We start from the raw sequence: 57,671 nt of genomic DNA, 5'->3' as shown, positions 1-57,671 counted from the left end.
GGTCCGCTCGCCTGCGCATCCAGCGAACCAGCCGACACCGCTCCCGCATTCACCGACGCAGCGGACTCGCTCACATTCGGTGCGCCTCCTGCACCAAGGGCCTGCGGTGCATCGAGTGAATCAGCAACCACCGCTGCAGCATCTACTCTCACAACTTCGGCAGCCCCGAGTGTCGGCGCATCCGGCGAATCAGCCAGCGCTGCTGCCGCATTCGCCTGCGTGACGGGCTCGCTCACATCCGCCGACGCGCCCACTGCGTCACCCGCTGGCCGCGCTTCGAATGAATCAGCGACCGCCTCTGCGGCCTCCCCCCTCATGCAGGATTCGGTCCCTGACACCCCCGGTGCTGAGCCGCTCGCTGGTGTATCCGGCGAATCAGTCAGCGCCGCTACCGCATTCACCGCCGTAGCGGATTCGATCGCATCCGCTGATGCACCTCCGCCGTCGGCCGCCAGCGTCGTATCGAGTGAATCAGTGTCCGCGGCTGGCGCGTCTATTCCAGCAGCGGAGTGGGCCCCTGCCGCCTGTGGTGATCCTGAACTGGCGGGCGCCCGTTGTGGGGCGCCATCCAACGAAGCGTCGCGTCGGGCAGCGGCGGATGACGCATCGGGGATGGACGCCGTCGGTTCCGCTGCGGGCTCGCCGGCGAGTTCGCTGTCGAACGGCGCGCGCAAGGTGGCGGATTTGGGGGCTCGGCGCGGAGGCTTGGTCGAATCCTGCTGCGGCTCTTTGGATTCGGCTGACTTCTTCGGGGCACCGGTCTCGGTGCGCGCATGGCGGGGTGGGATGGCGAGGCGCAGGACGTCCGCGCGGGTGCCCGCGTAACGGGCGGCCACGGAGGTAGCCAGCCGAAGGATTTCCGGGGTCAGGACGCGTTCGGCGGAGACCACGCGTTCGAGTTTGACCATTTTCCCGGTGTGGTCGCTGTGCGACAGACGGGCCAGGATGTAGCCGTCGACGAGGCGGCCGGCGAAGCGGACGCGGACTCGAACGCCGGGTTGGGCGAGTTTGTCCAGCTCGGGGGGCACCAGGTAGTCGAAGTCGCGGTCCAGGTGCGCAGGCGACAACAGCGGGAGCACCCGTGCGATCGGATGTCCCGCTGCTGTCGAATCGTGCGTCGCCATGACTGCGGCACCGGCGTCGGCGGAAGCCATGGCGGAGGGGTCCGCTGTGGGTTCGCGCACGCGGACCCCGATGTGCCTACCGGCCCACGGCCGCGCGCAGTCCGCCCACGCGCATCAGGCGGAGCCCCCCAGGGCAGGTCGGCGTATCCATGTCGGCCACTCCTACAGTCCTACAGCCGCGCGCAGCTTGTCCGCGCGGTCGGTGTGCTCCCAGGGCAGGTCGATGTCGGTGCGGCCGAAGTGGCCGTACGCGGCAGTCGGCGCATAGATCGGCCGCAGCAGGTCCAGATCGCGGATGATCGCACCGGGCCGCAGGTCGAAGACCTCGGTGATGGCCGTGGCAATGCGCGCCGGGTCGATCTTCTCGGTGCCGAAGGTCTCGACGAACAGACCGACCGGTGCGGCTTTACCGATGGCGTAGGCGACCTGCACCTCGACCCGGTCGGAGAGTCCGGCCGCGACGACATTCTTGGCGACCCAGCGCATGGCGTAGGCGGCCGAGCGGTCCACCTTCGACGGATCCTTACCGGAGAACGCACCGCCACCGTGGCGGGCCATGCCGCCGTAGGTGTCGACGATGATCTTGCGGCCGGTCAGACCCGCATCACCCATCGGGCCACCGAGTACGAACTTGCCAGTGGGGTTCACCAGCAGGCGAATATTGGAGACATCCAACGGCGCGGGCAGGTCGAGATCGGCGAGCACCGCGTCGACGACCTTCTCGCGGATATCGGGTGCCAGCAGGTTGTCCAGGTCGATATCGGCGGCGTGCTGAGTGGAGATCACGACCGTATCCAGGCGGACCGGGCGGTCGCCGTCGTATTCGATGGTGACCTGGGTCTTGCCGTCGGGACGCAGGTACGGCAGCACACCGGACTTGCGAACCTCGGTCAGCCGACGCGAGAGCCGGTGCGCGAGCGCGATCGGCAGCGGCATCAGCTCGGGGGTGTCGGTGTTGGCGTAGCCGAACATCAGGCCCTGGTCACCAGCGCCCTGCCGCTCGATCTCGTCATGGGTTCCTGCGGTACGCGCCTCGTGCGAGGTGTCGACGCCCTGCGCGATATCCGGCGACTGCGCGCCGATCGCGATATTCACACCGCAGGAATTACCGTCGAAGCCTTTTGCGGATGAGTCATATCCGATTTCCAGGACCTTTTCGCGGACAATTTTGGGAATATCCGCATAGGCCGAAGTGGTGACCTCACCCGCGACATGAACCTGACCGGTGGTGACGAGTGTTTCCACCGCGACCCGGCTTCGCGGGTCTGCCGCGAGCAGTGCGTCGAGGATGGAATCGCTGATGGCGTCACAGATCTTGTCCGGATGACCTTCGGTCACGGACTCACTGGTGAAAAGGCGGCTGCCAGACGTGGGCACAGTTCTTCCCTCTCCCTCAACGGGTTACTCGTATCGAATTGCGACGGTAACGCGATGCGCACACCGCACAACTCTTCATCTCAGACTATTCCAAACCACCGACGCGATGGAGCAGACGACAGGCAACTGTCTCAGACTATTGATTCCGTCAACGTGTCGGGCCGGGGCTCCAGCCTCCAACACATCGACCAGTCCGGGTTGCGGTCGACCACCAGCCTAGCCATGCATCGGCGGCGCTTCCACCGAAGGTACTCCGTCCGCGTCGCCGCAAGCGCCGCAATGGATCTCAGCGCAGCAGCGGATTGAGCGCGTCCAGCACCCGACTGGCGAGCAAGGCCTTCGACCCGTGATCGAGCGCCTGTTCGGTGCCGTCGGCACCGAGTAGCCAGCCGTCGTTGGTATCGACCTCGAACGCCTTGCCCTCGCCGACCGCGTTGACGACCAGCAGGTCACAGCCCTTGCGCGCTAGTTTGGCGCGCGCGTGCGTGAGCACATCGCCGTGCTCGTCACCGGTCTCGGCGGCGAAGCCGACGATCGCGGTGCCGGGCAGTTGACCGTCGCGTCGGGACTGGACCAGCCCGGCGAGAATATCGTCGGTCTTGGTCAGCGGGATCACGTCGGGCTCGTGTGCGCCCTTTTTGATCTTGGCCGCGGCCACCGTGGTCGGCCGGAAGTCGGCGACGGCAGCCGCCATGATCACCGCGTCCGCACCGAGCGCATGCTTCTCGACGGCGGTTTTGAGCTGTTCGGCGGTGGTGATGTGCACCAGGTCGACGGCGGCGGGTGCGGCCATCTCGATCGTATTGCCCGCGATCAACGTCACGTGGGCACCGCGCTGCGCAGCGACCCGCGCCAACGCGTAGCCCTGCTTGCCGGAACTGCGATTGCCCAGGAAACGCACCGGATCCAGCGGTTCTCTGGTTCCGCCCGCGGTGATGACCACGCGGCGGCCCACCAGATCACGCGGGATGGCGTCGGCCCGTTCCAGCAGCAGCGTCGCCAGCCCGAAGATCTCCTCGGGCTCGGGCAACCGGCCGGGACCCGTATCGGTACCGGTCAACCGGCCCGACGCGGGTTCCATGACGATCGCACCGTGCGAGCGCAGCGCCGCGACATTGGCGACGGTGGCCGGATGCTCCCACATCTCGGTATGCATCGCGGGCGCGAACAACACCGGACATCGGGCCGTCAAAAGCGTGGCGGTGAGTAGATCGTCGGCGCGGCCGTGTGCGGCGCGCGCCATCAGATCGGCGGTCGCCGGGGCGATGACCACCAGGTCCGCCTCCTGGCCCAACCGCACATGCGGCACCTCGGGTACATCGGTGAAGACATCGGTGTGCACCGGGTTCCCGGACAGTGCCTCGAAAGTTGCCTTGCCGACGAACTGCAGCGCCGACTCGGTGGGGATCACCCGCACCTGGTGCCCGGTTTCGGTGAACCGGCGCACGATCGAGCAAGCCTTATAAGCGGCGATTCCGCCGCCGACGCCGACGACGATCCGTGTGGTCACTACCCCTCCGGTGGGCTGATCCCCGCCGGAGCGGGGAGTTCGACGAGCCTGCTATTCGCCTTCGGAGTGCTCGAGCAGGTCGGAGTGGATTTCCCGCATCGCGACCGAGAGCGGCTTTTCCTGCAGACCCGGCTCGACCAGCGGACCGACGTATTCGAGAATGCCGTCGCCGAGCTGGTTGTAGTAGTCATTGATCTGGCGGGCCCGCTTGGCCGCGTAGATCACCAGCGCGTACTTGGACGAGGTACGCTCCAGCAACTCGTCGATCGGCGGGTTGGTGAGGCCGACCGGAGTGTCGTATGCGGGCGCGGGCTTGATGTCCGTACTGCTCACTTGTGTGGGCTCCTGCGGGGATCGGTTCTTCGGGCTGGGTTATTTCGAGCGTGTGCCTGTCACGAACTCGAATTTGTGCTAACGAACAACGATACCAACTGCTCACAGGCGCTGGTCACCTCGTCGTTCACTATGACGATGTCGAACTCGTCACAGGCCGCCAATTCGGTCCTGGCGGTTTCCAACCTGCGTGCGATCACCTCGGGCGATTCGGTACCGCGCGAGGTCAGCCGGGATACCAATTCGTCCCAACTGGGCGGGGCGAGGAAGACCAGCAGCGCCTCCGGGATGGCCGTGCGCACCGATCGCGCGCCCTCGAGGTCCACCTCGACGAGCACCGGCAGACCGGCGGCCATTGCGGTACGCACCGGTTCGGCCGGAGTGCCGGAGCGCTGCAGTCCCCCATGAATTTCGGCCCACTCGAGAAGTTCACCCGCCGCGATCATGGCGTCGAACTCCTGCCGGGACACGAACCGGTAGTCGCGGCCGTCGACCTCCCCGGGCCGGGGGGCCCGGGTTGTCGCCGACACGCTGAAGACCAGTTGGGGAAGTCGCTCGCGGACGCAACGGACCACGGTCGACTTACCCACGGCCGAGGGGCCGACCAGTACAACCAGTCGACCCTTCCGCGTGTTTTCGACCACCTTGGTGGTCAGGCGAAGTCGAATCGGGCGAGCAGCGCCTTGCGCTGCCGATCACCCAGTCCGCGCAGCCGCCGGGTGGGGGCGATCTCCAGCTCGCTCATGATCTCCGCCGCCTTGACCTTGCCCACCTTGGGCAGGGCCTCCAGCAGAGCCGACACCTTCATCTTGCCGAGGATCTCGTCGGTTTCGGCGTCGGTGAGGACCTGCTTCAGGTCGGTGCCGCCACGCTTCAGGCGCTCCTTGAGCTCCGCCCGAGCACGGCGAGCGGCAGCCGCCTTCTCCAAAGCAGCGGCGCGCTGCTCGTCAGTCAGCTGGGGAAGGGCCACGGTTCCTCCGTCTCATCGTTCATTGCATCAACTCCTGCCGGTAACCCAGCAGTCCCAGCGACCGTACCCACGACGTTCCCCGATTGCGAACCCACCCCCCAGGTCAGCGCATGATTCGCCGATATCGTAGGGGTGGGCCCGGCGGGATGCGCGCTGCGCGTCGATCGCTGCGGTGATCCTACCGCCGAAAGCTCGAAATACCCCTCGAGCAGGGGTTTTTCATACTTTCAGCGGGTTAGCGGAGCGGTTGCGCCGACAACGCGCACCACGCCAGCAACCGGTCGCTCGTCCGACCTGGAAGTTTCTCGGATTTTTCCGCGTGTCGCGTTGTTCTTGCGCGTGTCGGACGCGTGAATCGATCGATTTCGAGTCTTCCGGCCCTACCGGCGATCGCCCGAAGAGTGGCAGGGCGAGCGTGAGCGGCACTCTGTGCCGTGCCAGCGTGGCCCGTGATCGATCAGGACGCCGGATCGGCCATCGGTGTGCCGGATGGCGGGAAAAATAGCGCAGCGGGGCGCACAGCTGTTCGATATGACACGTCATCCCCGCTCAACCGACCCTCCCACCCCGGAAACGCAGAATGGACCGACGCCGAAGCGCCGGTCCACCGTGATCATCGCCGCGTTATCGCCGCAGGAAGGCGAACTCCTCCTGCAATGCGCTCACCTTGGCACGCAGTGCCGATACGGACGGGCCGTGGCGCAGCACCTCGCGCGAGACATTCGGCACAACCGCGTGCAACTGCTGATCCGAGACCAGCTCACGCACGGTTTCCGGGCCGCCGCCCTGCGCGCCGATGCCCGGCATCAGGATCGGACCGTTGAGCGCCGCGAGATCCGGCCCCTCGGTGAGTGTGGCCCCGAGCACAATGCCGACCGAACCGAACTCCTGACCAGCATTGCACTGCGCCGCCGCGTCGACCATCGTCTGCGCCACTGTGCGACCGTCAGCCGCCAGCGCCCGTTGCACCTGCGCGCCCTCGGGGTTCGAGGTGGCGGCGAGTACGAAGACACCGCGGCCGTTCGCCTGCGCCTGCGTCAAAGCCGGCGCGAGGGAACCGAATCCGAGATATGGCGAGACCGTCACCGCATCCGATCCGAGCGGGCCGTCGGCGAGCCAGGTGCGCGCGTAGGCCGCCATGGTGGAGCCGATATCGCCGCGTTTGGCATCAGCCAGCACCAGGGTGCCCGAGGCGCGCAGCACCTCGATGGTGCGCTCCAGCACCGCGATGCCACCGGAACCGTAGACCTCGAAAAAGGCGACCTGCGGTTTGATCAGCGCGACCTCACCGTCGAAGGCCTCGACGCAGATCTCGGCGAATTTCTCGACACCGTCGACATCGTCGGTGAGGCCCCAGGATTCGAGCAGGCCGGGATGCGGGTCGATGCCGACACACAGTGGCCCGAAATGCCGCATGGCGTGCTGCAATCGGGCACCGAATGTCTTCATCGCCGCACCTCCCTCGTCCGTCGCCGCCTCAGCCACGCAGCACCGAATGCAGTTCCTGCAGCGAACGCACCCCGATGCCGCCGTTGATGCTCGCCTCGATGCCCTGCACCGCGGCCGCCGCACCCTGCACCGTGGTGATGCACGGAATGTTCACGCCCACCGCCGCGGTGCGGATCTCGTAGCCGTCCACACGCGGCCCGGAGTTGCCGTAGGGGGTGTTGAACACCATGTCGACCTCACCGTCGCGGATCTGCTCGACGATGGTCGGCTGGTCGGCCGGACCGTGCTCGGAGTGCTTGCGCACCTGCTCGCAGGGAATTCCGTTGCGGCGCAGCATTTCCGCGGTGCCCTCGGTGGCCAGGATCCGGAAGCCGAGGTCGTTGAGGCGCTTGACCGGGAACACCATCGCACGCTTGTCCCGGTTGGCGATCGAGACGAAGACGGTGCCCTCGGTCGGCAGCGAACCGTAGGCCGCGGCCTGGCTCTTGGCGAAGGCGGTGCCGAAATCGGCGTCGATGCCCATGACCTCACCGGTGGACTTCATTTCGGGCGAGAGCAGCGAATCCACGCCGCTGCCGTCGGCCTTACGGAACCGGTGGAACGGCAGGACCGCTTCCTTCACCGCGACCGGAGCGTCGAGCGGCACGTGGCCGCCGTCGCCCTCGGCGGGCAGCATGCCCTCCTTGCGGAGTTCGGCGATGGTGGCGCCCATGGTGATCCGCGCGGCCGCCTTGGCCAGCGGCACCGCCGTGGCCTTGGATACGAACGGGACCGTCCGGCTCGCCCGCGGATTCGCCTCGAGCACGTAGAGCACGTCGTCCTTGAGCGCGTACTGCACATTGAGCAGGCCCTTGACCCCGATGCCCTTGGCGAGTGCGATGGTGGAGCGGCGCACCGCCTCGATATCGCTGCGGCCCAGGGTGATCGGCGGCAGCGCGCAGGCGGAGTCGCCGGAGTGGATGCCCGCCTCTTCGATGTGCTCCATCACACCGCCGAGGTAGACCTCGTCACCGTCGCAGAGCGCGTCGACATCGATCTCGATGGCATCTTCGAGGAAGCGGTCGACCAGCACCGGATGTTCCGGGCTGAGTTCGGTGGCCCTGGAGATGTAGCCCTCCAGCGAGGCCTCGTCGTAGACGATCTCCATGCCACGCCCGCCGAGCACGTAGGACGGGCGCACCAGCACCGGGTAGCCGATGCCCGCGGCGATCTTCTTGGCCTGCGCGAAGGTGGTCGCGGTGCCGTATTTCGGCGCGGGCAGACCCGCGGCGACCAGCACATCACCGAATTCGCCTCGGTCCTCGGCCAGATCGATGGCGGCGGCACTGGTGCCGACCACCGGTACACCGGCGTCGGTGAGGCGCTGCGCCAGCCCGAGCGGGGTCTGCCCGCCGAGCTGCACGATCACGCCGGCGACGGTGCCCGACTCGGTTTCGGCGTGGTAGACCTCGAGCACATCCTCGAAGGTCAGCGGCTCGAAGTAGAGCCGGTCCGCGGTGTCGTAGTCGGTGGAGACGGTCTCCGGATTGCAGTTGACCATCACCGTCTCGTACCCGGCCTGCGACAGCGTCTGCGCCGCGTGGACACAGGAGTAGTCGAACTCGATGCCCTGACCGATCCGGTTCGGGCCCGAACCGAGGATGATCACCTTCTCGCGCTCGCGCTGCGGCGCGACCTCGGACTCGGCGGCGGGGTCGAGTTCGTAGGTCGAGTAGTGGTAGGGCGTCTTGGCCTCGAATTCGGCGGCGCAGGTGTCGACGGTCTTGAAGACCGGACGGATATCGAGCCGGTGCCGTAGTGCGCGCACTCCGGTCTCGCCCGCCAATTCCGGTCGCAGCGCGGCGATCTGGCGATCGGAGAGGCCGTAGTGCTTGGCGCGGCGCAGCAGCGCTTCGTCCAGCACGGGTGCGTCGATGACCTCCCGGCGCAGTTCGACGAGCCCGGCCACTTCGGCGACGAACCAGGGGTCGATGCCGGAGGCCTTGGCGACGTCCTCGATGCCGGCACCCAGCCGCAGCGCCCGCTCGACCTGGTAGATGCGGCCCTCGGTCGGGGTGCGCAGATCTTCCAGGACGGCCTCGGTATCGGTCCACTTGCCGTCGTCCTGGGTCCAGAAGCCCGCGGCCTTGGTCTCCAGCGAGCGCAGCACCTTACCGAGCGCCTCGGCGAAGTTGCGGCCCAGCGACATGGCCTCGCCGACCGACTTCATGGTGGTGGTCAGCGTGGCGTCGGCACCCGGAAACTTCTCGAACGCGAACCGCGGCGCCTTGACGACCACATAGTCCAGGGTCGGCTCGAAACAGGCCGGGGTTTCCTTGGTGATGTCGTTGACGATCTCGTCCAGGGTGTAGCCGATGGCCAGCTTGGCCGCGATCTTGGCGATCGGGAAACCCGTTGCCTTGGAAGCCAATGCGGACGAGCGCGAGACGCGCGGGTTCATCTCGATGACGATCAGGCGCCCGTCGGCCGGGTTCACCGCGAACTGGATATTGCAGCCGCCGGTGTCGACGCCGACCTCGCGCAGAATGTCGATACCGAGGTCGCGCAGCCGCTGGTATTCGCGGTCGGTGAGGGTCATGGCCGGGGCGACGGTGACCGAGTCACCGGTGTGCACGCCCATCGGGTCCACATTCTCGATCGAGCAGACCACCACGACATTGTCGCGGCCGTCGCGCATCAGCTCGAGTTCGTATTCCTTCCAGCCCAGGATGGATTCCTCGATGAGCACATTCGCGGTGGGCGAGGCGGCCAGACCGCCGCCCGCGATGCGATCGAGGTCCTCATGGTTGTAGGCCATGCCCGAGCCGAGGCCGCCCATCGTGAACGACGGCCGCACGACCACCGGAAAGCCCAGTTCCGCAACGGTGTCGCGGACCTCTTCCATGGTGTGGCAGACCCGGGAGCGCGCGCTCTCGCCGCCGACCTTGGCGACGATGTCCTTGAACTTCTGCCGGTCCTCACCGCGCTGGATGGCCTCGAAGTCGGCGCCGATCAGCTCGACGTTGTACTTCTGCAGCACACCGCGTTCGTGCAGGGCGACGGCCGTGTTCAGCGCCGTCTGCCCGCCCAGGGTGGCGAGAATGGCGTCGGGGCGCTCCTTTTCGATGACCTTCTCGACGAACTCCGGGGTAATCGGCTCCACATAGGTGGAATCGGCGAATTCCGGGTCGGTCATGATGGTCGCCGGGTTCGAGTTCACCAGCGATACCCGCAGGCCCTCGGCACGCAGCACCCGGCACGCCTGGGTGCCGGAGTAGTCGAATTCGCAGGCCTGGCCGATGACGATCGGGCCAGAGCCGATCACCAGGATGTGCTTCAGATCCTCGCGGCGAGGCATCAGGCTCCTTCCATGAGACCGGCGAAACGGTCGAAGAGATAGGCGGCGTCATGGGGTCCGGCGGCGGCCTCCGGGTGGTACTGCACCGAGAACGCGCGGCCGTTCACCAGGCGGACGCCCTCGACAGTGCCGTCATTGGCGCAGATGTGGCTGACCTCGGCCTTGCCGAACGGGGTGTCGAACTGCTCGCCCTGCTCACCTTCCAGCGCGAAGCCGTGGTTCTGCGCGGTGATCGAGATCCGCCCGGTCTCGTGCTCGACGACCGGGATATTGATGCCGCGGTGACCGAACTTCATCTTGTAGGTCTTGCGGCCGAGGGCGCGGCCGAGGATCTGGTTGCCGAAGCAGATGCCGAACAGCGGTAGGCCCTGCTCCAGCACCCCCTGGGTAATCGCGACCGCACCATCCTGGGTGGCCGGGTCGCCGGGACCGTTGGACAGGAAGACACCGTCCGGCTTCAGTTCCCGGATCTGATCCAGGGTGACGGTCGAGGGCACCACGTGCACCCGCATACCGCGCTGGGCGAACATGCGCGGTGTGTTTGTCTTGATGCCGAGATCGACCGCGACCACGGTGAAGCGCCGGTCGCCGGTCGGTTCGATCGTGTACAGGGCGTCGGTACTGACCTCTTCGGCCAGGTCGGCGCCGAGCATCGAGGGCTGGCCATTGACGCGGGCCAGCAATTCATCGGCGTCGGCCAGCGCCGCGCCGGAGAAGATGCCCGCCTTCATCGAACCGCGGGTGCGCAGGTGGCGCACGATCGCGCGGGTGTCGATGCCCGCGATGCCGACGACGTGCTGGCGGTCCAGCTGGTCCTGCAGGGTGCCGGTGGAGCGCCAGTTCGACGCGACCCGCGAGGCGTCGCGGACCGCGTATCCGGCGACCCAGATCTTGCCGGATTCGTCGTCCTCGTCGTTCCAGCCGGTATTGCCGATCTGCGGGGCCGCGGCCACCACGATCTGGCGGTGGTAGCTGGGGTCGGTGAGGGTCTCCTGGTACCCGGTCATCGCGGTGCAGAACACCGCCTCACCGAGTGTTTCGCCAACCGCGCCGAAGGCCGTGCCGCGGAAAACCCGGCCGTCCTCGAGCACCAAAGCTGCGTCTTGCGGCCCGCCCGCCGCCCGGCCACCGCCCCCCATCGAATCGCTCCGCGATCCTGCATTCATTCGTCGTCTCCCGTCATCGCCCTGGCCCACGCCGGGTACACCGTCTTGTCGTCACCTCGGAAACCGGTATCTATCTCGGTTCCGGTCGGCAGCTTCCAGCGAATTACCAGCACTCCATCTTCCGTCATCACTTTGCCCGCATGTCCGCGTTCGGTCCGCACGGCCGTAATGGATTCCTGCGGAATCCAGAGCACCGTGGCACCGTCGCGCTCGAGCAGAATCCCCCGTTCGAACCGCGTGAGTTCCGCCGTGGCCCGGAAACCCAAGTCGCCCACCGTGATCCGGTCCTGCCAGCTGGGCGCGATGGTGCTGCCGAGATACAGCCCGGTGGTCGGCTCCAGCACCTGGGCGCCGAGATCACCAGGCACATGCGGCAGTTCGCCGATGCGTGCCGCCTGGCGCGCGGCGCGGTTCTGCCAGCCGCGATACATCAGCCAGATGCACAGGGCGAACAGTACGAGCAGCCCGACCACCCACAGCGTTCTTTCCACTACGGACCTCCCACCGCCTTGCCCTCACGGGCGGTTACCCGGCCTCGCAGCAACGTCGTTGTCACCCGAGCCGGGAACGTCATATCTTCGAACGGCGTGTTGTTCGAAATGCTGGCGAGTTCGGCGGCCCGCACGGTCCAGGTCGCATCCGGATCGACCAGCGTGAGGTTGGCCGGTTCACCGACCTCGATCGGACGGCCGTGTTCGTCGAGTCCGACGATCTCGGCCGGACGCTCGCTCATCACCCGGGCGACGCCGCGCCAGTCGAGCAGCCCGGGTTCGACCATGGTCTGCACGATGATCGACAGCGCGGTCTCCAGGCCGAGCATGCCGGGGCGGGCGACGGCGAATTCGCAGCACTTGTCCTGTTCGGCATGCGGGGCGTGGTCGGTGGCGACGCAGTCGACGATGCCCTCGGCCAGTGCCTGCCGTAGCGCGACGGTATCGGAGACCTCGCGCAGCGGCGGGTTCACCTTATTGACCGCGTCGTAGGTCTCCAGGCGCGAATCGTCGAGCAGCAGATGGTGCGGGGTGACCTCGGCGGTAATCGAAATACCCTGCGCCTTGGCCCATTTCACCAGTTCGACGGTGCCGGCGGTGGAGGCGTGACAGATGTGCACGCGGGCACCGGCATCGCGGGCCAGCAAGGCGTCGCGCGCGACGATCGACTCCTCCGCGGCGCGCGGCCAACCGGCCAGGCCGAGGCGGGCCGCGGTCGGACCCTCGTGTGCGACAGCGCCCTTGGTCAGGCGTGGCTCCTCGGCATGCTGGGCGATCAATACGCCGAGGGAGTTCGAGTACTCCAGGGCGCGGCGCATGATGAGCGGGTCATAGACGCAGTGGCCGTCATCGGAGAACATGCGCACCGCGCCGACTCCGGCGGCCATGGTGCCCATTTCGGCGAGTTGCTTACCCTCGAGGCCGACGGTGACCGCACCCACCGGATACACATCGACCAAGCCGATCTCTTGGCCGCGCCGCCACACGTGATCGGTGACGACCACCGAATCGGCGACCGGATTGGTATTGGCCATGGCGAAGACCGCGGTGTACCCGCCGAGTGCCGCTGCGGCGGAACCGGTTTCGATGGTCTCGGTGTCCTCGCGGCCCGGCTCGCGCAAATGGGTGTGCAGATCGACGAACCCGGGCAGCAGGATCTGGCCCCGCGCGTCGATGACCTCGGTGTCCTCGCTGGTGTCGAGATCGGCGCCGATGGCGGCGATCACGCCGTCGCGCACGAGTACGTCGACCGGCTCGCCCTCACCATAGGGCCGAACACCCTCGAGCAGCAGACTCATGCGGCAGCCTCCTGGGTACCGACCAGCAGCCGGAACAGTACGGCCATCCGCATATGCACTCCGTTCGTCACCTGTTGCAGGATCGCCGCCTGCGATGAATCCGCCACGGGCGAGGCGATTTCCATACCGCGCAGCATCGGGCCGGGATGCAGCACCACCGCGCCCGCGTCCAGCATCGCGAGCCTGCGCTCGGACAGCCCGTAGTTGACCGAGTATTCGCGGGTCGACGGGAAGAATCCGCCGTTCATCCGCTCCTGCTGCACCCGCAGCATGAGCACCGCGTCCGCACCGGGCAATTCGGCGTCCAGGCTGTGTGATATCCGCGCCGGCCACGTTTCCGCGCCGACCGGCAGCAGCGTGCGCGGCGCGACCAGTACCACCTCGGCGCCGAGGGTGTTGAGCAGGAAGACATTCGAGCGCGCGACCCGGCTGTGCAGAATATCGCCGACGATGACGACGCGCTTGCCCTCGATATCGCCGAGACGCTGCCGCAGGGTCAGCGCGTCGAGCAATGCCTGGGTCGGGTGCTGATGGGTGCCGTCACCCGCGTTGATGATCGCCGGACCGGAGCGGCCCTCGGCCGACGCCCAGGCATCCATCCACCGCGCGATCTGGTGTGCGGCACCGGATGCCGGATGCCGAACGATCAGCGCATCGGCACCGGCGGCGTGCAGGGTGAGCGCGGTGTCGCGCAGCGATTCGCCCTTGGACACCGATGAGCTGCTGGCGCTGACATTGATTACGTCGGCGCTCATCCACTTGCCCGCGACCTCGAAGGACACCCGGGTGCGCGTCGAGTTCTCATAGAAGACCGTCATCACCGTGCGCCCGCGCAGGGTCGGCAGCTTCTTCACCTCGCGACCGAGCAGCGCCTGCTCGAAGCGTTCGGCCTCGTCGAGCAGTTCCGTGGCGGTGGCGCGGCTCAGGTCGGTCACCGTCAGCAGATGCTTCACGCCGCCACCTCCCGTACCACGCGACCACCGCGAATGCGCTGGTCGAGGCCGGGGTCGGATCCGGCGAGCCGGTTCACTGCGCTTCCTCCTGATGCAAGTAGACGCCGTCGCGGCCGTCGTGTTCGGTGAGCAGTACAGAGATGTCCTCGCTGCGGGAGGTCGGCACGTTCTTGCCGACGAAATCCGCGCGGATGGGGAGTTCGCGATGGCCGCGGTCGATGAGCACCGCGAGTTGGACGGCGCGGGGGCGGCCGAGATCGCGCAGGCCGTCGAGGGCGGAGCGGACGGTGCGGCCGGAGAAAAGCACGTCATCGACCAGCACGACCAGTGCGTCTTCGATACCGCCATCGGGCACCGAGGTCCGCTCCAGCGGGCGGTGCGGGCGGCTGCGCAGATCATCGCGATACAGAGTGATGTCGAGCGAGCCGAGTGCCGGGCGCACACCGGAGAATTCCTCGATCTTGTCGGTGAGCCGCGCGGCGAGCGTGGTGCCGCGGGTGGGAATGCCGATCAGCACCACGCGCGGTGCCTCCGGCTCGCCCGAATCCAGGGCGGTCTTCTCGATGATCTGATGCGCGATGCGCGCGATGGTCCGGCCGACGTCGGAGGGAGACAACAGCTCACGTCCCGCGCTCACCCACTCCAGGGTGTGTCGCTGCGACGTTTCGGCAGCGCCGGACTTGGCGGCCCGTTCCTCGGGCACGGCCATGCCGACCTCCTTCCCCGCCTCACCGGACGGTCCGTTAAAGGATGTCTTACGGCAAGCAGCCTAGCAGCGCCGATTGCACTGCTTTAACCAGGCATATCCCGCTGTGAGCGGGGCCACCCGAGCCCAGTGCGCCGGGTCGCCCGCACGTTTCGGATGCTCAGGGCTTTCGGGGCAGCGCGGCGCAATCGACGCCCTTAAGGCTCACGTACCGCGACAACGACTCCGATCTCCGGATCGTGCAACGCCACGGGCCGGTCGAAGGCTGCGACCATATCGTCCCAGCTGTGGAATTCGGTGCGCCAGCCGTGTTCATCCAGCCAGGTTCTGGCATCGGCCCCGAGGCCGGTGCGCGACCGGCCCGCCCCCTCATCGCCACGGACCAGCCGTTTGAGTTCGGCATAGGGTCGGGCATTTTCGTCGACGGCGAAGCGGCTGACGCCGAAACGGCTTCCCGGAGCGGATAATTCCGTCAGTGTGGTGACCACATGCAGCGCGTATTCGTGGGTCAGATAGCCGAGGACGCCCTCATCCACCCAGTGCGTCGGCAGCTCCGGCCGAAACCCGTACTCGCCGAGCAACTTTGCCCAGTCCTCGCGCAAATCGGTAGCCAGCACGACGCGTTCGCAGCGCGGTACCGCCTGCGCCGCAGCGAGGACCGGCTCCTTGAATGCGAAAAGCTCTGGCAGATCGATCTCGAACACTCGCACGTCGGCGGGCAGCGGCATCCGAAATGCTCTGGTGTCCAGACCCGCGCCGATCAGCACGATTTGGCGTATCCCCTGTTCGATCGCCTCGGCGACCCGGTCATCGACGAGCCGGACACCGACCGTGCGGCCCTCGAAGAACATCTCCGCGACCTCTTCGAGCCGCGCCCAGCGCTCAGGGCCCCCGTCGACGTCGTCGTAGGCGCGGCGCGCGGCATCCACGAACAGCCGCGCGAACGGATCGTCGTACAGCCGGTCCGGCCGCGCGGATTCCTCGGCTCGGATCACCGCGACTCCGATCGCGGTCAACGCCACACCCGCCATCGGTACCGTCGGATGCGTTTCGGTCATTGCTGCCTCCACATTAGTTAACTTGCCGCCCGGCTAGTAATCCGGGTACAGCGAGGACGCTAGGCTTCTACTAGCCGGTCGTCAAGCAAAAACAGGAAGGACGTCATGGACGGACGTCGCAGCGATACGCGTGAGCGAATTCGTTCGGTCGCAATGGAGTTGTTCTCCGAGCGCGGCTACGACAAGACCTCCCTGCGCGAGATCGCCGACCGCCTCGGCCTCACCAAGGCCGCGCTCTACTACCACTTCCGCACCAAGGAGGACATCGTCGTCAGCCTCTCCGACGACCTGCGCCGGGGCATCGATGACATCGTGACCTGGGCCGAGAGCACACCATCCGGCCCGGATCGAGCCGGCGAAATCCTCACCCGCTACGGCGCCCTACTCCATGGCATCGGTCGCCCGATGGTGCGCTTCTGGCACGAAAACCAGCCCGCCTTCCGCCAGCTCGATTTCGGTTCCAGCATGCGCTACCAATTCCGCGTCCTCGCCGACCTCATGGCCGGTCCCGACCATCCGCCCCTCGCCGTCTTCCGGGCCCGCGAAGCCCTCCTCGCCATCAGCTGGAGCACCGCCATGATGGGCGATCTCCCGCTCACCGATGACGAGTGCTACGCCGCCGCCATCGATATCGCCAAGGACATCCTCACCAAGAACTGAATCGATGACCGTTTTCGCTAGCACATATGTTCGAGCTGGCGTAGATTCGGCGGCATGTCGACACCGCTGCAAGGATCGCTGCTCGACGGATTCGGTGAGATCGAGGTCGGAGGCCTGACGGGTATTCGACGGACGGCATTGAGCCATGGGGCATGGGTCGATGTGCTGCCCGGGTGGTTGTCGGGGGCGGATGTGCTGTTCGAGCGGCTGGTAGTCGGGGTGCCATGGCAGGCGGAGCGGCGGCCGATGTACGACCGGGTAGTGGATGTGCCGCGGCTGCTCCACTTCTACGAGGAGGATGCGACGCTGCCGGACCCGTCGCTGGACGAGGCGCGGGCGGCATTGAGTGCGCACTACCGCGACGAACTCGGCGAGCCGTTCCGCACCGCCGGGCTGTGCTATTACCGCGACGGGCGCGACAGCGTGGCTTGGCATGGCGATACCTTCGGACGCGGGGCGTCCGACGACACCATGGTGGCGATCGTTTCGATCGGTGCGCCGCGAGCGCTGCTGCTGCGACCGCGCGGGGGCGGCGCGAGCATTCGATACCAGGTCGGCCACGGCGATCTGCTGGTGATGGGCGGCTCGTGCCAGCGCACCTGGGAGCATGCGGTCCCGAAGACGCGCAAGCCGACCGGCCCTCGGATCAGTATTCAATTCCGGCCGCGCGGCGTCCGCTGAGTGACGCCGCAAACGATCTATTGACCTCAACCATAGTTGAGATCAGAAGCTGATCTGCATGAGTGCGAAGACAATTCAGCCGGTGGTCGAGGACTCCACGGTCGACCACGCCGACGATATCGCCGCGATCGAGCGGATCATCGCCAATGTCCAGACCGCGTACAACACCAATGACGCCGAATTGATGACCGCCGACTTCACCGCCGATGCGGCGGTGGTCAATGCGGTCGGCGCGCTCATGGTCGGCAAAGACGCGCTGCTCGAGGCGAATCGGCAGGGACTGGCGGGATTCTTGAAGGACCAATACGTCCGCTACGACGTCGCCGACATTGTCTTCCTGCGGCCCGATATCGCGATCGCGCACAAGGTCGCGCGTGCGACGACTGCCGAGGGTGCGCTGATCGATATCGATCACGCCATGATCGCGTTGTACGTCCTGGTAAAGGAGAACGGTCGGTGGTGGACCGCGGCCAGGCAGAACACGCTGGTTCCGCAGGCGGAATAACCGCACCGAAGGGGCAGCGCCGCAGCAAATGCGGCACTGCCCCTTCGCATGATCAGTTCGGCGCGAGCGGTTCTGCGGTAGCGCGTTGTTCCGGAGTCGGAAAACGACGTCGACGAACGGTCGCGGAGTGCGACCAGATCGCCCGCTGGACCTCTTCCTCTTCCATCGGCACGCACCCGCCGGGTCGGGCCAGCACCTCGGCGCGGGCCTGACGTGCGATATTCACATTCCGGCGGTAGTGCCGGAAGATCTGCACCTCACCGTTGCGGTCTTCATCCAGGTACTCATAATCCATGCCGTAGTAGGCATAGGTGCCGAGCGTCGCGAGCGTGGTCCCCCACGAACGCAGCTGATCGGCCGCTCCGAAGATCGTCACCAGGCCGCCGATGCGATCGACACGTTCCCATCCGGTGGGGATATCGACGAAATTCCAGTCCCGCTCCCCTGACTCCTTCGCCCGCCACTCCCGCAGTTCCGCGACCGCGGTGTCCAGGCCGAAGGTCTGCCAGCGGACGGTCCCCTGCGAACCATCGCGGAACGGCAGCCGTCTGCGCAGGCCCATGGCGGCGGCGCGGGTGAATACGGTCAGATCCGAGGGCACCAGCACAATCGGATCCGAGGGCGCGGCGTCGAACGGATTCGGATCCAGATGCGCCGGATCGATCACCACGAGCGTGCCCGGCCGCCGCTGATAGGCCAGTCCCCACAGCAGTCGGGCGAGCACCCGCGCGCCGCGCCAATCGGAGAGCACATGCCAGGTGTCGTGAAAACGATTGGTGGCGAAGCGGAAATCGCTGCCCGGGCGCAGGCTCAGCACCGTGTACATCCGCCCATCGAGCACCATGGTGCGCCGATGCAGTTTCAACATACTGTCGGTGGCCGAACCGGGGCGCGGCCGTTTGTATTGCGCGGCCACATTCACCTCCAGTCCGCCTCGCGTGCGTTCCAGCAGACCACGGCCGTCCGCGCGACGGCAACGGATTATTTCGCGGCAATCGAGATGAACAGTGTTCCAGAGCACAGCGCCGACCGGCCCGCCCCGATAGATTGGCGTTATGAGCAATCCTGGGGCGGGGGTTCTGGCCGTGATGCCGCTACATACGATCAGCGAGGTCTACGGCGAATCCGGACTGCGTGAACGACTCCTTTTCGAAATCGCCGAACTATCCGACGCCGAGCGTCTCACCGCGGCGCTGGATCTGGCCACCGAACTGCATCGCGACGATCGCTACGGCCGCGAACCATATTTGAGCCATGTATTGCGCGTCGCGATTCGGATCGTCAGCCATTACGAGGTGCGTGACCCGGATGTCATCGCGGCCGGACTGCTGCACGATTCGGTCGAGGATCATCCCGTGGAACTGGCCGGAGCCCGTCCCGGGTCGCCGACCGATGCCGCACTCGCCGAACTTTCCGCGCGATTCGGTGCCCGGGTCGCCGAACTCGTCGCCGCCGTCACCAATCCCGAACCGGATCCGGCTGTCGATCGGCATGAGCAATACCGGGAACACGTCGCGGCCAATCTCGATCGCGCACCGTGGGCGCGCGTCGTCAAGCTCTCCGATTTCACCGATAACGGTGTCGGCATTCTCTACGCCGACAGTCCGGCACTGCGCAAACTCGCCACCAAATACCGTCCGCTCACCGATATCTATCGCGAACTCGTCAACCGCAAGGACACGCCGCTCGCCGAGCATGTCAAACGCCGTATCCTGCACCAACTCGATAGCGCCGACGAACGTTTCGACGCGATCCTGGCGCGGGATCAGGGCTGACCATTTCGACCGACCTGCAAGCAGTCGCTACGCTCGCAGCACCGATTCGACCAGCTGACGCACCGCCGTGAGCAGGCGAGCGGTCTCCCCGGCACGCGCCAGCCGTGGCACCTGTTCACCGCCCAACGCGCCGAGCAGCAGCCTGCCGACCACCTCGGCATCCAGATCCGGGCGGGCCTCCCGCAGCAGCGCGACGATATGCGCGTCCCAGAATTCGTGGATCTCGGCGGCCCGTGGATGCGGCGGGCCCTGTAGGTAGGCAACCGTCAACTCGATGTTGTCGGTCATCAATCGCACGAAAGCCGCGAAGAAGGCCACCAGCCGCTCCCCGGCTGGCGCCCCCGGCCCCAGCGGTGGCGGCCCGGTCCGGACGGCGTCCATCAGCGCGAATGTGCCCTCGGCGATCAGCTCGTGCAGCAATCCGGCGCGATTGCCGAAACGATGGAAGATCGTGCCCTTGCCGACCCCGGCCGCGGCCGCGACCCGATCCATGGTGAGCGCGTCGGCACCGTGTTCGGCGAGCAGCGCGGCGGTCGCGGCCAATATCGCCTGCCGGTTGCGTGCGGCATCCGCGCGTTCCCTCGGACGTTCGTCGGTCATTCCACTACCTTCATTGACAAGTTGACCGCCGGTCCATATTGTTTCGGAGACATCTGGACCGACAGTCAAGTTATGGAGTTATTGATGCAGGCAATCGTAATGACGGGTGTAGGCGGACCTGAGGTCCTGGTCGCTCAGGACGTTCCGGCACCGCACCCCGGCCCGGGCGAGCTGGTGATCCGCGCCGAGGCGATACCGGTGCTGTTCCCGGAGACCAAACTGCGCTCGGGCGAGTTCCCGATGCCGGTCGAGCCACCGGTGGTCTTCGGCTTCCAGGCGGCCGGTGTGGTGACCGAGGCTGGAGCCGGGGTCGACGCGGCCTTGATCGGCCGACGCGTCGCGGTCGATACCGTCGGCTTCGGCTCCTACGCCGAATTCGTTTCCGCGCCAGCGTCTTCCGCGACCCCGATCCCCGACGGCCTGTCATCGGCCGACGCGGTCGCGGTCCTGATGAACGGTTCGGTGGCACTGCCGCTACTCGAGACGGCGGCGCTCACCGGCACCGAAACCGTGCTGATCGAGGCCGCCGCAACCGGAGTCGGCAGCGCACTCACCCAGCTCGCCAGGGAATTCGGAGCGGCGCGCGTCATCGCAACCGCGGGTGGTCCCGAAAAATGCGCGCGGGCACGGGAATTGGGGGCGGACGAGGTCATCGACCACAATGCGGCGGACTGGCCCGCCCTGCTGTCCGAAATCCTGGGCAGTACAACGCTCGACGTCGTCTTCGATTCGATCGGCGGCACCAGCGCCCTCGCACTGCTCGATACCATGACCCCGCTGCGTGGCCGAATGCTCAGCTACGGCTGGCTTTCCGGCGCTCCTGCCCAGGTCTCGGCCATGGACCTGATCACCCGCGGCCTCACCCTGACCGGTTGCGCCGGACCGAACTGGCTCGCCGAAGTCGCGCGAACCCGCCCCGCGGTCCTGAACCGCGCCGCCACCGGAACGCTCACTCCCCTTGTCGATTCGGTGCTGCCACTCGACCAGGCGGCAAAGGCGCACCAGCTGATCGAGGAGCGCTCCCCCATTGGCAAGATCATCCTGCAGCCCTGACTCCGCGGGCACCTACCGCAGGCACAGATGAATGAAATCATTTGTGGCCCAATGATGTTTCCCGTGAATCCGTGGAATCACCTTGTGCATCGTTGCACTGTGTGCATCCAATCGCGGGCCGTCAGGGCCGCCGAGCGAAGGCGGGTGCGTGTTCGGGCAGTACGCCCCGGGCCACCAGGAACGGGGGGACGGTCCGCAGTACGGGGATTCGACGCAGCACCCGCACCACCAAGGGGGTCCTGGCGGCATTGGCGATATCGATTCGGCCGGATAGCGCGGGGCGAATCGCGAAGGCGTGCAGGAATCGTTGCATGCCCTGGGTGACGGAGGTCGGAATGCTGCGGCGGCGCTGGACCTTGGCCAGGTCGTGGGTTGTCACCGTACCCGAAGCCAATGGTGCGGCAAGGATTCTCGCGGTGGCGACCGCATCCTGGACGGCGAGGTTGATACCTACTCCCCCGGCGGGGGACATCGCGTGGGCGGCGTCGCCGATACAGAGCAGGCCGTCGGTGTACCACTTGTCCAGGCGATCCAACTTCACGTCGAGCAGTTTCACATCGTCCCAGTCCCGCAGCGCAGCCACGCGATCGCGCAGCCACGGCGCGGCGTCGGCCATGCTGCGCACGATGTCGGCGACGGGACCGCGGCGGGCCACCGCATCACTGCCCTTGGCGATGAGGGTGGCAACCTGCCAGTAGTCGCCGCGGTCCAACATGACCACGGCGCGTTCGGCGCTGAGCAGCGCGAGCAATCCGGCCGGGTCGACATCGGTGCGTGGCAGGCGGAACCACCACACATCCATCGGCGTCGGCCAGCGGTGCGAGCGGAGACCGGCAGCGGCCCGCAGCACCGAGTCGCGGCCGTCGCAGGCCACCGTGAGATCGGCACGGATCTCACCGGTGTCGCCGTCGCGGGTCCGGTAGGCGACCCCGGCGATCCGGTGACCCTCCCGAATCACCGCTGTCGCCTCGGTATTCATGCGCAGCAGGAAGGTCGGTTCGCGATCGGCCGCCCGCGCCAACAGGTCGAGCAGATCCCACTGCGGCACCATCGCGATGTATTTGTGCTTGCCGGGCAGATGGTCGAGGCTGAACACCGCCTGCACCGAACCGCGGATCGGCAGTTGGATCGTATTCAGTTTGCGCGCGGGGAGTTTCGCGAATTCCTCCGCCAGCCCCAGCTCGTCCAACAGGTCCAGGGTGGTGGGATGTACAGTGTCGCCACGGAAGTCGCGCAGGAAGTCCTTGTGTTTCTCCAGAACGGTCACGTCGACACCGGCGCGGGCGAGTAGGAGTCCGAGCACCATTCCGGCCGGACCGCCGCCGACCACCAGACACGTCGTGCGCTCGGCCACGCGGGCCTCCCTCCGTGCTTGCGCGCCGGACGGACATTCCGCGGGCGCGGATGTATCGGTTCCCTTGGCTCAGCTCCATGGTAGGCCGCGTGGCCGTGCACAGGTCCGGAAATCGGCACCGCGCCAACCGAAACCCGCTGATAACAGCTGGTCAGCGGCGCAGGATGAAGAAGTACGGCTCGCCCATTCCCCGCATATCCATGACCCCGAGCAGCGTATCCGCATCGACACGCCGGAAGTGGTCGATGATCGGCAGGTGGTCGTAGGCCATCGCGGCACTCACCACACCGCGGTACTCGACATCGCGCAAACGCGCTGCGGGCCTGCGGGTTCGGATCGCCGGACCGATTACCGGCAAGAGCTTCCGTACCGCCTCGACCCCCGCGATCGGCACCTTACCGGCAAGGCCGAGGGGTACCCGGCGCGGATCGACGGCGAAGATCTTTCCCGACGCGTCGGCGAACAGCAGCGGATGCACCGATTCCGGATCGTCGAACTGTTTGCCGTACCAGCCCGAGGCGACGAGCACGCCGGCGAACGGATGTCCGGTATCGAACTCCTCGCCCCGCCAGCGCCCCACGGTGACCTCCGCGACTCTGGCCGCGGGCAACCGATCGAACAGCTCCCACGCTTGCTCCGGGGTGCACCGACCACCGAGCAGTTCCGCCAGCTCGACAGCTGACCCCGCGCGTCCTACCTCGGCCATCTCCAACCCTCTCATCGACGGCAACATTGCAAGAGAAACACTATCTGTCTCTCAAAGTCTCGGCGGAGCCGCCACCCGGACCGCATCCCCACCGGGGAAAGCAGCAGGTCTCAGAAGGGTGCGTCGGTCGCGAGCTGCCCGACCTCCGGCAGATAGGGGTCGAGCTCCCCGGATTCGAAGCGCGACATGCCGATGACATGCCAGAACTGTCCGGCGGTATTGCCTTCGAACTTGTAGCGACCATCCGGCGCGAGCGCCGCCCAACCTTCTGACAGACCGAGCAGAATTGCCCGGATCGACGGTGCGACTGCGACATCATCCTGCGGACGCGACCACACGATGATGTTCCCGTCATCGCCACCACTGGCCAGTACCCGGCCGGACGGGTCGAAGCTCAGCGACCAGACCCGGCGCTTATGTCCTTCGAGCGTATGCAAATGACGTCCGGATGCCATATCCCACAGTCGGACAACCAGATCGTCGCCGCCGGTGGCCAAGATGCCGGTGTGCGGGTCGACCGCGGCGGTCCACAGTCGGCCGGTGTGCCTGGTCAGCTGATGCAAGTCGATTCCGGACTCGAGGTCCCAGATCCGGACGGTCGTGTCCCAGGAGACGCTGGCCAGACGATCATGATGGAAGGCGACCGCATACACCCGATCGCGATGACCACGCAGCGCGCGCAGGAACCGGCCCGACCGCACATCCCACAACCGGACGAAGGAATCGTCGCAGCCGGTGGCCATCAGGGTGCCCTCGGCATTGAAGGCGATAGACCGCACCCGCCCGCGATGTTCGGCGCAAACGGCGTGCAGCGCACCGGTCGTGCGCACCCAGATGATCACCGTATCGTCGTCATTGGCGGTGGCCACGAAGTCGCCGGTGGGGTCGAAGGCAATCGCCCAGATCGGTGCGGATTCGACATTGATGTGCCGCTCGTACAGGTCGGTATCGAGATTGAACAGGCTGAGCCGCCCGTCGTTGCCGACCATGCCGATCTGCTGCGGCCGCACTGCGCTGAATACCGCCGATTCGAAGGTGAGCAGGCGATCCTCGCTGCCGATCAGCCTGCGAACCAGCCGACCGGCCACCGGATCCCAGAGCCGCACCACACCGTCGTTGCCGACTCCCGCGAGCAGCGTGCCGTCGGCGTTGAAGGTGACGGTGCGGACCTGGCGGCCGTGACCGGTCAGCGTGTGTTTGCAGGCGCCGGTGACCGGATCCCAGAGACGGGTGGTGAATTGGTCGTCGGTAATGGCCAATTGGGCGCCATCCGGGCGGAAGGCGAACGGCCAGATCGAGCCGGTGTGTGCGGTGAGCCGATGCCGCAGTTCCCCGGTCGTGCTGACGCGCAGGCACACCAGTCCCGCGCTGTCGCCCGAGGCGAGCAGGTCACCGGACGGATCGAAGGCCAGCCAGTAGATGGCGGCACTGTGATCGGTGAGCGCCTGTCGTTCGGCACCGGTGTCGGCGTCCCACAGGCGCAGTCCGCCATCGGTATCCCCGCTCGCCAGGATCGGCAGATGCGGATGGAAGGTCACGGTGTACACCCGCCCGGTGTGACCGGGCAGATCGCGAATCTTGCGGCAGCTCAGCGGATCCCACAGCGCCAAAGTGCCGTCCACACCGCCGACCGCGAGCAGTTCACCGGTCGGATTGAACGCGACCCGGAACACCGAGCCGGACGAACCACTGAATTGGCCGGTCTCCCTGCCGGTTTCGATATCCCACAGCCGTACCGTCCCGTCTCGATAGGAGGCCGCGACCAGCGGTCCGTGAATCGCCAGGCTGTAGATCAGTTCTCGACCGCTCGCAGCGGAGCGGCATTCGTGGCGGAGTTCGCCGCTGGGCAGCGTCCAGAGGCGCAGCACCCCCTCGGCGTCGCCGGTGGCCAGCAGATCACCGGCGGGGCTCAGTACGACGGGCCATGGCCAATTCTTGTGCCCCTGCAGAATTCGGCGCAGTTCACCGGTAGCAGCATCCCAGATGGCGACGGTGCCGTCACCGGATCCGGTGATCAGCACCGTCTCGGTGAAGGCCACCGCGAAGGCTCTGGACCGATGTGTCTGCAGCGTGCGCAGCGGTCTTCCGGTCTCGCTATCGCAGATGAGCACGCCGCCGTCATCACTGCCGATGGCGAGGGTGCCGCCGTCCGGATTGTAGGCGACCGGCTGCGGCAGCCTGCCGTGTCTGGCGTGGAAGCCGTGCCGGACTCCGATTGCGGCCGGGGCGAATTCGGTCTGCGCCGCGACCCCCGGCACCCAGGCCGCGCCGTGCTGATCGGTGCCGCTGGGGCTACCGGTGACATCGATCAGTGCGGCGCGAGTCCAGCGGCTGCCGCTGGCCCGCGATCCGGTCAGATCGGTGTGCACCAGTCGCGCGCGGGTCAGATCGGCCTCGCCGAGATCCGCGCCGACCAGGCTGGCCTCGTCGAGCCGGGCGCCGACCAGCCGCGCACCGTGCAATACGGCGCGCTCCAGGTTGGTGCCGACCAGCCGGGCGCCGGTGAGATCGGCTCCGGTGAGATCGACATCGCGCAGATCCCGGTACGACAGATCCTCCCCCGCCAGGCTCGCACCGCGCAGGTCCGCGGTGGGCGCGGTCCGCAGTCGGGTCGTCACCCGAATGGCATTGGTGCGCGAGACATCGTCGGCCGCCTGGTCCGCGAGCACACCTTCGGCCCATGCGCGCAGTGCCCGGTTATCGGCGAGATCGCAGAGGAAGTCGATCGAAAGTTGCGATAGGGGCGCTTGGGCGAGCTGTGCGGGTGCCGCGATGGCGACCTCGAACTGTTCGGCAATGTGGTTGGCCACCAGCCATTCCATTACCGAGGAATGGATGAAGCCGAACAGGTTGTCCTCGGTGCGCACCAGCAGACTGCCGGAGCCGATGGCATGCGCCGACTGCTGCACCGACATTCGGGTCGACCCGGTCAGTTCGGCCAGACCCGCTGCCACCTCGGTCAATTCGGATAGCCGCAAATACGGTTCGCCGGTCTCCCAGATGCGCAGTGCGAATGCAGTCACCCCCAGCCACAATTCGTGCAGGCGCAGCCCGGGCAGTGCGCCAGCGACGCCCGCGGTCCGATCGGCCTCATAGGTCAGCCAGGATTCGAGGATCTCCCGGTACAGCCCGGCCGGACCCACCGCCTGCTTGGCGCCCGCGGCCGCGCGCAGCCGCCGTTCGTCCAGATCGGCGATGAAGCCGAGCATTCTCGGATTCTGTGCGAGTCCGAGCAGATCTTCGATACCGGTGATCAACCCCATCCTGGCATCCGCGCGACGCACATCGCCGCCGTAGCGGTTGGTCAGGAAGGCGTGGATCTGCACGGGGGCGAAGTCCTCGATGCTGACGATCCGTCGATCCTGGAGCAGACCGACCCTTTCGCCGAGCGCGGTGAGCACCTGGGCGCGGGATTCGAAGTGCTGGGTCCGGCTCGCCACAATGATCTTCGCCTTGCCGACCGCGGCTTGCAGCAGGGTCTCCAGATGGTCGGCGGCGAAGTCGTAGCTGATCCGGGTGACGAGTTCGTCGAAACCGTCGAACAGCAGCACCACGCGGCCCTCGCGCAGCATGTAGTGCAGCGCCTTGAGATCGATCCGATCCTCGCCGTGGTTGGCCAGATGTGCGGCGACCAGACCGTCGACCGAATGGGTCTTATCCAGTGCGCGCAGATCGATGAGGATCGGGATCAGCGCGGGCATGGTTTCGGTGATGCGTCGGGCCAACTCGCGCAGCGCGAAGGTTTTACCGCGGCCGAAATCGCCGAGTATCAGGATGAATCTGCCGTGGTCGGCGGCGACCACCTTCATCAGTTCACCGACCAGATCGTCCCGGATCAGTTGGTCACCGTGTTCCAGGATCCGGAAGCGTTGCGGCACATACAGCTCCGGCGGATAGGTGCGATCGGTACGCAACCGCGCGGCCTGATGGGTGAGATAGTCGTCCAGATCGAGCAGGCCCTGGAATTCGGTGAAGCTGCGCACCCGCAGACCGTGGCTGGCGGCCTCCTCGCGCAGTGAACGCGGCGGCGCCGCACCGCGATAGACGAGTTCGGAACCGTATTCCGGATCGTGGCCGAGGAAGTCCTCCACCACCTGGCGCGTCATATCGCCGACGTGCACACCGATGCGCCACTGGGCGATGACCTCGTCGAACTCCCTGGTGATGAGCAAGTGCGGCGGCTCCACCTCGACGCGACGGATCTTCGCACCGGGATAGCGGGTTTCGCATACCTCGGCGACGCGCTCGAGCAGTCGACCGTGCGGGTCGACCGCCGGGGCCTCGGCGGGCGGTTCGGGTAGTTCGGGCTCGTCCGGACCGAGGAGTTCGGGTTGTTTGGCCGTGGGCAGCGCGGCCGCAGTCTTCAGCCAGTCGAGCTCGAGTTGCCCGGTCGTATCACCCCGCCCGGAAAACCGGGCCAGCCCCGCGGCGGTGAGCTGGATGATCTCATCGCGGCCCGGCGCGGCGGCGGGCAGCACGGGTAACGTGCCGTCGAGCCGGTCCAGATGCGGCCCACCGGGTCCCGGGCCGTGCACCAGCAGATTCAACCGGCTGCCCAGCAGCCGCGACAGCGTGTCGGCATCGCGCAGCAGATCCGGGTCGTGTGCGGGCGTGCCGGCACCGGGCAGCGGATCGTGCCGGATGACGCCGAGGCGCAGCCACCCGTTCTCCTCGAACGGGCGTAGCCGCTCGGCGAACCACGCCGCCTGGGGTTCCCCTATCCGACCGTATTCGTCCTCGGGCAGATGGGTCGCGGCCATGGTCGAATTCAATCCGGCCACCACGACACGCAATTCGGGAATCGGGAACAGTGTCCACGGCTGCCCGACATCGAAGACGAGGTGGTCCAGCCCCTGATACAGCGCGGCGAACATCCGCGCGTACTGCTCCAACTTCGGGAAGTACGGCGGCTGTGGCTTGCGATCGCGGGCCTCACAGCTCAGGAAGTACGCGTGGCAGGCGGGTTTGGACACATCGTGGTTGCCGGGCACCACGATCAGCCGATCCGGACCGAGACCGAGTAGCGTGCGCAGACCGCTCAGAAAGGTCAGCGCCTCGTCGATCTCGCGCGGACGGCCGGATTCGGTCATATCGCCGGAAACCACGATCAGATCCGGTTTGGCCACACCCTGATTCACCAGATGGGTGACATTGGCGTGGATGCGCGCCTGCAGTTCGGCCGCGGTGCTCGGCTCATCCGGGCCGAGTAGGCCGCGACCGAATCGCGGTCCCGCCACATGCAGCACCGAAACGCCGGTGCGCTGCTCGTCGCGCTGTGCGGCACCGGGAAACGCCGGAGCCGTCACCGGTGTGCGGCGGCGCAGCACGGATTCCACAGTGTCCGACCGGGTTTCGGCGGCGAACCGGTCCGGCGCGCGGCCAGGGCCGTCGTGCGGAAAGCCCGGTTCCGACGGCGGCTTCGCCCGCCCCGCGAGCAGATGCCCGACCCGCTCGAGCAGGATTCGGCGCGCCTCATCGGCACTGGACACCCGCACCAGATCGAGGTAGGTGATGGTGGCGAGCAGGCCCTCCAGCGCGCATTCGGCGATGCGCACCGGCATCAGCTTGCCCGGATCGGTTCGGTAGGCCGCCTGCCATTCCATGGTTCCGTAGTACGAACCGAGATAGTTCTCCGACAGCACGACCAGCACCACCGCCGAATCGCGCACGCCGCGATCCATAAAATCGATGAAGTTCGTGCCCGGGACGAAATCCCAGGCCTGGATGAGGGTGGTGTAGCCAGCGCTCTCCAACTGCCAGGCCAACCAGGTGGCCCAACGCTCGTCGGCCGGTGAATAGCTGATAAAGAAGTCCCGCCGCCCGCCCGAAGTCACAGCATCAGTATGCCCCGAGGGGTCGCTACACCAAACGGAAGAAGATCAATGCGAAGCGAGGCGAATCAAGAAGTGCCCCAGCCGATATGCTGCATGATGGGGCGTGTGTCCGAACAGGTCGATTCCGCTGCGGAGAACCCGCCGTCGAGTGCCCTGACGTCCGCATCGCCGCCCAGATGGGGGCTGAGCACGCTGGATCGGGTCCGGCTCGGACTGTTCGCGGCCGGGCTGCTGTGTGTGGCGACCGGATTGCTGCCGCGCGCCGAAGCCGCCGACAATATGCGCCGGATCGGGCCACTGCTGCTGTTCCTGTGCAGTGTGATCATTCTCGCAGAGCTCACCCGACAGGCGAAGGTCTTCGATGTGATCGCCCACCGGCTGGCCATTCTTGGCCGGGGCTACTATCCGGCGCTGTTCCTGCTCTGTGTGCTCTTCGCAGCGGCGACCACCACACTGCTCAATCTCGATACCACGGCCGTCCTGCTCACCCCGGTCATGCTCGCGCTGGCCACACCGGCGCGCATTCCACCGCTGCCGTTGGCGATGACCACACTCTGGCTGGCCAATACGGCGAGTCTGCTGCTGCCGGTCTCCAACCTCACCAATCTCCTCGCCGCCGATCGAGTCGCGTTGCGCGCCACCGATTTCGCGGCGCGGATGTGGGCGCCGCAGTTGGTATCGATCACCGCGACAATGGTGTGCCTATGGATCTGGTACTGGCGGCGCGGACAACGCGAGACCGACCGATACGTACCGCCCGAGCCGATCCGCCCGGCGAACGCCGGTGAGCGCACGCTGCTCTATACGACGGCGGGCGCGTGTCTGCTGTTCATCCTGGCCATACCGTTCGTGGGTGACCGGATCGGTATCGCCGCCACCCTGGCCGCCGCGATCGCGGTGGCGGCCTTCGCGATCCTGGACCGATCCTCGCTGCGCTGGTCGCTGATCCCCTGGCAGCTCCTGGTTTTCGTGGTCGGACTGTTCCTGCTGGTGCCGACGCTGAGCCGATTCGGTCTAGCCGATGCGATGCGCGCGCTGATCGGTGACGACTCCGGCACTGTCGGGGCCTTCCGCGCGGCCGGGGCCGGGGCCGGGTTATCCAATGTCGCCAATAATCTTCCGGCCTACACGGCCGGCGAGGCGGTCATTCCCGAAAGTCATGGCAATCAGTTGCTCGCCCTGTTGATCGGCACGAATATCGGGCCGATTGTGACGCCGTGGGCGTCGCTGGCCACACTGCTGTGCCTGGAGTTCTGCCGGAAGCACGGAGTGCGGGTGCCGATGCTGCGGTTCGTGCTCACCGGGCTCGGGTTGGCAACCGTCGCGACGGCAGGAGCGGTCGCGGCCCTACTCGTGACCGGATAGCCGCACTTCGGGCTCAGCCCGGCAGACCGGTGACGGTGACATCCGCGGCCGCCTTCACCAGCAGCGTCAGGTCCGGGAGCATTTCGGCGCTCGCGGCAATGAAGCTCACCTCACCGGTCGGCAGATCGAGGCGATCATCGAGCGGCGCGCCGTCGAAATCGGTGAGATGCAGACCGGATTCGCGAGCGAGCAGGGTTCCGGCGGGGAGATCCACCAAGCCCGCCCGATAGCCGACAAAACCGTCGATATCGCCGCGCGCGAGCATGACCCAGCACAGTAGCGGCGACCAGAGTTGGATCAGGCGGCGCGAGCCGGATTCCAGGGACAGCCGCAGGGCACGTGCGGCCGCATCCGTGCGGCCCACCGGATACCCCTGCAGCCAGGCCAGCGTCGGCGCGGAGTCGCTGGCCCGATGTGCCGGGCGGTGTATCGGGCCGCCGGGTCCGTTCGCACCGCCGCCGCGCACGGCCGACCAGGTGCGGTCCGATACCGGCTCGTGAATGACGCCGAGTACCGGTATTCCGTTGTGGCACAGTGCGATACCAACGGTACAGACCGGCAGTCCGATGGCGATGTTATTGGTACCGTCCAGCGGGTCGACGACCCAGCACCAGGCATCGTCCACCCCATCGAGACCCGACTCCTCGGCGAGGATGCGGTGCTCGGGAAAGGCCCGACGAATATGGCCGACGATGAGATGTTCGGCGCGTACATCCAGATCGGTAACCAGATCACCGGCCGCATCCTTGATCCGCACGGTCAGCGATCCGGCCAGACCCGCGCGAATCGCCCGCCCCGCCTCGATCGCCGCCTCGACCGCGACCGACCGCGCGAGCGCGAGGATCGCGTCCGGCGGCTCTTCGCGCAATGCCTCGATCCCGACCGAATCGGTCCGATTCACCTGGGGGACAGCCAGATTCATCACGTCGCTCGCTCGCATCGGTCCTCCAGCTGTTCCGGCAGGGTACTCAGATGATCCAGCACGGTCTCGGCGGCCTGCCGGGTTTCGGTTGTGGTGCACGCGGTTCGGTGCACCCAGTGGTCGGCGGTGGCGAGGCCACCGAGCGATCGGTCCGGTCGGCCGGGTCGTGCCTCGCCCAGCACGACGGTGGCCGCCTCGCCCGGTACGTCGGAGACGTGAAATACCCCGTGCGGCAGCGTGTATACCTCGCCCGAGTGGAAATGTTCGGTCGATCGGATGCGGCTGGTGACCAGTTGTGCGGTCGCGCGCACCACATCACCGTCGGCGGCACTGTGGATTTCGAATATCCGGTGCGTCGGCCGATCCGTAGCGCCTGTCACGTCGAGGATCTGGTTGCCGACCCGGCCGTACAGCACCGCGCTCAGCAGATCCCAACTGTGCGCGTGCATCGGCGAGGTCGTCGGCTGGGCGCGCAGCCCCGCGGTCCAGACATGCACGCAGACGCCGCGACCGCCGCCGCGCCAGACGGGAAAACACAGGAATCCCAACGGATGCCGGACGGGGGTGACCTCGACACGACCGCCCAGCACACCGGTCATCAGGTCGTAGGTCCAGCGGCGCACGGTATCGCTGGCGACCGCGCGCCGCTCGCTCGACGCGACGGGCCCCGCCGCGTCGGAGCCGATCAGCGTTAGGAGACGGTCGTAGTCGTTCATTCAGTACGGATTCCTCGGCTGTAGCGCGCGGCGCACGATATCGGCGACATCGCGATCGGTGTAGGTCGCCGGTAACGCCAGTCCGAGCGCATCGAACAGCCCGCGGGTCTGATCGACGGACGGCTCATCGGCCAGCGGCAGCTCCTCGCTGCGGCTGAGCGGCACCTGCCTGGCCTGCTTGAAACTCGCCACCAGTTCCCGGTTGAAGTCCCGGTAGTAGGGCTTGTCCCGTTCGAACATCAGGGCCGGGGTGTTCGGATTGTCCTGGGTGACAATGACGCAACTCGACGACAGGTCCCAGCGGAAGGTCGTCATCACCGTCGACAGACCGACGTCGATGGTCAGGAAGGTGAAGCGCTGCCGGAACCAGCAGGCGGCGAGCACCGTCGCGAAGGACTCCTTGCGGGTGCGTTCGGTGGTCCACAGTTCGCCGGTGCGGTCGGCCTCCGGGACCAGCGACGAGCGGAATTGCGCGTAGGTCTTGCACAGCTGCTCATTGGTCGGGTCGAGGACCTCGACCTGGATCCGCAGCGGACGCTGTTCGCGGCGGGCGTTTTCGACGCATTCGCGCAGTGTGACGGCCCGCAGATAGGTTCCGGTGCCGCCTTTGAACAGCCACTGCTCGGTGCCGCGTCGCGCGAGGGTATGCGCGTGCCCGATCTCCGGACCGTACAGCAGCTGCACCGAATTCGAATCCCGAATCGCCTTGGCCGACAGGTGCCGATCACGCAGCAGCGTGGTGGCCAGCAGACCGAGCACCAGCAGAATGACGGCGTTGATCAGATCCGCATCGAAGAAGCCGATATCGATCAGCGAGATCACACCGAAGATGACCGCGAGAACCAAGGCGACGAGACCGTCGATATTGTTCCGCAGCCAGATCAGCACCCGTGCCATAGGTTTTCGGCCTCCCCTGGGGTTTCTCCCCAGGATAGGTGCACCGGTGCCGACGCAGCGAGCGAACCGTCAAGTCCCGCTGGCGGGCCGGTGCGTCGACACCGCGGCCAGTCGCGCGGTGAGGAGTCGGCGGGCTCGGTCGTAGGGGGCCGATTCGCCGAACAGCAGCGCGTCCTGGGCCGCGGTGCGTGCGATGGCGTCGAGCTCGAAGGCAAGGTCGGCGGGCTCGCTATCGGCGACGATCTCACCGAGGTCGATAGCCTCGGCGACAGTGGTTTCGTAGAGCCGCAACCAGTCTCGCCGCGATGCTGCCACGGCGTCGCGCACCCGGCCGGGGCGGGCATCGAATTCCGCGACAGCGGAGAGGAAGAAGCAGCCACCGCTGAAGTACGGCTTCGCGGCATAGTCCAGCCAGGACTCGGCGAGCGCGTGGACGCGACGGATACCAGCGGGCGCGCGTCGCGCGGGCTTCACCACATGCGCGACGAAGACCTCGACCGCCGCGCGGACGGTGGCGAGCTGGAGTTCCTCCTTCGAGCCGAAGTGCGCGAAGACGCCGCTCTTACTGAGGTCGAGTTCGGTCGCCAGACGCCGCACGGACAAGCTTTCCAGGCCCTCGACCGAGGCGATATCCATGGCGCGGTCGAGGATGACGCGGCGGGATCGCTCACCGCGCTCCAAACGCTTGTCGACCTTGGTCTCGACGGTCATCGGTACCTGCCTTTCGTCCGAGGTCGAGCATAGTCGACGGACGCTTGTCCTGATTGTTTTGAACCGAATCAGCTGGATCATCTAGCTGTTCGACGGTATTGACAGGCAACGGCCGCCAAGTAATAGTACGACTGTCCATTAAGTTTGCCGATCATCGTCACCAACCACGGCGCACCCGACAGACCCCACCGCTATCGGCGAGGCGAATTGCAGTGCCGAGACGCGACCTGCGGACACACCGACCGCTCGAAAATCTAGGACGAGCGTCCACATTGTCAAGGTGAGAGGACAGATCATGCGCGCTATTCAGCAGGAGCACTGGGGTGGGCCCGAAACCATGCGACTCGTGCAGATCGAGCGGCCGAAACCGCTGTACACCGAAGTGCTGGTGAAAGTCATTGCGGCGGGGGTGAATCCGGTCGACTGCTTCAGCCGGCAAGGGCGGGCGTACACCGATGCACGGACGCTGCCCTTCGTCAACGGCTGGGATGTCGCCGGAATCGTCGAGGAGGTCGGCTACGGCGTCACCCGGTTCCGGCCCGGTGACCGGGTGTACGGCATGCCGTGGTTTCCGCGCACGGCGGGCGCCTACGCGGAGTATGTGACCGCACCGTCACACCAATTCGCCCGCATGCCAACGGGTTCGAGCTTCACCGAGGCGGCGGCGCTGCCATTGGCCGCGCTCACGGCCTGGCAGATGCTCGTCGACATCGCGAAAGTCGCTCCCGGACAGCGCGTTCTGGTCTCCGCCGCGGCAGGCGGCGTCGGCCACCTCGCCGTGCAGATCGCGAAATCGTTCGGGGCGTATGTGCTCGGCACCGCACGCTCGGCCAAGCACGACTTCCTCGCCGAACTCGGCGCCGACGAGACCATCGACTACACGACGACCGATATTGCCGCCACGGTCCGCGATGTCGATATCGTGATCCAGATGTACGGCGGCGATCCGGCGCTGCGCATGCTCGAAACCTTGCGTCCCGGTGGCATTCTCGTCAACGGACAGGCGGCATGGACCCCCGGAATGGACGAGCGCGCGGCCGAACTCGGCGTGCGCGCCAGCACCTTCCTGGTGGAACCCGACCGCGCCGACCTCGAATCACTGACCGATCTGGTCGAAAAGAATCAACTGCGCCCGCACGTCGAAACGGTGCTGCCGCTGGAGCAGGCGGCCGAGGCACACCGACTGATCGAACTGGGCCGAACCACAGGGAAGATCGTGCTCGCCGTCGCCGAGTGACCCAGTACACACCATGGCCCCTTGACCTCGAGTGCGGTTGAGGAACCAGGATCGACCCGTGCTCAGGTTCGCCGAATGCGACGCACCATTCGTCGAAGTGCGCTGCCGATCCCGGCACACCCGAATCCGCGAGCCGGTCAGCGTCGAAGGCTCGCGGTTCGCTCCCACTGGGCCGGTACACCCACCAGTGGGAGCGCGGGTGGGCACCCAGCGCGCATGTGTGTCCTGAAACGTCAACAGCCGCACACCATTTCGGTGCGCGGCTGTGCGGGTGACGATCAAGCGGAGACGGCGATCTCCCACTCGTACACGGTGAGCTCCGACGACCCGGTGGTGTGCACCGGGTCGGTGAACGCGATCGCGCGGGCGGCTTCCAGACTTTCGGCGTGGATCACGTAGGCACCGCCGGTGCCATCGGTGAAACGTCCGCTCTCCACCAACTGCCCACCCTCCAACAGTTCGTTGAGGAACTGCCGGTGCGGCTCGATGGCGGCCGGGTCGAAGGTTGGCTTGCGCATCGCCATGACCAGGTACTTGTTGGTCACGCCTGCGGCTCCGAACGCGGCGCCCTGGTCGCCGCGGCGGCGGCGCGCACCTGCGGGGCCACCAGCACGACCTGGCCGAGCACACCGTTGACGAATCCGGGCGAATCGTCGGTGGACAGCTCCTTGGCCAGCTCGACCGCCTCGTCGACGGCGACGACCGGCGGAACATCGTTGGCGTGGAACAACTCCCACACCGCGATGCGCAGAATGGCCCGGTCGACGGCGGGCAGCCGGGACAGCTCCCAATCCTTGAGGTAGGACTCGATGGTGCCGTCCACCCGATCCAGATCGTCGGCGACGCCCTCGACCAGGGTCCGGGTGTAGGCGTGCACCGGGGCGACCGCCTGATCCTGGGTGGCCAGTTCGGCCCGCTCGCTGAGCAGGTCGGCCGCGTCCACATCGCGCGCTTCCGCCTCGAAGAGCAGATCGACCGCCCGGCGGCGGGCCTTGTGGCGCGCGCCGAGCTTCTTGAACGTGGACTTCTTGTCTACGGGCTGTTCCGCCACAGCAGTCATTATCCCTGTTTGCCTGGAGGGGCGATCAGGCGTTGACTCGGCCGAGGTAGCTGCCGTCGCGCGAGTCGATGCGCAGCTTGTCACCGGTGTTGATGAACAGCGGAACCTGCACCTCGGCGCCGGTCTCCAGGGTGGCGGGCTTGGTGCCGCCGGTGGAGCGGTCACCCTGCAGGCCGATATCGGTGTGCTGCACCTCGAGTTCCACGGTGACCGGAAGTTCGACGTAGAGCGGCGCACCCTCGTGGGTGGCGACCTGCACGACCATGTTCTCCAGCAGGAAGCGGGCGCCGGGACCGATGGTGTCCTCGCCGATGGAGATCTGGTCGAAGGTCTCGCCGTCCATGAAGACGTAATCCGTGCCGTCGTGGTACAGGTAGGTCATATCGCGACGGTCGACGGTGGCGGTCTCCACCTTGACACCCGCATTGAAGGTCTTGTCGACGACCTTGCCGGACAGCACGTTCTTCAGCTTGGTCCGCACGAATGCAGGGCCCTTACCCGGCTTGACATGCTGGAATTCGACGATCTGCTGAAGCTGACCGTCGATCTTCAGCACGAGGCCGTTCTTGAAGTCGCTGGTGTCCGCCACTGTTCTCGGATCTCCTAGTTCATGAATGTTCGGGCAACCGGCGTCAGTCGACGACGGTCAGGTCTTTGCTGGTGTTGGTGAGCAGATCCGGGCCCCCCTCGCGCACCACGAGCGTGTCCTCGATCCGGACGCCGCCGCGGCCGGGGAAGTACACACCTGGTTCGACGGTCACCGCCACGCCAGACAGAAGTGTACCGGTTCCGGTTTTGGCGATTCCCGGCGCTTCGTGGATCTGTAGCCCGACACCGTGCCCGAGACCGTGCACGAACAGCTTCCCGTGCCCGGCTTCCTCGATCACCGCGCGTGCCGCCGCATCCACGTCGGTGACCTGCGCGCCGGGCTCGAGCGCCTCTCGTCCGGCCCGCTGCGCCGCCTCGACCAGCGCGTACACCTCGCGATGCCAGTCGGAGGCGGCGCCGAGCACGAAGGTGCGGGTCATATCGGAGTGGTAGCCACCGACCACCGCGCCGAAGTCGATCTTGACGAAGTCACCGGTGGCGAGGACCGCGTCGGTGGGCCGATGATGCGGAATGGCGGAATTCGCGCCGGTCGCCACGATGGTCTCGAAGGCGACCGCGTCGGCGCCGTGTTCGAACATCGCCCACTCCAGATCCCTGGCGACCTGACGTTCGGTGCGGCCGGGGCGCAGGCCGCCGCGTTCCAGCAGGGTCGCCAACCCGGCGTCACCCGCGGCGCAGGCGGCGCGCAACTGCTCGATCTCATAGGCGTCCTTGACCATGCGCAACTGTTCGACCAGCCCCGGCGTGGCCACGAGCTCCAAACCGGTCTTCTGCTCGATGAATCCCCGATGCTGGTCGACGGTGACGACGTGACTTTCGAAGCCGACCCGGCCGAGCTGCCACTCCCCCGCGAGCTCCACGATGCGCCGGGCGGTGGCCCTGGCGATTTCGGCGCGCAGATCCGGCACCTGCTCGGCAACCTGGCTCAGGTAGCGTCCGTCGGTCCCGATCACCGTGCGGTCCTCGGCATTACGCATATCCCACGAGGTCACCACCAGCGTGGCATTGGACCCGGTGAAACCGGTCAGGTACCTGATGTTCACCAGATCGGTGACCAGCAGCGCATCGACCTCGTTTTCCACCAGCAGACTCCGCAGCGCACCACGGCGCGCCGCGTAGTCGGGCCCACGGCCCGCAGGATCAGCAGACATGTGTCAAAACTACCGCCGACACGCCGTGGACTCCGCATAAAACACCGGCATAAACCGTGCCGTACCCGACGTATTCGGCACGATGTCCCGTTCCCGAAGCCGCTCCGACGGCTCCGATTGCTACGTTCGGGCCATGTCGACGACCACGCGGATGCGACGCGGGCTGATTTCCGGCATCGTGGCCACGCTCGTGATCGGCGCACTCGTGTCCTGTGCCTCGTCCGCGCGGACCACACAGACCACCGAGCACGGCACACCCACCGCGATCGACCTGCAGGCGCACCGCGGCGGACGCGGCCTCACCATCGAGGAATCGCTCGACGGCTTCGCCAAGGCGCTGCGGCTCGGCGTGACCACCCTCGAACTCGATATCGTGCTCACCGCCGACAAGACGCCACTCATCTGGCACGACCCGGTGCTGCTCGCGGAGAAATGCACCGACACCGCCCCCGCCTTCCCTGACGATCCGCAATTCCCGTACGTGGGCAAGGTGATCCACGATCTCACCTACGCCCAGACCCAGACCCTGGACTGCGGCAGCCGAACATTGCCGAATTTTCCGCGCCAGCAAGCGGTTCCCGGCAACCGGATCGCCACGCTGCCCCAGCTGTTCGACCTGGTCAGCGCGCACGGCGTGGACGGGGTGCGCTTCAATATCGAAACCAAGGTCGAGGCCGATAAGACCGAACAGTCTGCTACGCCGCAGGAGTTCGTCGACACCATCCTCGGCGCGGTCGCGCAGGCGGGAAAGACCGATGCGGTGGAGATCCAGAGCTTCGACTGGCGCACCCTGCCGCTGGTGCGCAAAGCCGCGCCGTCGGTACCGCTCGTCGCGCTCTATGACGACACCACCTTCGTCGCCGGCTCGCGCTGGCTCGGACCGGTTCGCTACGAGGATCACCCGGGGGATCCGCTCGCCGCGGTGCGGGCTCTCGGTGCGGATATCGTCTCGCCCGGATATTCGGTTCCCTACGGCAAGAAGGCGGGCGAGCCCGGATTCGCCCTCATCGCCGACCGGGGCTATGTCGACAACGCCCACCGCCTCGGTCTGCGGGTGATTCCCTGGACGGTGAACGACAAGGCCACCATCGCGGCCCAGATCGATACCGGCGTCGACGGCGTCATCACCGACTATCCGGATGTCATGCGAGAAGTGCTCCAGCAGAAAGGTCTTCCGCTTCCTGCGGCCTATCGATAGCCACTGCCGAGCGAGTCGATCGATGTTCACATATCGATCGGTTATCCCCAATCCGAAGATCGAGGCTGATTCAGCGGGCGCTGGAGACGAGGCTGGTAGCCATGTCTCCCATCGCATTTGCCGTGTTGGTGGCCTGGTGCGCGGTCCTGACCGCAGTCGATCTCCGGCAGCGCCGACTGCCCAATGCGCTCACCGCGTCCGGCGCCATGATCATCTTCGGATATGCGCTGTTCACAACACAATTCACAGCAGCGGCAGTCGGTGCTGTCCTGCTCGCGGTGCCATATCTCTTGGTGCACTTGATCACACCCGGTGCGCTCGGGGCAGGGGATGTGAAACTCGCCGTGGGACTGGGCGCGGTCGCCGCGATCGGCGGTGCACAAGTGTGGGTCCGGGCGGCCATGGCGGCCCCGGTCCTCACCGCCGCATTCGGACTGGCCGTGCTGGCCCTGCGGCGGATTCGGTCCGGCGACGATCGAGCCGGACCGCAGGCGCTGCCCCATGGCCCTGCCATGTGCCTGGCGACGGTGCTGAGCCTGGCGGCGGCACCTGGCTAGCCGATCCCATGGCGCGGGACGCGCGAGCGTGCCGGTCATCACGCCGGGCCGCGTGCCGGAGCACCCGCGCCGACATGGGAAGATGGACGGCGTGCTGCGCTGGATAACTGCCGGAGAATCCCATGGTCCCGCTCTCGTCACCATCCTCGAGGGGATGGTGGCCGGTGTCGAGGTGACATCGGAGGAGATCTCCGCACAGTTGGCGCGCCGTCGGCTCGGGTACGGGCGCGGCGCCCGGATGAAGTTCGAGGCCGACAAGGTCACCGTGGTCGGCGGGGTGCGCCACGGGCGCACCATGGGCGGCCCGGTGGCCATCGAGATCGCGAACTCCGAATGGCCGAAGTGGACGACGGTGATGTCCGCGGACCCGGTCGACGAGAGCGAACTCGCCGATCTGGCCCGCAACGCGCCGCTGACCCGGCCCCGGCCCGGCCATGCCGACTACTCCGGCATGCTCAAGTACAACTTCGACGACGCCCGCAATGTGTTGGAGCGGGCCAGCGCTCGCGAGACCGCCGCGCGTGTCGCGGCGGGCACCGTCGCCAGGAACTTCCTGCGGCAGGCCTTCGGTGTGGAGGTCGTCTCGCACGTCGTCTCGATCGGTACCGCCGCCAACACCACCGGCGTGGTGCCGACCCCCGCCGACCTGGCCGCGATCGATGAGAGTCCGGTGCGCGCGTTCGACAAGGACGCCGAGGCCGCGATGATCGCCGAAATCGAGGCCGCCAAGAAGGACGGCGACACCCTCGGCGGCGTCGTCGAGGTAGTCGTGGACGGGCTGCCCGTCGGACTCGGGTCCTTCATCAGCGGTGCGGACCGGCTCGATTCGCGACTCGCGGGCGCGCTCATGGGCATTCAGGCGATCAAGGGCGTCGAGGTCGGCGACGGCTTCGAAACCGCGCGCCGGCGCGGTAGCCAGGCCCACGATGAGATGCGGCCGGGACCCGACGGTGTGCTGCGCTCGACCAACCGCGCGGGCGGTCTGGAAGGCGGCATGACCAACGGCGAACCACTACGCGTGCGCGCCGCGATGAAGCCCATCTCGACGGTGCCGCGCGCGCTGTCCACGGTCGATATGACCACCGGCGAGGAGGCCGTCGCCATCCACCAGCGCTCCGACGTCTGTGCGGTGCCCGCCGCGGGTGTGGTCGCCGAGTCCATGGTCGCGCTGGTCGTGGCGCAGGCCGCGTTGGAGAAGTTCGGCGGCGATTCGCTGGTCGAGACCACCGACAACATCACCAGCTACGTCAAGCGCGTCAGCACCCGACCACACGTGCCGCAATGATCGTGCAGTCCGATCCGCGCGCACCGCGCGTGGTGCTGGTCGGACCGCCGGGGGCGGGGAAATCGACGATCGGCCGCAAGCTCGCCAGGGAACTCGGTGTCGAGCTGTACGACACCGATGCCGGGATCGAGCGCGAGACCGGGCGCACTATCCCGGAGATCTTCGCCGAGGACGGCGAGCCCGAATTCCGCAGGATCGAGGAGCGGGTGGTGCGGCGCGCCATCCTCGCCGAACGTGGCGTGGTCTCGCTCGGTGGCGGGGCCGTGCTGTCCAATGACACCAGGGCACTGCTGCGCAATCGCACCGTGGTGTATCTGGAAATCAGTGTGGCCGAAGGACTTCGGCGTACCGGCGCGAGTACTCAGCGGCCGCTGCTCAACGGTGCGGATCCGGGTGCGAAGTACCGCGAGCTGATGCGCAAGCGCAGGCCGCTGTACCGGGAGGTCGCCACGGTGCGGGTGCGTACCGACGGCCGCAGTCCGGGCCGGGTGGTGCGGATGATCATGGCCAAGCTGGGCATGGAATCGGTGCTGCCGCAAGATGCGGAGCCCGATTCGACCGGAACTACGTCGGATACCGCGCAAAATGCCGCGAGCGCATCGACCCAAGCCGCAAAACCCCAGGGCAGCAGCAGGTCACGGGCCCGCCGCGCGACCCGACGTCGTGCGGCTGCGCGGCGCCGGGCCGCCGCACAGGCCGATGCCAACGAACCAACGGCCTCCGAACGGGTCAAGACAACCACCGCGCCGAGCGACCGAACCAAGCCCACCGGCAAAATCTCCAATGGCCCCTCCGGCTCCGAAGGATCCGGTGATGCGCCGACCCCCGGCAGCCGGTCCCGGCGCACCCGGGCCCGCCGCGCCCGCGCGCGAGCGCTCAACCAAACAGCACGCACAGAATCGGAGCCGAGTACCCGTGAGTGAAAGCCCAGCCGAGCCGACTCGCATCGAAGTCCGCACCGCCGACCCGTATCCGGTGATCATCGGCCGTGGCCTGCTCGGCGAACTCGTCGACTCGGTCGCTGGCGCGACCACCGGCGTGCGCACCGTCGCCATCTTCCATCAGCCGCCGCTGGCCGAGACCGCCGAGGTGGTCCGGAAGGCGCTGGCCGACAAGGGGATCGATGCGCACCGCGTCGAGATCCCGGACGCCGAAGCGGGTAAGGATCTGGCCGTCGCGGGCTTCTGCTGGGAGGTGCTCGGCCGCATCGGCCTGACCCGCAACGATGTCGTGGTGAGCCTCGGCGGCGGTGCGGCCACCGATCTGGCCGGATTCGTGGCCGCCACCTGGATGCGCGGGGTGCGGATCGTGCATGTGCCGACCACGCTGCTGGCCATGGTCGACGCGGCCGTCGGCGGTAAGACCGGCATCAATACCGAGGCGGGCAAGAATCTCGTCGGCAGCTTCCACGAACCGGCCGCGGTGCTGGTGGATCTCGCGACCCTGGAGACGGTGCCGCGCAATGAGATCGTCGCGGGTATGGCCGAGATCATCAAGGCCGGTTTCATCGCGGACCCGGTGATCCTGGAGTTGGTGGAGCGCGATCCGGAGGCGGCCCTCGATCCGACCGGTGACGTACTGCCCGAGCTGATCCGCCGCGCGATCCAGGTGAAGGCCGATGTGGTCGCCGCCGATCTCAAGGAAGCCAGTCTGCGCGAGATCCTCAATTACGGCCACACCCTCGGCCACGCCATCGAGCGCCGCGAGCGCTACCGGTGGCGCCACGGCGCGGCCGTCTCGGTCGGTCTGGTCTTCGCCGCCGAACTCGGCCGCCTCGCCGGTCGGCTCGACGATGCGACCGCCGACCGCCACCGCGCCATCCTGGCCAGCGTCGGCCTGCCCACCAGCTACGACGCCGACGCCCTGCCTCAACTCCTGGACGCCATGCAGACCGATAAGAAGACCCGCTCCGGCGTTCTGCGCTTCGTCGTCCTCGACGGCCTCGCCAAACCCGGCCGCCTCGAGGGCCCCGACCCCACCCTGCTCGCGGCCGCCTACTCGGCGATCGCCCGCGAGGACAGCCCCAGCAGCGGCGTCATCCTCCTGTAGTCACAGAGCGAAGGCGACCGCTTGGCCATATCGGCCAGGAGGTCGCCTTCGGTCGAATTCGCGAGCGGGCTATACGGGGTTCGCAGCCGACCCCGGCACCTGCGGTGCGGGCGGGTTCACGGACTTGTTCAGCCGACGGTCGGCAATTATGCGGCCGATGCCGACGCCGATCAGGCCCGGGATGAAGACCAGCAGGACGATGAAGGAAGCGCCCGCGGTCAGCTCGAAGAGCAGGCCGTTATCGCCGAGATCGAACTTGGGCAGCCAGTCCAGCAGCCACGAGACCAGGCCACTGCCGACGCCAGCGGCGACCGCCGTCTTCAGCCACAGGATGGTCAGATCCGAGCCGTGCTCGGGGTCCGGATGGACCTCACGGTCCTTGCGCCCGTCCAGCACGCCCCAGAACACGACAGCCAGCAGCAGCACGACCAGGCACAACGGCCGCATCCAACTGCCCTGGGTCGGCCAGTACACCATCGCGAATCCCAGCACGGCACGCAGGGAGACGACCAGCGCACCGAGCACTATGGCCCGCAACACCCAACCATTCATGGTCAACACCATAGCCTCGACTCGGCCGGATCCAAATGAGAACCGGTTACAGATGTATCGCCGCGGCCATTTCCGTACGCGGCGCGGGGCGGCCGGTGAACTGCTCGACCTGCCCGTAGGCCTGGTGCAGCAACATCTCCAGCCCACTCACCACGGTATGCCCCGCCCGCGCGACCGCGACGGCCAGCGGGGTCGGCCACGGGTTGTAGATGGCGTCGAGCACCACCGGTGCGGTGGCCACCGCCTCGGCGACCACGGCCGCGGCCTCCGCCGGAATCGTGCTCACCACGGCGCCCGCGTCGGCGCACACCGCGCGCAACGGGCCGGGGTCGAAGGTGATCATGGTGGCGGTCATGCCGAGACGTTCCGCGAGATCGATTGCCCCGCGTGCCCTTCCGGCATCCCGCGCGACGACGGTCACCGCCTTCGCGCCGAGTTCGGACAACGCGAGTAGCGCCGGGCGCGCGGTGCCCCCCGCACCGAGCACCACAGCCTCGGTGAGCTCGCCGACACCACCACTGCGCAACGCGCCGAACACCCCGTCCACATCGGTGCAATCAGCACGCCAGCCGCCGCTGGCCGGTGCCTCTGCCGAAACCGCCGCGCTCGCGCCGGCGTCGATCCGAACCAGCGTATTCGCCGACCCGACCAGCACGGCCCGCTCGGTCCGCTCGCTCGCGTACGCCAGCGCGGCCTCCTTGCCCGGCATGGTCACCGAAAGCCCGACCCATTCGGGACCGAGTCCGTCGACCAAGCCCGGCAGCTCCTCGGCCGAACATTCGATCCGCTCATAGGTCCAGTCGAGACCGAGCGCGCGGTATGCGGCCAGGTGCAGCTCCGGCGAACGCGAATGTGCGATCGGCTGCCCGAGCACCGCCGCCTTGCGCTGGCCGCTCCCTTTACCGTCCACTGTCGAGAATCCCACTCTGCCTGGCCTTTTCGATATTGCGCAGATGTTCGCTGTAGCTCTCGGTGAACAATGTGGTCCCCTGCTTGTCGATGGTCACGAAGTACAGCCAGGTCCCCGGCTCCGGATTCTCCACGGCGCGCAACGCATTCAGTGACGGCGCCGAGATCGGCGTAGCGGGCAGCCCCGGCATGGCGTAGGTGTTCCACGGTGTCCGCTTGGCGCGGTCGGTATCGGTGGTCGCGACCTCGGTGCGATCCAGCGCGTAGTTCACCGTCGAGTCGAACTGCAGCGGCTGGTTGACCTCGAGCCGGTTCACGATCACCCGCGCCACCTTGCCCATATCCTGCGGCAGCGCTTCGCGTTCCACCAGCGAGGCGGCGATCAGGGCCTGATACGGATTCAGCTTCGTTTCGCCGCCCGACTGCAGCAATCCGGTCGACTCGTAACTGCGCGCGCTCGCACTCACCAGTTGCTGCAGGATCTGCTGCGGCGTGCCGCTCGGATCGAAATCCCAGGTACCAGCGGCGATCAGACCCTCGAGCTGCCGGCTGCGGTCGGGCACATCACGCACCCGCTGTTCGGCCCAGCTCGGCACGCCGAGGGCGGCCAGATCCGCGCCCGATCCGGCGGCGTCGAGCTGGTCATAGGCGATGCACTTCTTATTCGGGCCGGTGCCCACGCAGCTGGCATCCGCGATCTTGCGGTAGATGCCGTCCTTGCGTGAGCCGGTATTCACATCCTGCTGATCGTGCAGCTGCCTGCCCTCGGAGACGACCAGATTGCCCACCCGCGAATCCTTGCCGAGCAGCGCCGTCACCGCCTGCGCGGCCGGGCTGTGGCTCGGGATCGCGTAGTACCCGGGCTGCACCGCGTTCATATTCGTATTGCGCACGGCCGCTTGGAAGAATGCCTGGCTGCTCGCGACAACACCCTTCTGCAGCATCGCGTCCGCGATCTGGTTCGAAGTGTCGCCCGGATGCACCTGCACCACCACCAGCGGTCCGGCCGGACCCGCGAAATCCTCTGGCGCGCCGAACATTTTGGCCAGCTTCAGCCCCGCGAAGACCGCGGCGCCGACGAACAGCACCACGAACATCGCGCCGATGAGCCACAGATACCGGCGGCGCTTCTTGCGCTCGGCAGCCTTGCGTGAGGCCGCCCGCGAGCGCCGGCCACGCGACGGCGCGCTGCGCTGACGCTCCGAGCGGCGTTCCTCGCCACGGCTCCCGCCGCGCTGGGTCCGGGGCCGCCCGGACCGCGCGGGACCGCCACCGGCCCGGCCGCCGCCCAACCCGTCACCACGCGAGCGCCGGGGCGGCGCGCCCTCACCACGCTCGGCACTCGAAGCGCGGCCCCGCCGCGGCTCCCCGTGCTCGGCGCGCTGCGGCGCCGCGCGACGCGAACGCTCAGCCGGGAGCGGTTCGTCCGGACCCTCGTCGGTGTAGCGCGGGATGACATTGGTGTCGTCGTCGTAGTCCTCCCAGGCTTGGTCGTTTCGCCGGTAACGCCGATCAGCCTCGCGCTGTCGGAACCGTTCCTCGGCTCGCGTCCATCGATCCGTCATGCACCGTCTCCGGACTCAGACGCCGCTTCGGCCGACCTCAACACCGCACTCCGTTCGTCCAACCATCCCTGCAGGATCGCCACGGCCGCCGCCTGATCGATCACCTGCCGCTGGCCACGCGCGCGAACACCACTGTCCCGCAATGCACGTGCAGCTGACACCGTAGTCAAACGTTCGTCGGAAAGTCGGATAGGCACGGGTGCTATGACTGCGCGCAAACGCTCCGCGAATGCGATCGCCAAACCGGCCGCGGTGCCCTTTTCCCCACGCAATGTCCGAGGCAGGCCGACGATCACCTCGACGGCCTCATACTCCCGCACAATTTCGGCAATTCTGGAAATATCGCTTGCCGGACCGGATGCGCGCCTATCCGGCTTCGCACGCGGCACCGTCTCCACAGGGGTGGCGAGCACGCCGTCCGGGTCGCTGGAGGCGACCCCGATCCGGACGCTGCCGACATCTATGCCGATCCGCCTGCCGCGACCGGGATCGGTCGCGGGCGACGGGCGGTCGGCGCCTGTACGCGAAGCGCCCTCGGGATCAGCCCTATGCGAAGCGCCCTCCCGATCAGCCCTACGCGGAGCGCCCTCCCGATCAGGAGAGCGCGCCTCCGACGAATGATGACTCTCCGAGTCCCCCATCACCCGGCCAGTTCGGCCACCCGGGCACGGATCGCGGCCAAGCCGACTTCGATACCCGCGGGATCCGAACCGGCGCCCTGCGCCATCTCCGGCTTGCCGCCGCCGCGACCCGCGATACTCGGGCCGAAGCTGGCGACCAGATCACCGGCCTTGAAGCCGAGGTCCTGCGCGCTCTTATTGACCGTCACCACGAACGGCACCTTGCCGTCGGCATTGCCGAGCAGCACCACCACCGCCGGGTGGCTGCCGAACCGGCCACGGATATCGGTCGCCAGGGTGCGCAGGTCGCCAGCGGCGACGCCCTCGGGCGCGGCGGCGGCCACCAAGAGCACACTGCCGACCCGTTCGGCCTCGTCCACGAACTTGCCGGCCGAGGCGAGCACCGCGGCGATCTTGGTGCGCTCGAGTTCCTTCTCGGCCACCTTCAGCCGCTCCACGAGCTGCTCGACACGCGCCGGTACCTCCTCCGAGGGCACCTTCAGCGAGGACGCGACACCGGCCAGCAGCGCGCGCTCCTTGGCCAGGTACTGGTAGGAGTCCAGGCCGACGAAGGCCTCCACCCGTCGCTTGCCGGAACCGATGGCGGATTCGCCGAGCACGGTGATCGGGCCGATCTGGGAGGAATGCTGTACGTGCGTACCACCGCACAGCTCCATCGAGAACGGTCCGCCGATCTCGACGACACGCACCTCGTCGCCGTAGTTCTCGCCGAACAGCGCCAGCGCGCCCATCTGCTTGGCCTTGGGCAGATCGGTGACGAAGGTGTTCACCGGGAAGTCGGCGCCCACCGCGTCATTGGAGACGGCCTCGATATCGGCCTTCTGCTGTTCGGAGAGCTGCCCCTGCCAGTTGAAGTCGAAACGCAGATAGCCCGGCTTGTTCATCGAACCGGCCTGCACGGCGTTCGGGCCGAGCACCTGCCGCAGCGCGGCGTGCACCATATGCGTGCCGGAGTGGCCCTGGGTGGCACCGCGCCGCCAGGCCGGATCCGCTTGCGCGAGGACGATATCGCCCTCGGTGATCTGCCCCTGCTCGACAGTGGTCTTGTGCACCCACAGCTTCTTGGCGATCTTCTGCACATCGTTGACGCGCAGCTTGAGCCCCTGGGCGGTAATGGTGCCGCGATCGGCGATCTGACCGCCGGACTCCGCGTAGAGCGGGCTGCGGTCCAGGATGACCTCGACGTCCTGACCGATGGTCGCGGTCGGTACCCGGACGCCGTCGGCGATCAGCGCGAGCACATGCGCCTCGGAGGTCAGCTCGTCGAAGCCGGTGAATTCCGTCGCGCCACGGTCGACCAGTTCCTTGTAGATGGTCAGGTCGGCGTGTCCGTGCTTGCGCGCCTGCGCATCCTCCTTGGCCATCTTCCGCTGCTCGGCCATGAGCGAGCGGAAGCCCTCCTCGTCCACCGACAGTCCCGCCTCGGCCGCCATCTCCAGGGTCAGCTCGATCGGGAAGCCGTAGGTGTCGTGCAGTTTGAAGGCGTCCGAACCCGGAATCGTCTTACCGCCCGCGGCCGCGACCTCGTCGACGGCCTCGGCGAACAACCGGGAGCCGGTGTTGAGTGTTTTGAGGAACGCCGCCTCCTCACCCACCGCGACGTTCTCGATCCGCGCGAAGTCGGTGGCCAGTTCCGGATACGACGGCGACATCAACTCGCTGACGACCTTCATGAACTCGCCGATCACCGGCTTCTCCGCACCCAGCAGCCGGGCCGAGCGCACGATCCGGCGCAACAGGCGGCGCAGCACATAGCCGCGGCCCTCATTACCCGGGTTGACGCCATCGGCGATCAGCATGGCCGAGGTGCGCGCGTGGTCGGCGATGACGCGGAAGCGCCGGTCGTCCTCGTGTTCGACGCCGTAGGACCGGCCGGTCAGCTCTTCGGCCTTATCGATGATCGGGCGCAGCAGATCGGTCTCGTAGACGTTGTCGACGCCCTGCAGCAGCAGCGCGATCCGCTCGACGCCCATGCCGGTATCGATATTCTTCTTGGGCAGCGATCCGATCGGCGGGTGGCCCAGCTTGGGGCTCTGCTCGCCGCGGATGTCCTGCATGAAGACCAGGTTCCAGATCTCCAGGTAGCGATCCTCGTCGGCGACCGGACCGCCGTCCTTGCCGTATTCGGGGCCGCGGTCGTAGTAGATCTCCGAACACGGTCCGCCGGGACCGGGCACGCCCATATCCCAGTAGTTGTCCTTGCCGTCGCGGAACTGGATCCGCTCCTTCGGGATACCCGCGACCCGGTGCCAGATCTCGGCGGCCTCCGGATCGGATTCGTAGGCGGTCACCCAGATCCGCTCGGGATCGAAGCCGTAGCCGCCGTCCTCCTGCGAGTTGGTGATCAACTCCCAGGCGAGGGTGATGGCACCCTCCTTGAAGTAGTCACCGAAGGAGAAGTTGCCCGCCATCTGGAAGAAGGTGTTGTGCCGCGTGGTGACACCGACCTCTTCGATATCGCCGGTGCGGACGCATTTCTGCACACTGGTCGCGCGCGGGAAGGGCGGCGCCTCCTGGCCCAAGAAGTACGGCTTGAACTGAACCATGCCCGCGTTGACGAACAGCAGGGTCGGGTCGGCCAGGATCAGCGAGGCACTGGGCACCTCGGTGTGTCCGGCACGGACGAAATGGTCCAGGAATCGCCGTCGGATCTCGTGGGTCTGCACAGATATCCAGCCTACCGGTGTCCCGCATCCGTTTTTTCAGCGACCGGGGTTGGTGCCGCCACCGTCGACCCGGTCCCGGGGTCGCCGCCGCGCTGATGGCCGGGAATTCGCGGTCAGCGTCCGCGAACGATTCGGCGCAGCTTCTCGACCCGGCGTTGGATATCGCGTTCTACGCCGTGGTCGGTCGGGGTGTAGTAGTCGCGGCCGACGATTTCGTCGGGTGGATACTGCTGGGCCAGTACGCCGTCCGGATCGTCGTGCGGGTATTTGTAGCCCTTGGCATTGCCGAGGGCGGCGGCTCCGGCGTAGTGGCCATCGCGCAGGTGCGGGGGTACCGCACCCGCCTTGCCCGCCGAGATATCGGCGAGGGCGGCGCCGAGGGCGGCCGGGACCGCACCGGATTTCGGGGCGGTGGCCAGGTGGATCGTCGCGTGGGTCAAGGTCAGTTGAGCCTCGGGCATACCGATGAGCTGGACGACGTGCGCGGCCGCGACCGCCGTCTGCAGCGCCATCGGATCGGCCATGCCGATATCCTCGCTGGCCGAGATCACCAGGCGGCGGGCGATGAAGCGGGGGTCCTCCCCCGCACTGAGCATCCGGGCCAGATAGTGCAAGGCCGCATCGACATCCGAGCCGCGAATGGATTTGATGAACGCGCTCACCACGTCGTAGTGCTGATCGCCCGCGCGGTCGTAGCGGACCGCGGCCTTGTCCACGCTGGCTTCGACGAGATCCACGTCGACGGTGCCGTCCAGTGAGGATTCCGCCGACGCCTCCAAGGCGGTCAATGCCCGGCGCGCGTCACCGCCCGCGATCCGCACGATGTGCTCCAGCGCGGCCTCGGTCACCGTGTACGCCCCGTCGTAGCCACGCGGATCCACCAGTGCGCGATCGAGCACGGCCCGGATATCGACCGCGGTGAGCGATTGCAGTTGCAATACCAGCGAGCGCGACAGCAGCGGCGATACCACCGAGAACGACGGATTCTCGGTCGTCGCGCCGACCAGCAGCACGATCCGGTTCTCCACCGCGGCGAGCAGTGCGTCCTGCTGGGTCTTGGAGAAGCGGTGCACCTCATCGATGAACAGCACGGTCTGTTCCCCGACGCTGAGGCGACGGCGGGCCACATCGATGACCGCGCGCACCTCCTTGACCCCCGCCGACAATGCCGACAGCGCTTCGAAGCGGCGGCCGGTGGCCTGCGAGATCAGCGAGGCCAGCGTCGTCTTGCCGGTTCCGGGCGGTCCGTACAGCAACACCGACGCCGCGCCCGAACCCTCGATCAATCGCCGCAGCGGCGATCCGGGCCCGAGCAGATGCTGTTGCCCGACCACCTCGTCCAATGTCGCTGGCCGCATCCGCACCGCGAGCGGCGCACCGGCATCGCGGCGCACGACACTGTCGATGGAGTGCCCCGTCGGCGCATCGTCACCGGGCACGTCGAATAAGCCGTCGCTCACACCCAGCACGTTACCGAGCGGGACCGACACTTCCCCGCAGTGTGGGCGCAGGCGTCGGTGCGGCACCGTCGTCGCCATCCACCGGCGGAGACCGAGCGGTACGGGAACGGTCCCGATTTGCCTGTGGCACATGGATCAGCTGTGATCGACATTCGTGGCCGAAAACGTCGTCGTTCCAGATTCTTTGCCCCTCGGGCCGTTCGCTCGACGCACCCTGCTGAAGGGCGGGGCCGCGGCGACCGCCACCGCGCTGTTGACCACCGCGCCCGCGCGAGCGGAGGGGCCGGTATTCCGCCACGGCGTCGCTTCCGGCGATCCACTGCCGAACGGGGTGATCATCTGGACCCGCGTCACGGTCTCCGATGACGCGACGCCCGGCTCCGGCGTCGGCGCAGCGGCGGCGGTGCGCTGGGAGATCGCCGCCGACGAACGCTTCACCTCCGTCACCGCATCCGGAATCGCCACGGCCACAGCCGAATCCGATCACACGGTCAAGATCGATGTGACCGACCTGCAGCCCGGCAGCGGCTATTTCTACCGCTTCACCGCATTCGGCGTGCACTCCCCGATCGGCCGGACCCGCACCGCCCCGGCCACCTCGACACAGGTCGACCGGCTGCGCTTCGGCGTGGTGTCGTGTTCGAACTGGGAGGCCGGATACTTCGGCGCCTACCGGCGCCTCGCGAACCGCACCGACCTGGACGCGATCGTGCACCTCGGCGACTACATCTACGAATATGGACGCGGCAAATACGGCGGTCGCACCGGCGCGGTTCGCTCGCACGAACCCGCCAACGAGATCGTCACGCTGGCCGACTATCGGATTCGGCACGCGCAGTACAAAACCGATCCTGACCTGCGTGCATTGCATGCGCGAGTGCCGTTCATCTGCACCTGGGACGACCACGAGTTCGCCGATAACGCCTGGTCCGGCGGTGCCAACAACCACGATCCGGCCACCGAGGGCGACTGGCAGTCCCGTCGTGCCGCCTCCGCCCGCGCATATCTCGAATGGATGCCGGTCCGCGCGACCAGCTCGGGTGCCGACGTCCAGATCTATCGGAGACTGCGTTTCGGCGATTTGGCCGAGCTGTCCATGCTCGACCTACGCAGCTATCGCGATCAGGAAGTCAAACCGGGCGCAGGCTGGCGCGAGGTCGACAATCCGGCGCGCACCATTACCGGCAAGGCCCAAATGGATTGGCTCACCAGCGGTTTGGCGTCCGCACCGGCGCAGTGGAAGCTCGTCGGCAATTCGGTGATGATCGCGCCGCTGGTATTCCCGCCGCTGGAACCGGCCACCACCCAGGCCATCACGACCATGATGGGTGTGCCGCAATCCGGGATTCCGGCCAATGGCGACCAGTGGGACGGCTACACCGCGGACCGCCGCACGCTGTTCCAGTCGATCATCGACCAGCAGATCGGCGACGTCGTCTTCCTGACCGGCGATATCCACTCCTCCTGGGCCGCCGACCTGCCCGTCGATCCGGCGAACTATCCGGCCGGACCGACCGTCGGCGCGGAATTCGTCGTCCCGTCGGTCACTTCGTCGAGCCTGGGCGAACTGCTCAAAGCCCCTCCGCGCACGGTCGCGGTGCCGGTCGAGGAATCCGTCAAGGGCGTCAACCGGCATCTGCGGTACGTCGAGATGGAATCGCGCGGGTACGGCGTCCTGGAGGTCACCCCGGCCCAGGCCCAAATGGACTGGTTCTATGTCGCCGATATCGCCGATCCGAATTCCGGTGTCCGCCATGGCGCTTCGTTCGCCGTGCGGTCCGGCGGCCGGGTCGAGCCGCGCCCGGGACCGGTGGCCCAGTAGCGTCTGGCCTCGATCGGCCTGAGCGCGTAATTTCGCGCGAAAGGTCGCCAGATGCACGGACGACCGCTCTTCGCTGCGCCGACCAGGTCGCCGCTCGCCGGGCTCGAGCAGGCCGGGCACGTGCCGAGCCCCCACGAACCGGCGTCAGCGCTTTCGATACGCCCGACACATTTCGGGAGCAGAATTTCTCGCGACAGGTTGTCGATTTCCGTCGAGCTCGCTCGTCGGAACGAATACGACGGCCCGATCGGCGGGTCGCCGGAACCCGAAGGAGCGAGATCATGAGCCAGTACTTGGTGCTGATTTACGAGGACGAGGGCGCATACGCGGGCGCATCGGAGCAGGTCATGGGCGAGGTCTACCAGGCGCACGTGGCCTTCCAGGAGATCGCGGGCGATGCGGTCAAGGGCGGCAACGCACTGCAGCCCACCCCCACCGCCACCTCGATCCGTCAGAACGACAATGGCGATTTCACCGTGACCGACGCGCCGTTCGCCGAGGCCAAGGAGGCCCTCGGCGGCTACTACCTGATCGAGGCCGCCGATCTGGACGCCGCGATCGCACTGGCCAAGCAGGTACCCGCCCGTTTCGGCGGCGTCGAGGTGCGGCCGATCATGACCTTCGACTGATCACCTTCGACTGATCCGATGCCGATCGACACCGATGCGGCCGACCGCGCCGCCGCGGCCGTCGAGCAAGCGCACCGTCGCGAATGGGCCTTCGTGCTCGCCGCGACGGTGCGGCTCGTCCGCGACTTCGATCTCGCCGAGGAATGCGTTCAGGACGCCTATACGCGCGCACTCACCGAGTGGTCCCGACACGGCGTCCCCGCCAAGCCCGGCGCGTGGCTCACCACCGTCGCCCGACGGCGCGGCCTGGATCTGCTGCGCCGCGATTCGACCATGCGACGCACCCTGCCCGAACTGATCACCGACCAGACCGAAGACGACACCGCCGATCTGGCACTCGCCGAACTCGATTCCGCCGCCGCCATCCCCGACGACCGGCTGCGCTTGATCAGCACCTGCTGTCACCCCGCCCTTGCCCGCGAAGCCCAGGTGGCGCTGACCCTGCGCCTCGTCTGCGGCGTCACCACCGCCGAGGTCGCCCGTGCCTTCCTCACCAGCGAATCGACCATGGCGGCCCGAATCACCCGCGCCAAGAAGAAGATCGCGGTGGCGCGCATTCCCTACCGGGTGCCCTCGGTTCGCGAACTTCCCGGCCGGCTCGATGCCATCTGCGCGGTCATCCACCTGCTGTTCACCACCGGTCACACGGCCCCGTCGGGCGATACGCTGGTCCGTCCCGATCTCGTCGAACGAGCACTCCAGGTCGCGCGCATGATGCACACGCTGGTCCCCGACGACCCGTCCGTGACCGGCCTACTCGCCCTGATCCTGCTGACCGACGCGCGGCGTGCCGCTCGGCTGGACGCCGACGGCCGACTCTGCACCCTCGAACACCAGGACCGGTCGCGCTGGGACCGAGCGGCCGTTGCCGAAGGCGTCGCCTTGGTGAAAAGCGCTCTGCCACATACCGATCGATATACCCTGCAGGCCGCCATCGCCGCCGTACACGATGAGTCCCCCTCCTGGGAACAGACCGACTGGCGCGAGATCACCGGCCTCTACGCGCTACTGCTGCGCATCTGGCCCGCACCGGTCGCCCGCCTCAATTACGCTGTGGCCGTGGGCCTTTCCGGTAACCCCGCACGTGGGCTCGCCCTACTCGACGCACTCGCCAGCGAACCGGCCCTGGCCACCTACGGCTACCTGGAGGCCTCCCGCGCCGCCTTCCTCACCCAACTGGGCCGCACCACCGAAGCTGCCCGAGCCTACGAATCAGCCCTGTTCCTGACCGAAAACACGGTAGAACGAGCCTATCTGGAATCCCGCCTCGCCGAACTCAACCCCTGAACCGACGAGCGCGAAACCCTATTCCGCCCAACGCTCTTCGAGCATCGCCGACACATCTTCGGCGAAATCACCGACCGCGTCGTCGCCGGTGCAGCGCGCGTCCTCCGCCAGCGCGGCCCAGCGGTTGATCAGGGCTTCCGAGCGCGGCACGGACAGGCCGTGCTCACGGGCGGAGGCGATGCGGGTGTGGTCCGCGGGCAGGAACCAGTAGGTGGTCAGCCACACCCAGATGAGGCGGGCCTCCAGGATTCGTTCGGCGAGCACGGCGTCATCGGCCAGTGCGGGCCAGACGCCGACGACCTCCGCGCGCCACGCCTCCACCATCTGCTTGGCCCGTTCGCGGGACAGTTCGAAGTCGCAGAGGCAACCGGGGCAGGAGACCAGGGCATAGGCGATATCGAGGGTGGCATCGCGGTAGCCGCCCCATTCGTAGTCCAAGAAGCGCGCGCCCTCCTCATTGAGGATCACGTTGTCGGGACACAGATCGGACGGGCTGAACGCACGGAAGCGACCGGCGGAGAACAGCCGATTGCCCCGGACGATCCGCTCGGCGATCTCGCCGGGCACCTCGATGCCGAGTTCACGCTGCAGCATACCGGGCACCTCGGAGATCGCGGCCTCGGCCTGTTGCGCGATGCCGTCGACCCGATGCACCACATCCACCCGGCGCAGCAGTGCGACGAAATCGGCTTCGCGCCCGACGGTCGCCGCATGCATCCGACCCAGCGCCTGCGCGAATGCCATCAACCCATTGCGCGTCACCGGTTCCGCACCGGATTGCAGCACCTGCGTCATCCGGGAGTTGTCACCGAGATCGCTCAGCACGAGCAGCCGATCCGGAAGGCTGTGCGCGATCAGGTATGCGCCGGGCCGCTGCTCGCGGCTGAGCGCGGTGGTGAACTGATAGGACACGGCCTCGCGCAGGAATGCGGAATCGATGCTGGCGACACCGGGTGCCAGACCACCCGTCGTGCGGTCCGCCGCGGATCCGCGCACCTGCTTGACGATGAGCGTCCGGGGTAGGGAGAAGGCGTTCTCCGAAACGCGCACGCGTAGGACCGTCGTCCTACCACTACCGCTGAGTTCCATCGGATCGCTCAGCTTTACCGGAGCACCCATTCGCTTTGTGAGCAACTGTTGTGCTGCGGACACGACTTCGGCGGCGCGTTCGGCCAATAGTGCGGTCATCGCTACTCAAGCTACTCGCACCGGGTCACTTCTAGCGAGCGGTTACACAACCTTTCCGCGTCGTTCGGCGTGTCTGCGTCAAGGTTGCGGACGGGGCGCTGCTTGCTTGACACCATTGCGGCTGTCCGGTTTTCTCATCGTCAACTGCCGTGCGCCACACCGCAAACCAGTTGCGTCGAAAGGTCTGCAGATAATGGCCGACACCCCGTCGCCCCACCCGAACGAACCAACTGGCTCGCCCGAGCACAGCGGCGGCGCGCCCGAGGACAGCGCTGGCGAACAGTTCGCTGCGCGACCGGGGCAGCACGAAAGTCCGAACCCGCAACCGACGGAACCGAGCACCGAACATAGCAGACACGAGATGGCGGGACCCGCCGGGTACCCACAGTTCGAGGGGCCCGGGCCGGCGCAATACGGCAGTGAACCGGCGCAGTCGCCAACGCCGGTTGGTGCGCCCACGCAATCAGGGCAGCCCAGCTACGGTCCGCCGGGAACCGGCCCCGCACCAGCGCCGGGAACGATGCCGCCAGGTGCAATGCCGACCGGCCCCACACCGACCGGTGGGGCTCCCAGCTTGGACAAGCCCGGCGCAGTACCTCCTGGCGCCGTACCTCCTGTCGCAATGCCACCAGGCGCACCGCAACCCGGCGCAATGCCACCCGGCGCAATGCCACCCGGCGCACCGCAACCCGGCGCAATGCCTCCCGGCGCAACGCAACCCGGCACAATGCCTCCCGGCGCAATGCCACCCGACTTCCACCCCGACGCACCGACCTACGGCTACCAATCCGCCCCCGGCGTCCCGATCAGCCTCGACGTCGGCAATGCACTGAGCTACGGCTGGGAGAAGTTCCGCGCGAATTTCGGTCCCTGGCTGGCGGTCACGGCACTCGGCGTGATCATCTACCTCGCCTTCGTGCTCATCGTCCAGGTGGTCCAACCGAATTCGCTGTTCAGCCTGTTGCTGATCTTCTTGGCGGTGATGGTCGCGATCTGGCTGCTGCAGGCCGCCATGATCCGCGGTGCCCTCTATGAAACCGACGGCAACAAACCGACTTTCGCGTCCTACTTTCATTTCGTGAACGCGGGCAATGTCCTCTTGACAGCCCTACTGGCCTTCGCACTCACCTGGATCGGCGCGGCACTGTGCTTCGTGCCCGGCCTGATCGCTGGGTTCCTGTGCATGTTCGCACTGCATTTCGTCGTCGATCAGGAACAGGGCCCGTTCGCCGCGATCAAGTCCAGCGCCACCCTGGTCATCGGCAATATCGGGCAGGTGCTGCTACTCGCCCTTGCGGTCCTGGTGATCACCTTTGTCGCCACGCTGCTGTGCGGTTTCGGCCTGCTGGTCGCCGGACCGGTGTGCACGATCGCGGTCACCTACGCCTACCGGGCACTCACCGGCGGCACCCTGTCCGCCTCCTAGTCCTGCGGCGCTGGGCGCACCCGCGCCCAGCGCTTGCGGAACCTTGGCCCCGCAACAGAATTGGCGGTCACTTCGAGGACAACGACGGCGTCCACAGCCACGTCTGGAACTGCGCGATCGGCCACTGGCTGCCAGCGCGCGGGCGATGCACGAGCACCCCGGCGTAAGGATGTCCGCCAGGTTCACGGTGAGCGACCGATGCGACGCTGCCCCGGTCGCTCACCGCGGTAAGCCGGAGAACGTAAGACCTACTCCGCTGTGGCCGGGCCCTTCGCCGCGCCGTCCTTCTTCTGCTCCGGCTTGACGTCCAGACCCGCTTCCTTGCGCTGCTGCGCGGTGATCGGTGCGGGTGCGTCGGTCAGCGGATCGACACCGCCGCCGGTCTTCGGGAAGGCGATGACCTCGCGGATCGAATCCATACCGGCCAGCAGCGCGGTGATCCGGTCCCAGCCGAATGCGATACCGCCGTGCGGCGGCGCGCCGTAGGAGAACGCGTCGAGCAGGAAGCCGAACTTCTCCTGGGCCTCCTCGTGCCCGATGCCCATCACCTTGAAGACGCGCTCCTGGACATCGCGGCGATGGATACGGATGCTGCCGCCACCGATCTCATTGCCGTTGCAGACGATGTCGTAGGCATAGGCCAGGGCCGAACCCGGGTCGGTATCGAAGGTGTCGATCGATTCCGGCTTGGGCGAGGTGAACGCGTGGTGTACCGCCGTCCACGCCGAATAGCCAAGTGCCACATCACCACTCGCGGTCGCGTCGGCGGTTGGCTCGAACATCGGCGCATCCACGATCCACACGAACGCCCAGGCGTTCTCATCGATCA

General features: G+C 67.1%; 48 protein-coding genes and 3 pseudogenes (1 of these 51 running past the window's edge). 16 read left to right on the top strand and 35 right to left on the bottom strand.

Annotated elements, in window-relative coordinates; genetic code table 11:
- Positions 1-713: 713 nt before the first annotated feature.
- The 14 genes and pseudogenes from ACQP2D_RS15280 to ACQP2D_RS15215 form a co-directional block, all read right to left on the bottom strand.
- A pseudogene (locus tag ACQP2D_RS15280) lies at positions 714-1,124 on the bottom strand (primosome assembly protein PriA); the annotation flags it as partial.
- 162 nt (positions 1,125-1,286) lie between these two features.
- Positions 1,287-2,501, bottom strand: coding sequence for a methionine adenosyltransferase (metK, locus tag ACQP2D_RS15275; protein WP_433684350.1), 1,215 nt, complete (start codon positions 2,499-2,501; stop codon positions 1,287-1,289).
- Between the two features lie 286 nt (positions 2,502-2,787).
- Entirely contained in the window at positions 2,788-4,011 is a 1,224-nt protein-coding gene (coaBC, locus tag ACQP2D_RS15270) for a bifunctional phosphopantothenoylcysteine decarboxylase/phosphopantothenate--cysteine ligase CoaBC (RefSeq protein ID WP_433684349.1), read from the bottom strand.
- A 51-nt stretch (positions 4,012-4,062) separates the two neighbouring features.
- Positions 4,063-4,344, bottom strand: coding sequence for a DNA-directed RNA polymerase subunit omega (gene rpoZ / locus ACQP2D_RS15265; RefSeq protein ID WP_040692158.1), 282 nt, complete (start codon positions 4,342-4,344; stop codon positions 4,063-4,065).
- 59 nt (positions 4,345-4,403) lie between these two features.
- A complete protein-coding gene (gene gmk, locus ACQP2D_RS15260; RefSeq protein WP_433684348.1) occupies positions 4,404-4,988 on the bottom strand; it encodes a guanylate kinase in 585 nt (194 codons plus the stop codon).
- Positions 4,989-4,996: 8 nt separating this feature from the next.
- Positions 4,997-5,314 carry an integration host factor, actinobacterial type gene (gene mihF, locus ACQP2D_RS15255; RefSeq protein ID WP_062993489.1) on the bottom strand — a complete coding sequence of 106 codons (318 nt, stop codon included), beginning with the start codon at positions 5,312-5,314 and terminating at the stop codon, positions 4,997-4,999.
- A 624-nt stretch (positions 5,315-5,938) separates the two neighbouring features.
- Positions 5,939-6,763 carry an orotidine-5'-phosphate decarboxylase gene (pyrF, locus tag ACQP2D_RS15250; RefSeq protein WP_433684347.1) on the bottom strand — a complete coding sequence of 275 codons (825 nt, stop codon included), beginning with the start codon at positions 6,761-6,763 and terminating at the stop codon, positions 5,939-5,941.
- A 28-nt stretch (positions 6,764-6,791) separates the two neighbouring features.
- Positions 6,792-10,100 (bottom strand): carbamoyl-phosphate synthase large subunit, encoded by a 3,309-nt coding sequence (carB, locus tag ACQP2D_RS15245; protein WP_433684346.1) that lies wholly within the window; start codon positions 10,098-10,100, stop codon positions 6,792-6,794.
- Positions 10,100-11,239 carry a glutamine-hydrolyzing carbamoyl-phosphate synthase small subunit gene (gene carA, locus ACQP2D_RS15240; RefSeq protein ID WP_433684345.1) on the bottom strand — a complete coding sequence of 380 codons (1,140 nt, stop codon included), beginning with the start codon at positions 11,237-11,239 and terminating at the stop codon, positions 10,100-10,102. The genes carB and carA overlap by 1 nt, the downstream gene beginning before the upstream one ends.
- Before the next feature lie 23 nt (positions 11,240-11,262).
- Positions 11,263-11,757 (bottom strand): transporter, encoded by a 495-nt coding sequence (locus ACQP2D_RS15235; protein WP_433684344.1) that lies wholly within the window; start codon positions 11,755-11,757, stop codon positions 11,263-11,265.
- Positions 11,757-13,055 carry a dihydroorotase gene (locus tag ACQP2D_RS15230; RefSeq protein ID WP_433684343.1) on the bottom strand — a complete coding sequence of 433 codons (1,299 nt, stop codon included), beginning with the start codon at positions 13,053-13,055 and terminating at the stop codon, positions 11,757-11,759. Before ACQP2D_RS15230 ends, ACQP2D_RS15235 begins: the two co-directional genes overlap by 1 nt.
- Positions 13,052-14,008, bottom strand: coding sequence for an aspartate carbamoyltransferase catalytic subunit (locus ACQP2D_RS15225; protein WP_433684342.1), 957 nt, complete (start codon positions 14,006-14,008; stop codon positions 13,052-13,054). The genes ACQP2D_RS15230 and ACQP2D_RS15225 overlap by 4 nt, the downstream gene beginning before the upstream one ends.
- A gap of 73 nt (positions 14,009-14,081) precedes the next feature.
- On the bottom strand, positions 14,082-14,717 hold the full coding sequence (gene pyrR, locus ACQP2D_RS15220; protein ID WP_433684341.1) for a bifunctional pyr operon transcriptional regulator/uracil phosphoribosyltransferase PyrR: 636 nt from the start codon (positions 14,715-14,717) through the stop codon (positions 14,082-14,084).
- 194 nt (positions 14,718-14,911) lie between these two features.
- Positions 14,912-15,772 (bottom strand): SAM-dependent methyltransferase, encoded by an 861-nt coding sequence (locus ACQP2D_RS15215; RefSeq protein WP_433684340.1) that lies wholly within the window; start codon positions 15,770-15,772, stop codon positions 14,912-14,914.
- Between the two features lie 105 nt (positions 15,773-15,877).
- Here ACQP2D_RS15215 and ACQP2D_RS15210 point away from each other — a divergent pair, with 105 nt between their 5' ends.
- From ACQP2D_RS15210 to ACQP2D_RS15200, 3 genes are read left to right on the top strand one after another with little or no spacing between them, the layout of a single operon-like run.
- A complete protein-coding gene (locus ACQP2D_RS15210; protein WP_433684339.1) occupies positions 15,878-16,432 on the top strand; it encodes a TetR/AcrR family transcriptional regulator in 555 nt (184 codons plus the stop codon).
- A 54-nt stretch (positions 16,433-16,486) separates the two neighbouring features.
- A complete protein-coding gene (locus tag ACQP2D_RS15205) occupies positions 16,487-17,113 on the top strand; it encodes an alpha-ketoglutarate-dependent dioxygenase AlkB (protein WP_433684338.1) in 627 nt (208 codons plus the stop codon).
- Positions 17,114-17,171: 58 nt separating this feature from the next.
- A complete protein-coding gene (locus ACQP2D_RS15200) occupies positions 17,172-17,618 on the top strand; it encodes an SgcJ/EcaC family oxidoreductase (RefSeq protein ID WP_433684337.1) in 447 nt (148 codons plus the stop codon).
- 52 nt (positions 17,619-17,670) lie between these two features.
- On the opposite strand, the gene ACQP2D_RS15195 is transcribed toward ACQP2D_RS15200, so the two are convergent.
- A complete protein-coding gene (locus tag ACQP2D_RS15195; protein ID WP_433684336.1) occupies positions 17,671-18,534 on the bottom strand; it encodes a hypothetical protein in 864 nt (287 codons plus the stop codon).
- 139 nt (positions 18,535-18,673) lie between these two features.
- Here ACQP2D_RS15195 and ACQP2D_RS15190 point away from each other — a divergent pair, with 139 nt between their 5' ends.
- A complete protein-coding gene (locus ACQP2D_RS15190; RefSeq protein WP_433684335.1) occupies positions 18,674-19,393 on the top strand; it encodes an HD domain-containing protein in 720 nt (239 codons plus the stop codon).
- 27 nt (positions 19,394-19,420) lie between these two features.
- On the opposite strand, the gene ACQP2D_RS15185 is transcribed toward ACQP2D_RS15190, so the two are convergent.
- On the bottom strand, positions 19,421-19,993 hold the full coding sequence (locus ACQP2D_RS15185) for a helix-turn-helix domain-containing protein (protein WP_433684334.1): 573 nt from the start codon (positions 19,991-19,993) through the stop codon (positions 19,421-19,423).
- Between the two features lie 84 nt (positions 19,994-20,077).
- Between ACQP2D_RS15185 and ACQP2D_RS15180 the strand changes: the two genes are divergently transcribed.
- On the top strand, positions 20,078-21,046 hold the full coding sequence (locus ACQP2D_RS15180; protein ID WP_433684333.1) for a quinone oxidoreductase family protein: 969 nt from the start codon (positions 20,078-20,080) through the stop codon (positions 21,044-21,046).
- A 121-nt stretch (positions 21,047-21,167) separates the two neighbouring features.
- Here ACQP2D_RS15180 and ACQP2D_RS15175 read toward each other — a convergent pair whose 3' ends face one another.
- The 3 genes from ACQP2D_RS15175 to ACQP2D_RS15165 form a co-directional block, all read right to left on the bottom strand.
- A complete protein-coding gene (locus tag ACQP2D_RS15175) occupies positions 21,168-22,400 on the bottom strand; it encodes an FAD-dependent oxidoreductase (protein ID WP_433684332.1) in 1,233 nt (410 codons plus the stop codon).
- Positions 22,401-22,551: 151 nt separating this feature from the next.
- Complete coding sequence (locus tag ACQP2D_RS15170; RefSeq protein WP_433684331.1) at positions 22,552-23,121, bottom strand: DUF4334 domain-containing protein; 570 nt, start codon at positions 23,119-23,121, stop codon at positions 22,552-22,554.
- Between the two features lie 95 nt (positions 23,122-23,216).
- A complete protein-coding gene (locus ACQP2D_RS15165) occupies positions 23,217-28,940 on the bottom strand; it encodes a TIR domain-containing protein (protein WP_433684330.1) in 5,724 nt (1,907 codons plus the stop codon).
- A gap of 96 nt (positions 28,941-29,036) precedes the next feature.
- Between ACQP2D_RS15165 and ACQP2D_RS15160 the strand changes: the two genes are divergently transcribed.
- Positions 29,037-30,305, top strand: coding sequence for an SLC13 family permease (locus ACQP2D_RS15160; RefSeq protein WP_433685661.1), 1,269 nt, complete (start codon positions 29,037-29,039; stop codon positions 30,303-30,305).
- A 13-nt stretch (positions 30,306-30,318) separates the two neighbouring features.
- Here ACQP2D_RS15160 and ACQP2D_RS15155 read toward each other — a convergent pair whose 3' ends face one another.
- From ACQP2D_RS15155 to ACQP2D_RS15140, 4 genes are all read right to left on the bottom strand, one after another.
- On the bottom strand, positions 30,319-31,245 hold the full coding sequence (locus tag ACQP2D_RS15155) for an inositol monophosphatase family protein (protein ID WP_433684329.1): 927 nt from the start codon (positions 31,243-31,245) through the stop codon (positions 30,319-30,321).
- Positions 31,227-31,943, bottom strand: a complete 717-nt coding sequence (locus tag ACQP2D_RS15150; RefSeq protein ID WP_433684328.1) for a hypothetical protein — start codon at positions 31,941-31,943, stop codon at positions 31,227-31,229. Before ACQP2D_RS15150 ends, ACQP2D_RS15155 begins: the two co-directional genes overlap by 19 nt.
- The gene (locus tag ACQP2D_RS15145; protein WP_433684327.1) at positions 31,944-32,840 is read right to left on the bottom strand and encodes a hypothetical protein; all 897 of its coding nucleotides are present in this window, start codon (positions 32,838-32,840) and stop codon (positions 31,944-31,946) included.
- A 69-nt stretch (positions 32,841-32,909) separates the two neighbouring features.
- Entirely contained in the window at positions 32,910-33,551 is a 642-nt protein-coding gene (locus ACQP2D_RS15140) for a TetR/AcrR family transcriptional regulator (RefSeq protein ID WP_433684326.1), read from the bottom strand.
- Positions 33,552-33,846: 295 nt separating this feature from the next.
- Here ACQP2D_RS15140 and ACQP2D_RS15135 point away from each other — a divergent pair, with 295 nt between their 5' ends.
- Positions 33,847-34,788 carry an NADP-dependent oxidoreductase gene (locus tag ACQP2D_RS15135; RefSeq protein WP_433684325.1) on the top strand — a complete coding sequence of 314 codons (942 nt, stop codon included), beginning with the start codon at positions 33,847-33,849 and terminating at the stop codon, positions 34,786-34,788.
- Between the two features lie 278 nt (positions 34,789-35,066).
- On the opposite strand, the gene ACQP2D_RS15130 is transcribed toward ACQP2D_RS15135, so the two are convergent.
- From ACQP2D_RS15130 to ACQP2D_RS15115, 4 genes are read right to left on the bottom strand one after another with little or no spacing between them, the layout of a single operon-like run.
- A complete protein-coding gene (locus tag ACQP2D_RS15130) occupies positions 35,067-35,333 on the bottom strand; it encodes a YciI family protein (protein ID WP_433684324.1) in 267 nt (88 codons plus the stop codon).
- The gene (nusB, locus tag ACQP2D_RS15125; RefSeq protein ID WP_433684323.1) at positions 35,330-35,839 is read right to left on the bottom strand and encodes a transcription antitermination factor NusB; all 510 of its coding nucleotides are present in this window, start codon (positions 35,837-35,839) and stop codon (positions 35,330-35,332) included. The genes ACQP2D_RS15130 and nusB overlap by 4 nt, the downstream gene beginning before the upstream one ends.
- Positions 35,840-35,873: 34 nt before the next feature.
- Positions 35,874-36,437 carry an elongation factor P gene (gene efp / locus ACQP2D_RS15120; protein WP_433684322.1) on the bottom strand — a complete coding sequence of 188 codons (564 nt, stop codon included), beginning with the start codon at positions 36,435-36,437 and terminating at the stop codon, positions 35,874-35,876.
- Positions 36,438-36,480: 43 nt separating this feature from the next.
- Positions 36,481-37,608, bottom strand: coding sequence for a M24 family metallopeptidase (locus ACQP2D_RS15115; RefSeq protein ID WP_433684321.1), 1,128 nt, complete (start codon positions 37,606-37,608; stop codon positions 36,481-36,483).
- Positions 37,609-37,774: 166 nt separating this feature from the next.
- On the opposite strand from ACQP2D_RS15115, the gene ACQP2D_RS15110 reads away from it, so the two are divergent.
- The 5 genes and pseudogenes from ACQP2D_RS15110 (at position 37,775) to aroB (ending at position 42,697) form a co-directional block, all read left to right on the top strand.
- A complete protein-coding gene (locus ACQP2D_RS15110; RefSeq protein ID WP_433685660.1) occupies positions 37,775-38,806 on the top strand; it encodes a glycerophosphodiester phosphodiesterase in 1,032 nt (343 codons plus the stop codon).
- Positions 38,807-38,907: 101 nt separating this feature from the next.
- A complete protein-coding gene (locus ACQP2D_RS15105; RefSeq protein ID WP_433684320.1) occupies positions 38,908-39,363 on the top strand; it encodes a prepilin peptidase in 456 nt (151 codons plus the stop codon).
- Positions 39,364-39,454: 91 nt separating this feature from the next.
- Positions 39,455-40,648, top strand: coding sequence for a chorismate synthase (aroC, locus tag ACQP2D_RS15100; RefSeq protein WP_433685659.1), 1,194 nt, complete (start codon positions 39,455-39,457; stop codon positions 40,646-40,648).
- Positions 40,645-41,163: pseudogene (locus tag ACQP2D_RS15095) on the top strand (shikimate kinase); the annotation flags it as partial. The gene aroC and the pseudogene ACQP2D_RS15095, both read left to right, overlap by 4 nt.
- 400 nt (positions 41,164-41,563) lie before the next feature.
- The gene (gene aroB, locus ACQP2D_RS15090) at positions 41,564-42,697 is read left to right on the top strand and encodes a 3-dehydroquinate synthase (protein WP_433684319.1); all 1,134 of its coding nucleotides are present in this window, start codon (positions 41,564-41,566) and stop codon (positions 42,695-42,697) included.
- Positions 42,698-42,766: 69 nt separating this feature from the next.
- Here aroB and ACQP2D_RS15085 read toward each other — a convergent pair whose 3' ends face one another.
- From ACQP2D_RS15085 to ACQP2D_RS15060, 6 genes and pseudogenes are all read right to left on the bottom strand, one after another.
- Positions 42,767-43,249: a B-4DMT family transporter gene (locus ACQP2D_RS15085; RefSeq protein ID WP_433684318.1), complete on the bottom strand. Its 483-nt coding sequence runs from the start codon at positions 43,247-43,249 to the stop codon at positions 42,767-42,769.
- A gap of 46 nt (positions 43,250-43,295) precedes the next feature.
- Positions 43,296-44,159: a shikimate dehydrogenase gene (locus ACQP2D_RS15080; protein ID WP_433684317.1), complete on the bottom strand. Its 864-nt coding sequence runs from the start codon at positions 44,157-44,159 to the stop codon at positions 43,296-43,298.
- On the bottom strand, positions 44,149-45,723 hold the full coding sequence (locus ACQP2D_RS15075) for an endolytic transglycosylase MltG (protein ID WP_433684316.1): 1,575 nt from the start codon (positions 45,721-45,723) through the stop codon (positions 44,149-44,151). The genes ACQP2D_RS15080 and ACQP2D_RS15075 overlap by 11 nt, the downstream gene beginning before the upstream one ends.
- A pseudogene (gene ruvX, locus ACQP2D_RS15070) lies at positions 45,720-46,253 on the bottom strand (Holliday junction resolvase RuvX); the annotation flags it as partial. The pseudogene ruvX and the gene ACQP2D_RS15075, both read right to left, overlap by 4 nt.
- 110 nt (positions 46,254-46,363) lie before the next feature.
- A complete protein-coding gene (gene alaS, locus ACQP2D_RS15065) occupies positions 46,364-49,030 on the bottom strand; it encodes an alanine--tRNA ligase (RefSeq protein WP_433684315.1) in 2,667 nt (888 codons plus the stop codon).
- Positions 49,031-49,143: 113 nt separating this feature from the next.
- Positions 49,144-50,490: a replication-associated recombination protein A gene (locus tag ACQP2D_RS15060; protein WP_433684314.1), complete on the bottom strand. Its 1,347-nt coding sequence runs from the start codon at positions 50,488-50,490 to the stop codon at positions 49,144-49,146.
- A 154-nt stretch (positions 50,491-50,644) separates the two neighbouring features.
- Here ACQP2D_RS15060 and ACQP2D_RS15055 point away from each other — a divergent pair, with 154 nt between their 5' ends.
- From ACQP2D_RS15055 to ACQP2D_RS15045, 3 genes are all read left to right on the top strand, one after another.
- Entirely contained in the window at positions 50,645-52,312 is a 1,668-nt protein-coding gene (locus tag ACQP2D_RS15055; RefSeq protein WP_433684313.1) for an alkaline phosphatase D family protein, read from the top strand.
- A gap of 281 nt (positions 52,313-52,593) precedes the next feature.
- Entirely contained in the window at positions 52,594-52,941 is a 348-nt protein-coding gene (locus ACQP2D_RS15050) for a YciI family protein (protein WP_433684312.1), read from the top strand.
- An 18-nt stretch (positions 52,942-52,959) separates the two neighbouring features.
- On the top strand, positions 52,960-54,228 hold the full coding sequence (locus tag ACQP2D_RS15045; RefSeq protein ID WP_433684311.1) for an RNA polymerase sigma factor: 1,269 nt from the start codon (positions 52,960-52,962) through the stop codon (positions 54,226-54,228).
- An 18-nt stretch (positions 54,229-54,246) separates the two neighbouring features.
- Here ACQP2D_RS15045 and ACQP2D_RS15040 read toward each other — a convergent pair whose 3' ends face one another.
- On the bottom strand, positions 54,247-55,416 hold the full coding sequence (locus ACQP2D_RS15040) for a phosphotransferase family protein (RefSeq protein ID WP_433684310.1): 1,170 nt from the start codon (positions 55,414-55,416) through the stop codon (positions 54,247-54,249).
- 742 nt (positions 55,417-56,158) lie between these two features.
- Here ACQP2D_RS15040 and ACQP2D_RS15035 point away from each other — a divergent pair.
- Positions 56,159-56,842 (top strand): hypothetical protein, encoded by a 684-nt coding sequence (locus ACQP2D_RS15035; protein ID WP_433684309.1) that lies wholly within the window; start codon positions 56,159-56,161, stop codon positions 56,840-56,842.
- A gap of 248 nt (positions 56,843-57,090) precedes the next feature.
- On the opposite strand, the gene aspS is transcribed toward ACQP2D_RS15035, so the two are convergent.
- On the bottom strand, positions 57,091-57,671 hold the 3' portion of the coding sequence (aspS, locus tag ACQP2D_RS15030) for an aspartate--tRNA ligase (RefSeq protein WP_433684308.1). It continues 1,222 nt past the right edge of the window; only the last 581 of its 1,803 coding nucleotides appear in the window; its start codon lies beyond the right edge, outside the window; it ends in the stop codon at positions 57,091-57,093.

It is taken from the genome of Nocardia sp. CA-119907 (assembly GCF_050955995.1).
In the GTDB taxonomy this organism is placed as follows: domain Bacteria; phylum Actinomycetota; class Actinomycetes; order Mycobacteriales; family Mycobacteriaceae; genus Nocardia.
The sequence above is the reverse complement of the archived record's forward strand: the minus strand, read 5'-3'. Positions and strand labels throughout refer to the sequence as shown.

What these genes read in the sequence shown, in the direction of transcription:
- ACQP2D_RS15045 (WP_433684311.1), top strand. Translation starts at nt 52,960, where the DNA reads ATGCCGATCGACACCGATGCGGCCGACCGCGCCGCCGCGGCCGTCGAG.
- ACQP2D_RS15135 (WP_433684325.1), top strand. Translation starts at nt 33,847, where the DNA reads ATGCGCGCTATTCAGCAGGAGCACTGGGGTGGGCCCGAAACCATGCGA.
- pyrR (WP_433684341.1), bottom strand. Translation starts at nt 14,717, where the DNA reads ATGGCCGTGCCCGAGGAACGGGCCGCCAAGTCCGGCGCTGCCGAAACG.
- ACQP2D_RS15215 (WP_433684340.1), bottom strand. Translation starts at nt 15,772, where the DNA reads ATGACCGAAACGCATCCGACGGTACCGATGGCGGGTGTGGCGTTGACC.
- ACQP2D_RS15160 (WP_433685661.1), top strand. Translation starts at nt 29,037, where the DNA reads ATGGGGCGTGTGTCCGAACAGGTCGATTCCGCTGCGGAGAACCCGCCG.
- carA (WP_433684345.1), bottom strand. Translation starts at nt 11,239, where the DNA reads ATGGGGGGCGGTGGCCGGGCGGCGGGCGGGCCGCAAGACGCAGCTTTG.
- ACQP2D_RS15170 (WP_433684331.1), bottom strand. Translation starts at nt 23,121, where the DNA reads ATGAGAGGGTTGGAGATGGCCGAGGTAGGACGCGCGGGGTCAGCTGTC.
- ACQP2D_RS15140 (WP_433684326.1), bottom strand. Translation starts at nt 33,551, where the DNA reads ATGACCGTCGAGACCAAGGTCGACAAGCGTTTGGAGCGCGGTGAGCGA.
- carB (WP_433684346.1), bottom strand. Translation starts at nt 10,100, where the DNA reads ATGCCTCGCCGCGAGGATCTGAAGCACATCCTGGTGATCGGCTCTGGC.
- ACQP2D_RS15230 (WP_433684343.1), bottom strand. Translation starts at nt 13,055, where the DNA reads ATGAGTCTGCTGCTCGAGGGTGTTCGGCCCTATGGTGAGGGCGAGCCG.
- ACQP2D_RS15105 (WP_433684320.1), top strand. Translation starts at nt 38,908, where the DNA reads ATGTCTCCCATCGCATTTGCCGTGTTGGTGGCCTGGTGCGCGGTCCTG.
- ACQP2D_RS15085 (WP_433684318.1), bottom strand. Translation starts at nt 43,249, where the DNA reads ATGAATGGTTGGGTGTTGCGGGCCATAGTGCTCGGTGCGCTGGTCGTC.
- ACQP2D_RS15075 (WP_433684316.1), bottom strand. Translation starts at nt 45,723, where the DNA reads ATGACGGATCGATGGACGCGAGCCGAGGAACGGTTCCGACAGCGCGAG.
- ACQP2D_RS15180 (WP_433684333.1), top strand. Translation starts at nt 20,078, where the DNA reads ATGCAGGCAATCGTAATGACGGGTGTAGGCGGACCTGAGGTCCTGGTC.
- ACQP2D_RS15200 (WP_433684337.1), top strand. Translation starts at nt 17,172, where the DNA reads ATGAGTGCGAAGACAATTCAGCCGGTGGTCGAGGACTCCACGGTCGAC.
- ACQP2D_RS15150 (WP_433684328.1), bottom strand. Translation starts at nt 31,943, where the DNA reads ATGAACGACTACGACCGTCTCCTAACGCTGATCGGCTCCGACGCGGCG.
- ACQP2D_RS15040 (WP_433684310.1), bottom strand. Translation starts at nt 55,416, where the DNA reads ATGACCGCACTATTGGCCGAACGCGCCGCCGAAGTCGTGTCCGCAGCA.
- pyrF (WP_433684347.1), bottom strand. Translation starts at nt 6,763, where the DNA reads ATGAAGACATTCGGTGCCCGATTGCAGCACGCCATGCGGCATTTCGGG.
- ACQP2D_RS15145 (WP_433684327.1), bottom strand. Translation starts at nt 32,840, where the DNA reads ATGGCACGGGTGCTGATCTGGCTGCGGAACAATATCGACGGTCTCGTC.
- ACQP2D_RS15155 (WP_433684329.1), bottom strand. Translation starts at nt 31,245, where the DNA reads ATGCGAGCGAGCGACGTGATGAATCTGGCTGTCCCCCAGGTGAATCGG.
- ACQP2D_RS15185 (WP_433684334.1), bottom strand. Translation starts at nt 19,993, where the DNA reads ATGACCGACGAACGTCCGAGGGAACGCGCGGATGCCGCACGCAACCGG.
- ACQP2D_RS15205 (WP_433684338.1), top strand. Translation starts at nt 16,487, where the DNA reads ATGTCGACACCGCTGCAAGGATCGCTGCTCGACGGATTCGGTGAGATC.
- ACQP2D_RS15035 (WP_433684309.1), top strand. Translation starts at nt 56,159, where the DNA reads ATGCCACCCGACTTCCACCCCGACGCACCGACCTACGGCTACCAATCC.
- ACQP2D_RS15210 (WP_433684339.1), top strand. Translation starts at nt 15,878, where the DNA reads ATGGACGGACGTCGCAGCGATACGCGTGAGCGAATTCGTTCGGTCGCA.
- ACQP2D_RS15190 (WP_433684335.1), top strand. Translation starts at nt 18,674, where the DNA reads ATGAGCAATCCTGGGGCGGGGGTTCTGGCCGTGATGCCGCTACATACG.
- ACQP2D_RS15050 (WP_433684312.1), top strand. Translation starts at nt 52,594, where the DNA reads ATGAGCCAGTACTTGGTGCTGATTTACGAGGACGAGGGCGCATACGCG.
- ACQP2D_RS15115 (WP_433684321.1), bottom strand. Translation starts at nt 37,608, where the DNA reads ATGTCTGCTGATCCTGCGGGCCGTGGGCCCGACTACGCGGCGCGCCGT.